The sequence below is a fragment of the Bacillus sp. V5-8f genome, from assembly GCF_002863565.1.
GTDB lineage: Bacteria > Bacillota > Bacilli > Bacillales > DSM-1321 > Peribacillus.
Window position 1 is genome coordinate 1 of record NZ_PGUW01000021.1, and the last position, 57671, is coordinate 57671.

The 57671-nt window shown below is 42.2% G+C and carries 48 protein-coding genes, 2 pseudogenes and 2 riboswitches (1 of these 52 running past the window's edge); of the genes and pseudogenes, 9 read left to right on the forward strand and 41 right to left on the reverse strand.

Features of this window, described 5'->3' with window-relative positions:
* Positions 1-17 precede the first annotated feature (17 nt).
* The 5 genes from CUU64_RS17925 to hprK are packed head-to-tail and all read right to left on the reverse strand — an operon-like array spanning position 18 to position 3942.
* Positions 18-530 (reverse strand): acyltransferase, encoded by a 513-nt coding sequence (locus CUU64_RS17925; protein WP_101635013.1) that lies wholly within the window; start codon positions 528-530, stop codon positions 18-20.
* Positions 527-1180: a pyrophosphatase PpaX gene (gene ppaX, locus CUU64_RS17930; RefSeq protein WP_101635016.1), complete on the reverse strand. Its 654-nt coding sequence runs from the start codon at positions 1178-1180 to the stop codon at positions 527-529. The genes CUU64_RS17925 and ppaX overlap by 4 nt, the downstream gene beginning before the upstream one ends.
* The gene (locus tag CUU64_RS17935; RefSeq protein WP_180954669.1) at positions 1170-2114 is read right to left on the reverse strand and encodes a nucleoside recognition domain-containing protein; all 945 of its coding nucleotides are present in this window, start codon (positions 2112-2114) and stop codon (positions 1170-1172) included. The genes ppaX and CUU64_RS17935 overlap by 11 nt, the downstream gene beginning before the upstream one ends.
* A 31-nt stretch (positions 2115-2145) precedes the next feature.
* Positions 2146-2958 carry a prolipoprotein diacylglyceryl transferase gene (gene lgt / locus CUU64_RS17940; RefSeq protein ID WP_101635021.1) on the reverse strand — a complete coding sequence of 271 codons (813 nt, stop codon included), beginning with the start codon at positions 2956-2958 and terminating at the stop codon, positions 2146-2148.
* 48 nt (positions 2959-3006) lie between these two features.
* Entirely contained in the window at positions 3007-3942 is a 936-nt protein-coding gene (gene hprK / locus CUU64_RS17945; RefSeq protein ID WP_101635022.1) for an HPr(Ser) kinase/phosphatase, read from the reverse strand.
* A gap of 258 nt (positions 3943-4200) precedes the next feature.
* Between hprK and CUU64_RS17955 the strand changes: the two genes are divergently transcribed.
* Entirely contained in the window at positions 4201-4812 is a 612-nt protein-coding gene (locus CUU64_RS17955; protein WP_257985584.1) for an N-acetylmuramoyl-L-alanine amidase, read from the forward strand.
* Positions 4813-4875: 63 nt separating this feature from the next.
* On the opposite strand, the gene CUU64_RS17960 is transcribed toward CUU64_RS17955, so the two are convergent.
* The 7 genes and pseudogenes from CUU64_RS17960 to CUU64_RS17985 form a co-directional block, all read right to left on the reverse strand.
* Positions 4876-5976, reverse strand: coding sequence for a DUF4097 family beta strand repeat-containing protein (locus CUU64_RS17960; protein ID WP_101635028.1), 1101 nt, complete (start codon positions 5974-5976; stop codon positions 4876-4878).
* Between the two features lie 394 nt (positions 5977-6370).
* Positions 6371-7318: a methyl-accepting chemotaxis protein gene (locus tag CUU64_RS23220; protein ID WP_374702737.1), complete on the reverse strand. Its 948-nt coding sequence runs from the start codon at positions 7316-7318 to the stop codon at positions 6371-6373.
* A pseudogene (locus CUU64_RS23225) lies at positions 7313-8071 on the reverse strand (MCP four helix bundle domain-containing protein); the annotation flags it as partial. The pseudogene CUU64_RS23225 and the gene CUU64_RS23220, both read right to left, overlap by 6 nt.
* A gap of 121 nt (positions 8072-8192) precedes the next feature.
* Positions 8193-8282, reverse strand: a riboswitch (cyclic di-GMP riboswitch).
* Between the two features lie 352 nt (positions 8283-8634).
* Complete coding sequence (gene uvrA, locus CUU64_RS17970) at positions 8635-11508, reverse strand: excinuclease ABC subunit UvrA (RefSeq protein WP_101635032.1); 2874 nt, start codon at positions 11506-11508, stop codon at positions 8635-8637.
* Between the two features lie 7 nt (positions 11509-11515).
* On the reverse strand, positions 11516-13495 hold the full coding sequence (uvrB, locus tag CUU64_RS17975; protein WP_101635034.1) for an excinuclease ABC subunit UvrB: 1980 nt from the start codon (positions 13493-13495) through the stop codon (positions 11516-11518).
* Positions 13496-13728: 233 nt separating this feature from the next.
* The gene (locus tag CUU64_RS17980; protein ID WP_101635036.1) at positions 13729-13959 is read right to left on the reverse strand and encodes a CsbA family protein; all 231 of its coding nucleotides are present in this window, start codon (positions 13957-13959) and stop codon (positions 13729-13731) included.
* Between the two features lie 322 nt (positions 13960-14281).
* Positions 14282-15889: a catalase gene (locus CUU64_RS17985; protein ID WP_101635038.1), complete on the reverse strand. Its 1608-nt coding sequence runs from the start codon at positions 15887-15889 to the stop codon at positions 14282-14284.
* A gap of 368 nt (positions 15890-16257) precedes the next feature.
* Here CUU64_RS17985 and CUU64_RS17990 point away from each other — a divergent pair, with 368 nt between their 5' ends.
* Positions 16258-17607: an N-acetylmuramoyl-L-alanine amidase family protein gene (locus CUU64_RS17990; protein WP_101635039.1), complete on the forward strand. Its 1350-nt coding sequence runs from the start codon at positions 16258-16260 to the stop codon at positions 17605-17607.
* A gap of 148 nt (positions 17608-17755) precedes the next feature.
* Here CUU64_RS17990 and CUU64_RS17995 read toward each other — a convergent pair whose 3' ends face one another.
* The 4 genes from CUU64_RS17995 to cobA all read right to left on the reverse strand — a co-directional run bounded on the left by CUU64_RS17995 (position 17756) and on the right by cobA (position 22216).
* Positions 17756-18397 (reverse strand): YczE/YyaS/YitT family protein, encoded by a 642-nt coding sequence (locus tag CUU64_RS17995; protein WP_101635041.1) that lies wholly within the window; start codon positions 18395-18397, stop codon positions 17756-17758.
* Positions 18398-18663: 266 nt separating this feature from the next.
* On the reverse strand, positions 18664-19902 hold the full coding sequence (locus CUU64_RS18000) for an ATP-grasp domain-containing protein (RefSeq protein WP_101635042.1): 1239 nt from the start codon (positions 19900-19902) through the stop codon (positions 18664-18666).
* Positions 19903-20063: 161 nt separating this feature from the next.
* On the reverse strand, positions 20064-20687 hold the full coding sequence (locus CUU64_RS18005) for a precorrin-2 dehydrogenase/sirohydrochlorin ferrochelatase family protein (protein WP_180954664.1): 624 nt from the start codon (positions 20685-20687) through the stop codon (positions 20064-20066).
* Between the two features lie 50 nt (positions 20688-20737).
* Positions 20738-22216 (reverse strand): uroporphyrinogen-III C-methyltransferase, encoded by a 1479-nt coding sequence (gene cobA, locus CUU64_RS18010; RefSeq protein WP_101635046.1) that lies wholly within the window; start codon positions 22214-22216, stop codon positions 20738-20740.
* A 589-nt stretch (positions 22217-22805) separates the two neighbouring features.
* On the opposite strand from cobA, the gene CUU64_RS18015 reads away from it, so the two are divergent.
* The gene (locus CUU64_RS18015; RefSeq protein WP_101635047.1) at positions 22806-23522 is read left to right on the forward strand and encodes a 3-ketoacyl-ACP reductase; all 717 of its coding nucleotides are present in this window, start codon (positions 22806-22808) and stop codon (positions 23520-23522) included.
* A gap of 53 nt (positions 23523-23575) precedes the next feature.
* On the opposite strand, the gene CUU64_RS18020 is transcribed toward CUU64_RS18015, so the two are convergent.
* The 6 genes from CUU64_RS18020 to CUU64_RS18040 form a co-directional block, all read right to left on the reverse strand.
* A complete protein-coding gene (locus CUU64_RS18020; protein ID WP_101635048.1) occupies positions 23576-24130 on the reverse strand; it encodes a TVP38/TMEM64 family protein in 555 nt (184 codons plus the stop codon).
* A 128-nt stretch (positions 24131-24258) separates the two neighbouring features.
* Positions 24259-24396 carry a hypothetical protein gene (locus CUU64_RS22180; protein WP_180954665.1) on the reverse strand — a complete coding sequence of 46 codons (138 nt, stop codon included), beginning with the start codon at positions 24394-24396 and terminating at the stop codon, positions 24259-24261.
* 21 nt (positions 24397-24417) lie between these two features.
* The gene (locus CUU64_RS18025) at positions 24418-24642 is read right to left on the reverse strand and encodes a heavy-metal-associated domain-containing protein (RefSeq protein ID WP_101635049.1); all 225 of its coding nucleotides are present in this window, start codon (positions 24640-24642) and stop codon (positions 24418-24420) included.
* Positions 24643-24648: 6 nt separating this feature from the next.
* Positions 24649-25149, reverse strand: coding sequence for a DUF1641 domain-containing protein (locus CUU64_RS18030; RefSeq protein ID WP_101635050.1), 501 nt, complete (start codon positions 25147-25149; stop codon positions 24649-24651).
* Positions 25124-28108, reverse strand: a complete 2985-nt coding sequence (fdhF, locus tag CUU64_RS18035) for a formate dehydrogenase subunit alpha (protein ID WP_101635051.1) — start codon at positions 28106-28108, stop codon at positions 25124-25126. Before fdhF ends, CUU64_RS18030 begins: the two co-directional genes overlap by 26 nt.
* A gap of 80 nt (positions 28109-28188) precedes the next feature.
* A complete protein-coding gene (locus CUU64_RS18040) occupies positions 28189-28977 on the reverse strand; it encodes a formate/nitrite transporter family protein (RefSeq protein ID WP_101635052.1) in 789 nt (262 codons plus the stop codon).
* 193 nt (positions 28978-29170) lie between these two features.
* Here CUU64_RS18040 and CUU64_RS18045 point away from each other — a divergent pair, with 193 nt between their 5' ends.
* The gene (locus CUU64_RS18045) at positions 29171-29440 is read left to right on the forward strand and encodes a hypothetical protein (RefSeq protein WP_101635053.1); all 270 of its coding nucleotides are present in this window, start codon (positions 29171-29173) and stop codon (positions 29438-29440) included.
* Between the two features lie 179 nt (positions 29441-29619).
* Here CUU64_RS18045 and CUU64_RS18050 read toward each other — a convergent pair whose 3' ends face one another.
* The 6 genes from CUU64_RS18050 to CUU64_RS18075 form a co-directional block, all read right to left on the reverse strand.
* On the reverse strand, positions 29620-29976 hold the full coding sequence (locus CUU64_RS18050) for a response regulator (RefSeq protein WP_101635054.1): 357 nt from the start codon (positions 29974-29976) through the stop codon (positions 29620-29622).
* A 21-nt stretch (positions 29977-29997) separates the two neighbouring features.
* On the reverse strand, positions 29998-30459 hold the full coding sequence (locus CUU64_RS18055; protein WP_101635055.1) for a chemotaxis protein CheW: 462 nt from the start codon (positions 30457-30459) through the stop codon (positions 29998-30000).
* An 11-nt stretch (positions 30460-30470) separates the two neighbouring features.
* Positions 30471-32459, reverse strand: coding sequence for a chemotaxis protein CheA (locus CUU64_RS18060; protein WP_101635056.1), 1989 nt, complete (start codon positions 32457-32459; stop codon positions 30471-30473).
* Between the two features lie 35 nt (positions 32460-32494).
* Positions 32495-32947, reverse strand: a complete 453-nt coding sequence (locus tag CUU64_RS18065; RefSeq protein ID WP_257985585.1) for a chemotaxis protein CheX — start codon at positions 32945-32947, stop codon at positions 32495-32497.
* Between the two features lie 84 nt (positions 32948-33031).
* Positions 33032-34621, reverse strand: a complete 1590-nt coding sequence (locus CUU64_RS18070) for a methyl-accepting chemotaxis protein (protein ID WP_101635058.1) — start codon at positions 34619-34621, stop codon at positions 33032-33034.
* Positions 34622-34631: 10 nt separating this feature from the next.
* Positions 34632-35120, reverse strand: coding sequence for a chemotaxis protein CheW (locus CUU64_RS18075; protein ID WP_101635060.1), 489 nt, complete (start codon positions 35118-35120; stop codon positions 34632-34634).
* 977 nt (positions 35121-36097) lie between these two features.
* On the opposite strand from CUU64_RS18075, the pseudogene CUU64_RS23370 reads away from it, so the two are divergent.
* A pseudogene (locus CUU64_RS23370) lies at positions 36098-36841 on the forward strand (HAMP domain-containing protein); the annotation flags it as partial.
* A gap of 123 nt (positions 36842-36964) precedes the next feature.
* Positions 36965-37783, forward strand: coding sequence for a methyl-accepting chemotaxis protein (locus tag CUU64_RS23375; RefSeq protein WP_483861841.1), 819 nt, complete (start codon positions 36965-36967; stop codon positions 37781-37783).
* A 172-nt stretch (positions 37784-37955) separates the two neighbouring features.
* Here the strand turns inward: CUU64_RS23375 and CUU64_RS18095 are convergent, their stop codons facing one another.
* The 9 genes from CUU64_RS18095 to secA all read right to left on the reverse strand — a co-directional run bounded on the left by CUU64_RS18095 (position 37956) and on the right by secA (position 50092).
* The gene (locus CUU64_RS18095; RefSeq protein WP_101635064.1) at positions 37956-39149 is read right to left on the reverse strand and encodes a PDZ domain-containing protein; all 1194 of its coding nucleotides are present in this window, start codon (positions 39147-39149) and stop codon (positions 37956-37958) included.
* Between the two features lie 229 nt (positions 39150-39378).
* Positions 39379-40839, reverse strand: a complete 1461-nt coding sequence (locus CUU64_RS18100) for a S41 family peptidase (protein ID WP_101635065.1) — start codon at positions 40837-40839, stop codon at positions 39379-39381.
* A 235-nt stretch (positions 40840-41074) separates the two neighbouring features.
* Positions 41075-42415 carry a murein hydrolase activator EnvC family protein gene (locus CUU64_RS22975; protein ID WP_101635066.1) on the reverse strand — a complete coding sequence of 447 codons (1341 nt, stop codon included), beginning with the start codon at positions 42413-42415 and terminating at the stop codon, positions 41075-41077.
* A 76-nt stretch (positions 42416-42491) separates the two neighbouring features.
* Positions 42492-43385: a permease-like cell division protein FtsX gene (ftsX, locus tag CUU64_RS18110; protein WP_101635067.1), complete on the reverse strand. Its 894-nt coding sequence runs from the start codon at positions 43383-43385 to the stop codon at positions 42492-42494.
* The gene (gene ftsE, locus CUU64_RS18115; protein ID WP_101635068.1) at positions 43375-44061 is read right to left on the reverse strand and encodes a cell division ATP-binding protein FtsE; all 687 of its coding nucleotides are present in this window, start codon (positions 44059-44061) and stop codon (positions 43375-43377) included. Before ftsE ends, ftsX begins: the two co-directional genes overlap by 11 nt.
* Positions 44062-44513: 452 nt before the next feature.
* Positions 44514-44846 (reverse strand): cytochrome c551, encoded by a 333-nt coding sequence (gene cccB, locus CUU64_RS18120; protein WP_101635069.1) that lies wholly within the window; start codon positions 44844-44846, stop codon positions 44514-44516.
* A 52-nt stretch (positions 44847-44898) separates the two neighbouring features.
* Positions 44899-45762, reverse strand: coding sequence for a YitT family protein (locus CUU64_RS18125; RefSeq protein WP_101635070.1), 864 nt, complete (start codon positions 45760-45762; stop codon positions 44899-44901).
* Between the two features lie 434 nt (positions 45763-46196).
* Positions 46197-47298 (reverse strand): peptide chain release factor 2 gene (gene prfB / locus CUU64_RS18130; RefSeq protein ID WP_101635071.1). Its coding sequence is split into 2 segments (ribosomal slippage): positions 46197-47225 and positions 47227-47298, totalling 1101 coding nucleotides; the frame shifts between segments, so codons are not numbered across the junction.
* 277 nt (positions 47299-47575) lie between these two features.
* A complete protein-coding gene (gene secA / locus CUU64_RS18135; RefSeq protein ID WP_101635072.1) occupies positions 47576-50092 on the reverse strand; it encodes a preprotein translocase subunit SecA in 2517 nt (838 codons plus the stop codon).
* 355 nt (positions 50093-50447) lie between these two features.
* Between secA and CUU64_RS18140 the strand changes: the two genes are divergently transcribed.
* Positions 50448-50768, forward strand: coding sequence for a helix-turn-helix domain-containing protein (locus tag CUU64_RS18140; RefSeq protein WP_101635073.1), 321 nt, complete (start codon positions 50448-50450; stop codon positions 50766-50768).
* A gap of 152 nt (positions 50769-50920) precedes the next feature.
* Here CUU64_RS18140 and CUU64_RS18145 read toward each other — a convergent pair whose 3' ends face one another.
* The 4 genes from CUU64_RS18145 to CUU64_RS18160 form a co-directional block, all read right to left on the reverse strand.
* On the reverse strand, positions 50921-51061 hold the full coding sequence (locus tag CUU64_RS18145; protein ID WP_180954666.1) for an anti-repressor SinI family protein: 141 nt from the start codon (positions 51059-51061) through the stop codon (positions 50921-50923).
* Between the two features lie 24 nt (positions 51062-51085).
* Positions 51086-51173, reverse strand: a riboswitch (cyclic di-GMP riboswitch).
* Positions 51174-51378: 205 nt separating this feature from the next.
* Complete coding sequence (locus CUU64_RS18150; RefSeq protein WP_101635074.1) at positions 51379-51561, reverse strand: hypothetical protein; 183 nt, start codon at positions 51559-51561, stop codon at positions 51379-51381.
* 346 nt (positions 51562-51907) lie between these two features.
* Positions 51908-52651: a protease complex subunit PrcB family protein gene (locus CUU64_RS18155; RefSeq protein WP_101635075.1), complete on the reverse strand. Its 744-nt coding sequence runs from the start codon at positions 52649-52651 to the stop codon at positions 51908-51910.
* 568 nt (positions 52652-53219) lie between these two features.
* Entirely contained in the window at positions 53220-53669 is a 450-nt protein-coding gene (locus tag CUU64_RS18160; RefSeq protein WP_101635076.1) for a hypothetical protein, read from the reverse strand.
* Between the two features lie 439 nt (positions 53670-54108).
* Between CUU64_RS18160 and galE the strand changes: the two genes are divergently transcribed.
* A complete protein-coding gene (galE, locus tag CUU64_RS18165) occupies positions 54109-55116 on the forward strand; it encodes a UDP-glucose 4-epimerase GalE (protein WP_101635077.1) in 1008 nt (335 codons plus the stop codon).
* A 558-nt stretch (positions 55117-55674) separates the two neighbouring features.
* On the forward strand, positions 55675-57671 hold the 5' portion of the coding sequence (locus CUU64_RS18170; RefSeq protein ID WP_180954667.1) for an NAD-dependent epimerase/dehydratase family protein. It continues 166 nt past the right edge of the window; the window shows 1997 of its 2163 coding nt (coding positions 1-1997); its start codon is at positions 55675-55677; its stop codon lies off the right edge, out of view.

The window sequence follows — 57671 nt, forward strand, 5'->3', positions numbered from 1 at the left end:
TTTTGTTAGTGAAGCCTCTATTCAAGCAGTCCTCGCTTGGCTACTTCTTCTTTCGAATAAATAACCTGCATCGGGTTGCCACCGACAAAGGCTCCCTCCGGCACGTCCTTGTTGACGAGCGTGCCTGCTGAAACAATAGCCCCATTGCCGATGATGACTCCTGGCAGAATCGTTGAGTTAGCGCCTATCATTACTTCATTACCGATATGGACCTCACCGAGCCGGTATTCCTTGATTAAATATTCATGGGCAAGAATGGTAGTATTATAGCCAATTACCGTATTTTTACCGACTGAAATTTTTTCAGGGAACATGATATCCAACATAACCATAAGGGCAAAGGAAGTCTGCTCGCCAACTTTCATGCCGAGGAAGGTGCGATACATCCAGTTTTTCACTGACAAAAAAGGTGTATACCGCGCCAGCTGGATCACAATGAAATTTTTCACGACCTTCCAAAAAGGCACTGTCTTATAAACATGCCACAAGGAATTCTCACCTTCTACAAAATGCCTTTCTGTGCGTCTCATCTCACTGTAACCCCAATGACCGTTATTAAATCGGACATGTGATCCAGGATATAGTCAGGTGCAAATTCCTCCAGATAATCGCGGCCCTTCACTGTCCAGGCAACGCCAGCCGTCTGGGTGCCAGCGTTTTTGCCAGCAAGAATATCATGATAATTATCACCAACCATGATTGCTTCCGTAGGGGATGAATCCAAAGCATCAAGAGCCTTTAGAACAGGCTCAGGGTCCGGTTTGGCTTTTTCAACATCATCCAAGCACACAATCACTTCGAAAAATTCATCCAGCCTGCTAAGTTTGAGACCTTTAAGCACTACATCCCGTTTCTTGGTGGTAACAATGCCAAGCTTATAACCTAGTTCATGCAATGCTTTAATTGTTTCATATACACCTTCATACTGAGTTACCATTACATCATGGTTTTGGATATTATGCTCACGGTAGCGGGCAATCATTTCGTCTACCCGTTCAGGGTCGATTGAATAAAAAGTATCGTGCAATGGCGGCCCGATAAAAGGCAAGATATCTTCACGGGTATACTTATCCGGATAATAATGACTTAAAGTAGCCGTAAACGAAGCAATAATTAAATCGTTTGTATTGATCAAAGTTCCGTCCAGATCGAACAGCAATGTTGTAATCTTATTGCCCATAGGATGCTTCCTTTCTTTGGGATAAACTTGCACGCTTCCATAATAATCCTACAATTATGGTTAGTAATAAAGCAACGGAAAGCCTAATTAACAATAAAGGAAGGACGGGGATCCCGAGCGGAACGAAAATTAAGGTATCCTCCACAACGGCATGGCAGGACACCAAGAAGATAAACGCAAGGGTAATGTCCCTCTTGCTTACATTATCTTCCTTCACAGCTTGAATCATCACTCCAGCCCCATACGCCAGACCGATTGTCAACCCGGCAACTAGCGTCATGGAAGCATTTGGCTTCATTCCAAGAAACCTGGTAAACGGAGCGAGCCACCGGGAAAAAGCGTCAAGCCATTTTAAATCCTTCATGATTTGAATGACTACCATAAGCGGCACTACGATGATTGCCAGCTGTACAATCCCGAATGCCGCCTTTTGGAGGCCGTATAGAAGGATGGCACCTAGCCCTTCTAGCTCAGGTGTGGCGGAACTAATAAATCCATACTGGGCAGTTTCACTTCCACCGTTCCAGACAAGATTGATGATAATAGCAGAAATAATTGCAAGGCCGATCCTTACTAACAAGATAATCCACAGCTTTACCCCGACTTTTAGGGCGACTCCTGATTCAATCAGCATATTGTGTGAAAATGACAACATAATAGCAATGATAAATACTTCTTTAACGGAAAGTTCTAGGGTAAGTATACCTGCTATACCCGCATATAAATTTAAAAAATTCCCCAAAACAAGCGGAATTGCCGCGTCACCTGGAAGGCCCAGCAATCCCATTAGCGGGGCAACCATATTAATAACCCAATCTAGCACCGGAGTATATTGTAGCACTGAAATGATTAACGTGATCGGGAAGATCACCTTTCCAAGTGTCCAAGTCGTGTTTAAGCCCGCAACCAAACCCTTTCTAACCGAGTCCTTCATCATTCCCCTTCTCCCTTATTAGTGATCATTCTTATGATTCTAGGTATCTTTTATCTGCAAATCCCCTTACTCTTCTAATGACAATTAAAGCAATGGCTAAGATGATAAGGACAACAGATATCACCTGAGCCATGCGCAGGGTTTCCGTAAGCATCAAGCTGTCCGTGCGTAGGCCTTCGACAAAAAAACGGCCGACTGAATACCAAATCACATACCCAAGAAACAGCTCTCCCTGACGCAGATTCGCTCTCCTTAATAACAGCAGTATAATGACACCAATGATGTTCCACAACGATTCATACAAAAAAGTAGGGTGATAATATGAACCATTTATGTACATCTGGTTAATAATAAAGTCTGGAAGGTGCAGAGATTCCAAAAATGACCTGCTGACTTCACCACCATGTGCCTCCTGATTCATGAAGTTGCCCCACCGGCCGATCGCCTGGCCAAGCAGGATGCTTGGCGCTGCAATATCCGCAATTTTCCAAAATGACAGCTTCTTTATCCTGGCAAAAACCACAGCTGTGGCAACAGAGCCAATAAGGGCTCCATGGATGGCGATACCGCCATGCCAAATTGCAATCATTTCCCCCGGCCGCTGACTGTAGTAGTCCCAATTGAAGATCACATAATAGATCCTTGCACAAATAATGGCTATGGGCACCGCAAATAAAATCAAATCAACGAATGTATCCTTGCTGAGCCCTCTTCGTTCAGATTCCCTTACTGCCAGGTAAAGCGCTAGCAGCACGCCAGCCCCGATAATGAGGCCATACCAGTGAACCTGGAGCGGCCCAAGCTCGAAGGCTATGGGGTTTAAGGGCTTTATTCCTTCTTCCATTTATAGACTCCCTCTTTCCGTCTCATTCTTTTCAACCGCATTCAAGCATTACAAATCCTCTATAGGACCCTCAGAAATAGCATAATTTAAACGCTCTGAAAATTGCTCCGCGGCGTTGACTCCCATCCGCTTTAAACGGAAATTCATGGCCGCGACCTCGATGATGACAGCCAAGTTTCGTCCAGGACGCACAGGAACAGTCAATTTGGTGACTTCGGTATCGATGATTTTCATTGTTTCCTCATCCAGGCCAACCCGGTCGTACTGCTTGTTCTTTTCCCATAGCTCAAGATTGATCACAAGCGAGATTTTCTTATTACTGCGAACGGCACCGGCGCCAAACAGGGTCATGACATTAATGATGCCTAGACCGCGGATTTCAAGGAGATGTTCAATCAGTTCCGGCGCATTGCCTACAAGCGTGTCCTGGTCCTCCTGACGGATCTCAACACAATCATCCGCTACAAGCCTATGCCCCCGCTTGACTAATTCAAGGGCCGTCTCGCTCTTACCGACTCCGCTTTTTCCTGTAATCAAAACACCGACTCCATAAATGTCGATTAATACACCGTGTACCGCCGTCGTTGGGGCAAGCTTACTTTCAAGGTAGTTGGTCAAATGGCTGAATAACCGGGTGGTTTTCATGTTTGACCTTAGTACCGGAACTGATTCACGTTCTGAAGCCTGAATCAATTCCTCTGGAACTTCCTGGCCACGGGAAACGATGATGCCAGGAGTGATATCGGTGCACAGGCCCTCCATCCTGATTTTTTGCTCTGGCTCGCTCAGTTTGTCAAAAAAACTCATTTCCGTCATACCAAGCAACTGGACGCGTTCCGCCGGATAATAATCGAAAAACCCCGCAATCTCCAGACCCGGACGCGAAAGATCACTGGTGACGATGGGCCTATTAATTCCCTCTTCACCGCTAATGAGTTCTAAACCAAAGGTATCCATAACATCTTTAATACGTACTTTTGCCATTTATGTGAATCCCCCTCTTGGAGTTCTTTAGTAAAATCCACCGTTACTCAGCTTTGAATAGGTAAAGGCAGAAAATTGCTGATAGGAAATCCCTATCACAAAGCAATCTACAACTTTCTCTATTTTAGCACTTTTTCTAACAGAACCAAATAAAGAAACAAATTCCTTTTCATTTCCTGGATGTAGATGCCATCTGAATTTTATTTTTAGTAAGATGCTTCTTTTGGCCATTTGGCTTATATGATAATAGAGAAGATCATGCCGGCAAATCATGATGCCAGCTTTGAAAGGAGAGATAGAACTGTGAAAATTATGCTTGATGCAGGACATGGATATCAAACCCCAGGGAAACGGTCTCCAGACGGTATGAAAGAATACGAATTTAATCGGGCAGTTGCAGCATATTCAAAATTGCTTTTGGACAAGTATAACGGAGTTGAAGTTTACTTCACCCATTCTGACACGGAGGATGTACCCCTCTTTAAAAGGATTGGCCGAGCAAATGCTATCGGTGCTGATGTGTTTATCTCCATCCATGCCAATGCTTTCGGCGATGGTTCATGGAACAAGGCCTGCGGGATTGAAACCTTCGTTCATACATCCAAACCAAAGCTAGCCCTGGCCCTTGCCAATAGTATTCAAAGCACCATGGCAGCCATGACTGGGCTTCCCGACCGAGGCGTAAAAACCGCGAACTTCCAGGTTCTCCGCCAAACAAAATGCCCAGCCGTACTCGTAGAATGCGGATTTATGACCAACCAACAAGAAGCCAAACTCCTCCAATCCGACAACTACCGCAAACTCTGTGCCAAAGCCATCACCACCAGCATTCTTTTGTGGGGTCAGTCCCCCGCCAAAGTAAAGCATTAAAGCGGTGGGGGACTGACCCCCACCGCACTGAAGCGTTCAAGTATATGGAGACTACCAGCATAATTAGTTCACACTAATAGCCCCCGTTTTTGTATCAGCAAAGATATGGAGTACCTGTTCGGCAGTATGGCCGGTCTTAAAGGATAGAACCTTTTGAACCACTTCGTTTTTTTCTTCCACGACTTGAATTCCGGGTAGATTGGCACTAAGGCCTCCGATATTGGACTTCAACTGTCCATATACAGCTGTCCCAGGTACAATGTTTACATATATTTTCCCAGTAACGGTTTTTGCATGAATATATTCCCCCTGGGCGGTAGGCAGATCGCACAATATATCGCCGGAAAATGACTGGACATCTACCTTATTTAAAAGTCCATCAGCCGCGATTGTTCCGTTTAAGGTCTCGGCCTCCAGTTTTTCCAAGCTCGCATGTTCGATATGGATACCGCCATTAGCCGTCTCAAACTCGGCCGTTTTACCTAATAAGCGGTTAAAGCTTATGGAGCCATTAGCTGTCTTTGCCTTTATATTGTCAACTTTCAGATCAGCACCACAGATAGGGCCATTAAACGTCTTAACACTGATATTTTCATAATGCGCTTGTGGAACATAAATGTCCGCTTCTACCTTCAGAGTCTTTTGGCTGGAGGAAAAATGGAATGATTCTCTATCAACCTCACATAGAACATGCCGCAAAAAGTTTTTCCTCGCTTCATCCTGATCTTTAACCCGGTACACCTTCGCTTTGCATTCCACCCTTAATTCCTGCTGGTCCCAAGGAATCAATGTAGCTTTCCCATTTGCTATTTCTATATTGATTTCATTCAGATAAGCTTCACTATGATGGAAGATATGGGACATTTCTATAAAATGGCCAAAATTAAAGTCCAAATCCGCTTCCTTTAACTTTTTTATAGCACCGTCGATAAAATCCAGTATTTTTTCTGTTGAGGATTGAAGCTTTTTTTGAAAGGAAGCATTGAATTTTTCATATGAATCTTCTTTTTCATCAACACGCAGAAGCTCTTGCATAAGAAGTTCTTCTTTTTGAGTGCTTACCTGCTCAGCCTTTTCCAATTCTTCCAACAGGGCAAGTGCAGCATCAGCCGATAACTCGCCATCCTGGATCATTTGCAAAATCCGTTTCTTTTCCTCCTGCATTTCCTATCCCCACCTTTACTATGTATACACCTTTCTCAATCTCTATTCTTAAGTGTACGCAGAATAATGGTGAAAGTTTCTTATTGATTTCCGCTAGAAACAAACAAGCATAACATTTTACCGTCTTCCGACAAGGGAATTCGACAATATTTTCCCGGGAAATGTTAGAGAATTTGTAGATATTTTTTCTTTTCCACTATTTAGAAACACTCATGAAAATTACACACTTTACCCTTATCCCGATCACCAAACTGTTTAATGGGGAAAGTGAGAGACAAGGCTATTTAAAAAGACACCAAAATTAAAAATGACTGGGGTTGAGCCCACAGTCATTCTAGTAACTTATTGAAATTCCATATGCTAAACATGCGTTTTTTCTTTTCGATTGCTAAAATTATAATTTGAACCGCGCCACCAATTTTTGAAGGTTTTCCGCTAATACTTCCAGACTTTGGGCACTTGCGGACACTTCTTCAATGGCTGCTACATTTTCCTCCGTTCCTGCGCTCACTTGCTGTGTAGAAGCTACACTTGTTTCTGCAATTGTTTGGACATGATCGATTGCCTTCAGAATTTCACCGCCTAAGCCCTGTAAGTCCAAAATAGCAGAAGACACATCTTGAACTTGGCTAGTGACAGCTTCAATCGATGTCTGGATTTGTTTAAAGGCTACATCTGCTCCCTCTGTGAATGTTAAGCCCTCATCTGTGTTTCTATTTTGCTCTTCCATTGATACAACAGCCTGATCTGTTTCATCCTGAATTACCGTAATCATCTCTGTAATCTGTTCGGCAGATTTTCTTGATTCCTCAGCCAGCTTTCGGACTTCATCAGCCACAACCGCGAATCCTTTTCCATGTTCTCCAGCTCTTGCTGCTTCAATGGCCGCATTTAAAGCCAGCAGATTTGTCTGATCCGCGATTTGAGTAATCACACCTACAATATTATTTATTTCCTTTGAACGCTGACCAAGTGAGCGTATGACGGAAGCAGTGTTTGTAACTGATTGATTTATATTTCTCATTTGTTCCACTACTTTTGTTATAGAAACCGCTCCTTCTTCAGTCAAGCTTTTCGCGTTCTCGGCAGACACATACATCTGATTGCTGCTTACAGAGATGCTCTCCATTCCATCTGACATCTTGTTCATAGAAGATTGAACATCGTTGAAATATTGAAGCTGGGTTTGCACTCCCATGGCGTTTTCATTAATGAGATGGGCAATTTCTTCACTAGCGGAAGAGCTTTCTTGAGAACTAGCACTCAACTGCTCACTACTTGCAGCTAACTGAGTGGATGAGACATGCACTTCTGAAACTACTGCATGTAAATCACTCACCATTTGATTAAAAGCTGCTCCAAGCTCTTGAATTTCATCCTTGGTTTTCATTTCAATTCTTTCTGTATTTAGGTCTCCGCTAGCTACACTCTTCATAGAAGCTACAAGCTTTCGAACCGGCCTTGAAATCTGGTCGCTAATCCATAACGCAATACCGATGCCGATAAAAATAGCAATAAGTAAGATTATAAGTGTACTGACTTGTACTGACTTTACCGTTTTACTCGCAGCTTCCTTCCCCTTCTCTAAGCCCTCTTTCTGAAAGGTTTCCAATTCTAAAAGAACTTGTGTAAAGGCAGCAGTAACTTCTGGGGATGACGTGTTCATGATGTTTTGATAACCACGTTCATCTCCGCTTTCCTTATATTTTAATGCATCTGAAATCATATTATTATACTCTTGATTGACTTTAGAAATATCTTGCACAAGGGCCTTGCCCTTCTCGGAATGAGATGTTTCCTCCAACTGTTGAAGTAAGCTGCTGAATTTCTTCCTGGAGCGTTCATATTGTTCTATGTATTTTTCGTCTTCTGAAATGACAAATCCTCGGACATTAAGGGTCTGATTCGTCATTTCCTGTTTTAAGTCTTTCGCTAACAGCAGCTTTGTAACACGGTTATCTATGAGAGCCTTATACTCTGAATTAATGTTGGATAATGCAGTGCTTGCCACACCGCCCACAATACCAAGCAATAACAAAATTACGACAAACCCGCCAATCAACTTTTTACGAATAGTCAATTTCATACTTTCCATCCCTCACCTAAAATTTTACTTAGTTTTGTATGATTCTTTCATTCCCTTTTTACTTCTTTTTCCAAATAAAAATGGCTAGTTCCAACGATTATTGGAATAGCCATTTTTGGTTATAGGGCTATTCGGCGGCCTGGCGATCATAGTTCATTGACAGAACCTTAGACCCATAGCTTTGCGTCCTCACTTTTCAATGAGTTTGCCTTTATCGTATCGTTCGTCAAAAAATCAATATTCCCCCTCGCTAATAGATAATAATTCCTATGAAAATATACCCAGATACAAATATATGTAAACCATATCCAAAAAAATTTTTTTGTACAAATTATTTGCTTGATTTATTGATATTTTACGATCTTTTAATAAGCGGAGAATGTAAACATAACAAGACAAGGAATGAGTAATTCCGGTTACAGGGAGGATATTAAGAGTTACACGGATTGAAAACTGTTTTTTGTAGAAGGGCGAAAAATATTGTGTACTGAATAATACTTTTTTATTGGAAGTTTTCCCAGCTTCAAATTTCACTTCAACCCAAATAAAGCAGGCCGATTTCGGCCTGCTTATTAAACGTGTTCATGTTCTTTTTCCCTGATTAACTTTTCCATACGAATCTGGTCACGTGTAAGGATTGGTTTAAGATATCTGCCTGTATGTGATTCTTCTACCGTTATCAAATGCTCTGGCGTACCTGTTGCGAGAATCGTTCCGCCCTTGTCCCCGCCTTCCGGGCCAAGATCGACAATATAATCGGCGGCTTTGATGACATCAAGGTTATGTTCGATTACGAGCACAGTATCGCCATTCTCGACCAGCCTTTGTAAAACGACAAGCAGCCTGGAAATATCATCGACGTGAAGCCCAGTAGTAGGTTCGTCGAGGATATAGAAAGAGCGGCCGTTAGAGCGTCGATGCAGCTCCGATGCAAGTTTGACACGCTGGGCCTCCCCGCCGGAGAGAGTCGTAGCTGGCTGGCCAAGCGTAATATAACCAAGGCCTACATCATAGATCGTCTGCAGCTTTCTTTTGATCTTTGGAATATTTTCAAAGAAGGAAAGTGCATCTTCGACAGTCATATCAAGGATGTCAGAGATATTCTTACCTTTATATTTTACTTCCAATGTCTCACGATTGTACCTTTTTCCGTGACAGACCTCACATGGAACGTACACATCCGGAAGGAAATGCATTTCAATCTTGATAATGCCATCCCCGCGGCAGGCTTCACAGCGGCCGCCTTTTACGTTAAAACTGAACCGGCCCTTTTTATACCCGCGTATCTTTGCTTCATTGGTTGCAGCAAATACATCGCGGATATCATCAAAAACACCTGTGTATGTTGCAGGGTTGGAACGAGGTGTTCTGCCGATTGGAGATTGGTCAATGTCGATGACCTTCTCCAGGTGTTCGACTCCTTTTATTTCACGGAACTTGCCTGGTTTTGTCTTTGCATTATGCAGCTTTTGGGCAAGTGCCTTATGAAGGATTTCGTTGATTAGCGTACTTTTCCCTGATCCAGAAACACCTGTAACCGCAATGAATGTACCAAGCGGAAATTTCACGTTAACATTCTTCAAGTTATTTTCTTTAGCACCCTTAATTTCCACGAATCTCCCATCACTTTTGCGACGCTCAAGGGGTAGCGGGATGAATTTTTTCCCGGATAAATATTGCCCTGTTAATGAATTCGGATCTTCCATAACATATTCAGGCGTACCGGCAGAAACAATACTCCCCCCGTGAATCCCCGCACCGGGACCTACATCGATCAGGTAATCGGCAGCAAGCATCGTATCCTCGTCATGTTCAACAACGATCAATGTATTACCAATATCGCGCATATTCTTTAATGTATCAATCAGCCTGTCATTATCGCGCTGATGGAGGCCGATAGACGGCTCATCAAGAATATACAGGACACCAGTCAATCGGGAACCAATTTGGGTTGCCAATCGGATTCGTTGTGCCTCTCCGCCAGAAAGGGTTCCGGCTGCACGGCTCAGCGTTAAATATTCAAGGCCTACATTTGATAGAAAACCGAGCCGCTCCTTAATTTCTCGGAGGATCAGGTTTGCAATTTGCTTTTCTTTGTCGGTCAGTTCCAGAGTTTCCAACGATTTCAGTGCTTCCTCAACTGAGAGAGAAGTGACTTCGCTAATGTGATTACCCTGGATTAAGACGGCAAGGCTTTCTTTCTTAAGCCTGTGGCCTTTACAGGTAGGGCAAGCATGCTCAGACATGTATTTCTCCATCTGTTCCCTGATATAATCGGAGCCCGTTTCCTTATAACGACGTTCCACATTCTTTAAAACACCTTCAAAGTAAACATAGTTCTCACGGATTTGGCCAAAGTCATTTTCATATCTGAAATAGATTTTGTCCTTATCAGAACCGTACAAGATCTTATCCAGTTGAGCTTCGGATAGATCCTTCACAGGTATATCCATATCTATACCGTAATGGTTCGCAATTGCCTCCAATAGCTGTGGGTAATATTGCGAACTGGTCGGCTCCCAAGGTGCAATGGCATGCTGCCGCAGCGTAAGATCCTTGTTAGGGATTACGAGTTCTTTATCCACTTCAAGCTTTGAACCCAGGCCGTCACATTCCGGACAGGCACCAAACGGGCTGTTAAAAGAAAACATCCTTGGTTGAAGCTCACCTATTGAAAATCCACAATAGGGGCAAGCGTGATGCTCACTGAACAGCAACTCTTCCTCACCGATCACATCGATGATGACTTTCCCTTCACCAAGCTTCAGGGCACTTTCCATTGAATCAGCAAGCCGAGCTGCTATGCCTTCTTTCACCACAATCCGATCGACAATGACTTCGATGGAATGCTTTTTGTTCTTTTCAAGGCTGATTTCTTCCTCTAAATCACGCATTTCCCCATCAACTCGAACACGGACATATCCCTGCTTCTTAATGTCCTCCAAGACCTTTGCATGTGTACCCTTACGGCCTGATACTAACGGGGCGAGCACCTGCATTTTTGTACGTTCTGGATATTCCATAATTCTATCAACCATTTGTTCAATCGTCTGTGAGGTAATTTCTATATGATGGATCGGGCATGTAGGCCTTCCTATCCGGGCAAACAATAGCCGCAGATAATCATAGATTTCCGTAACCGTTCCTACAGTGGACCGGGGGTTTCTGCTTGTTGTTTTCTGGTCGATGGAAATTGCCGGCGAAAGCCCTTCGATTGAATCAACATCCGGTTTGTCCATCTGCCCCAGAAATTGCCGGGCATAGGCAGACAGCGACTCTACATAGCGCCGCTGGCCTTCTGCATAAATCGTATCGAAAGCCAGAGACGATTTACCTGAACCTGAAAGTCCGGTCAAGACAACAAGCTGGTCCCTAGGAATTGTGACGTCTATATTTTTCAGATTATGGGCTCTGGCACCTTTTACAATCAGTTTTTCCATTGCCATGGTCTCGTCATCCTTCCGCTTTTAACTCCAGCAATAAATCGCGCAGCTCCGCAGCCCGCTCGAAGTTTAATGCTTTTGCTGCTTCTTTCATTTCTTTTTCCATTTCTGAAATCATCTTCTCACGTTCTTTTTTCGTCATGTTGGCTGCACGAGGAGTTGGTGTGTATTCTTCCTGTTCCTCGGCTGCATGGGTTGCACGGATTGTATCCCGGATTTCTTTTTGAATCGTCTGCGGTACAATGCCATGTTCCTCATTGTATTTCTCCTGTATGGCTCGACGGCGTTTTGTTTCGCCTATCGCGATCTCCATCGAATTCGTCATTTTATCCGCATACATGATTACCTGCCCATTCGCATTACGTGCAGCACGGCCGATTGTTTGGATTAATGAACGTTCGGAACGTAGGAAGCCTTCCTTATCAGCATCAAGGATGGCCACTAGGGAGACCTCCGGAATGTCCAATCCTTCCCTAAGCAGGTTAATGCCCACCAGAACATCGTATTTGCCCATCCGTAAATCGCGGATGATTTCAATTCTTTCTAATGTCTTTACCTCAGAATGGAGGTATTGAATCTTTATACCGATCTCTTTCAAATAATCGGTCAAGTCTTCCGACATCTTTTTCGTTAAAGTAGTAACAAGCACGCGTTCATTCTTTTGGATCCTATCTTGGATTTCGCCAAGCAAATCATCGATCTGCCCTTCAATCGGACGAACGTCAATGTTCGGATCAAGCAGTCCGGTAGGCCGAATGATTTGTTCAACCATTTCAGGAGTATGTTCGATCTCATATGGTCCTGGAGTGGCAGAAACGTATACTGCCTGGCCGACTTTCTTTTCAAACTCTTCAAATCTCAAAGGTCGGTTATCCAACGCCGATGGCAGACGGAAACCAAAATCTACAAGCACCTGCTTTCGAGCCTGGTCCCCGTTGAACATCCCTCGCACTTGCGGAAGGGTGACGTGCGACTCATCCACTACAAGGAGAAAGTCTTCCGGGAAATAATCGAGAAGCGTATAAGGAGTGGAACCGGCCGCCCTAAGTGTCAGGTGGCGGGAATAGTTCTCAATTCCAGAGCAAAATCCCATTTCGCGCATCATCTCAAGGTCGTATCTCGTCCGTTGCTCAAGCCGCTGCGCTTCAAGAAGCTTATTGTTCTCACGTAGCTCTTTCAACCTCTCCTCCAGCTCTTTCTCGATATTTTCAATCGCTACCTTCATTTTTTCTTCCCTGGTAACGAAGTGGGATGCCGGGAAAATTGCGATATGATCCCTTTCGCCGATAATCTCCCCTGTTAAAGCGTCAACCTCGCGGATCCGGTCGATTTCATCGCCAAAGAACTCAACCCGTACGCAATGTTCATCCCGGGACGCTGGAAAAATTTCCACGACATCGCCCCGGACACGGAATGTTCCCCGCTGGAAGTCGATATCATTTCTTTCATATTGAATGTCCACCAAACGGTGCAACAGTGTATTCCTTTCCATTTCAGCGCCGGTACGAAGAGAAACGACCATTTCGCGGTACTCTTCCGGAGAACCGAGACCGTAAATGCAGGATACACTGGCGATAATAATTACATCCTTACGTTCAAATAAAGAGGATGTCGCTGAGTGGCGCAGCTTATCTATTTCATCATTTATGCTTGAATCTTTTTCTATGAAGGTATCTGTGGAGGGAACATAAGCTTCGGGCTGAAAATAATCGTAATAGCTGACAAAATATTCAACCGCATTATTTGGGAAAAATTCTTTAAACTCACTGTAAAGCTGGCCGGCAAGCGTTTTATTATGGGCAATCACAAGGGTAGGCTTGTTCACTTCCTTAATGACATTAGAGATCGTGAACGTTTTCCCCGTACCAGTGGCACCAAGCAAAGTCTGGTGCTTCTTCCCTTTGTTAATCCCTTCTACAATCTGCCGGATGGCTCCTGGCTGATCCCCCTGAGGCGAATATTTTGAGACTAATTCAAATCTATCTTTCAAGAGGCAGGCCTCCAATCGTTAAAAATTATTAAAACAATATCATATATATTAAAAAAAACATCAGAACACATAAAAGGTGTCCTTACTGCATTTCTATATTTATAGCCAAATGCCTAATTTCCATATACACATTTTAACACAAATCACATACAACAAACCAACAAAAACCGAACATTTATTCGGTTTTTTTCGACAGATACTTCTCAGGTTTAAAAACAAAAAAGCACCTATTTTCAGGCGCTGCGGGACGCTTTTTTGCTCATTCTTAAAGAAAGCCAAAAGCCAAGTGTCAATGAAAATGCGTCGATAATAATCAGCCACCAGGTGTGTGTATAGCCTTTATAGGCCGAGGCAGCTATCAGGGCAACGGTGAGCGCAAGCCCGACCACAGTATTATAAGTAACCCTGGAAAAAAGCATAACCAGCAAAGCCGGGAAAACGAGCGCGGACAAAAACTTAATCATTTTCTTCCCCTTCCGGATAAATAAACTCGTCTAATTCACATTCCCTTTTTAGGGCTTGGATAGACCTTGAAATCCTGAAATGGCCGCTGTGTATAAGGACATTAGTAAAACATTTTGTTTGCAACATGAATATCTAAACCCCGCTGAGGCCATGGATCTAGTATTCTTGCATATATAGTTTAAATGATTCCTGCCCTTTTGCCAAATGTAACGAACAGGTATTTTATAGAAGGTTCATTGAACAATTAGTTATAAAAGACAGAAAGAAACCTTGCGTACCTTTTCGGTTGGCAAGGCTGATTGTTTCATAGTATGTCGGATATTAATAAGGATCCGCGGAATGCCCTTTTTCTTCGGCCTGCTTTGGAGCATCCGCTGCACCTTCCGCTCCAATAGGCTCCCTGCTGGATACGTTGTCCGAATCAGCATTCTTCAGGCCTTCTTCTACCCGGCGGCCATAATCAGGATCACATTGCTTGAACATTTCAATCATTTTCGTCTTAATTCTTACATCACACGGTGCTAGTGTATTTACCAGGTTCGTGATCAGTTCTTCTCTTTCCCATTCTTCAAAGTTCCTGTATGTTTCTCCTGCCTGGCCAAAGTTGTTTTCACGCTCAATGCTCTCACGAACAAGTTTGCCTTCTACATGAGGAGTGTGAGGCTGCCCTTCCTTTTTCGCTTCCTTCAGGCCATCCAATGTCGAAGGCTCATAATTAACATGCGGATTCTGGCCTTCTGCGAGGTCAACTTTGTATTGCATCTGCCCCCCGCGTTGGTTAGTAGCCACCCGCGTCTTAGGAGCGTTGATTGGAAGCTGCAGGTAATTTGGCCCTACGCGGTAACGCTGTGTATCTGAATAAGAAAAAGTCCTTCCTTGAAGCATCTTATCGTCGGAGAAATCCATCCCATCCACAAGCACTCCGGTACCAAAGGCAGCTTGCTCTACTTCAGTGAAATAATCCTCGGGATTTCTATCAAGCACCATTTTCCCTACAGGCAGCCATGGGAATTTATCTTCTGGCCAAAGCTTCGTATCATCAAGCGGATCGAAATCCAGTTCCGGATGCTCTTCATCACTCATGATTTGGACAAGAAGCTCCCATTCCGGGTAGTCCCCTCTTTCAATCGCTTCATATAAATCCTGGGTCGCATGGTTGAAGTTCTTTCCCTGAATTTGCTCCGCTTCTTTCTGAGTTAGGTTTTTGATGCCTTGCTTCGGCTCCCAGTGGTATTTTACAAGAACCGCTTCACCCTTTTCATTAATCCATCTGTACGTATTCACCCCTGACCCTTGCATTTGCCGGTAGTTAGCTGGTATACCCCATGGCGAGAACAGAAACGTAATCATATGCATCGCTTCAGGAGTATTGGATATAAAGTCAAAAATCCTTTCGCCATCCTGGACATTAGTGACAGGATCTGGTTTAAAGGCATGAATTAAATCAGGGAATTTCATTGCATCACGGATAAAGAAAATTTTCAGGTTATTCCCAACTAAGTCCCAGTTGCCGTCTTCTGTGTAAAACTTAACCGCAAAGCCGCGCGGGTCCCGCAATGTCTCAGGGGAATGCGTGCCATGGATAACAGTTGAGAAACGGACAAATAGAGGCGTCCTTTTTCCATTTTCCTGAAAAAGCTTTGCTCGCGTATATTTAGAAGGATGCTCGTCCCCAACCTTTCCATACGCTTCAAAATATCCGTGTGCTCCTGCACCCCTTCCATGAACAACCCGTTCCGGGATTCTTTCACGGTCGAAATGGCTTATTTTCTCTAAGAAGTTATAATTCTCTAAAGTAGCAGGTCCCCTATTTCCTACCGTACGCAAGTTCTGATTGTTGGTAACCGGATGGCCTTGTCGATTCGTCAATGTTCCATCTGTTTCGTTTTCCAACTTCTTCTGGTTATCATTTGACTTGTCCTTATCCATTTCGACTCCTCCTTTACTTCTATGTATCACGCTTAAACCTTTACCCGCCTTTAAGAAAAAAATTCCTTTTTTAAACGAATTTCTACGATAGGGAAAAAAGATATACTTCGCTTACCACGATGGTTTAAAATAAAACTAGTAAAATACTCCCATTTTGCCGAAAACTACTAAAAAAGTTGATAATCTATCCGATACTTTTTATAGAGTTTTGTAGATAAAGCTGTAAAAAAATAAGACAAAAGATGCAAACTACCAAACCTTCTTCGCATATTTTTTGGTTTGTCTCATTTTTTAATGGCTTTGTCAGGATTTTTATGTAAGGTTTTCGATTTTACAAAGCTCAGGAAAATTCGGAAAGGCGGTTCAGAATGACAAGGAAAATCGCAATTGTTTTATCGTCCTTAGCACTTGCAGCATCGTTATTCTTATTCACTGTTCCTGGCACCCAAGCATACGCTTCCTCTCAAGCTAAAGTTAATGCAGGCTTGTTGAATATGAGGGAGAAACCGAGCACATCATCGAAGGTTTTAGGCACACTTAAGAAAGGTCAGGTTGTTACTGCTATCCAGCAGCAAAGCGGATGGACCAGGGTGTCATCCAGCGGAAAAAATGGGTGGGTTTCTTCCAAATATTTATCGTTCATTCAGACAGTTTCAAAGACCACCACTACACTACCGGTTGTTTTAACACCAGCTACATATTATGTAACTGCAGGATTATTAACAATCCGTGAAGAAGCAGACCCAACCTCTTCTACCATTACGACGGTAAGAAAGGGTGAGGCGGTCACTTTATCTGAAAAGCAAATGATATCTGGTAAAGAGTGGGGCAAGGTAAAAACAGCTTCAGGAAAAACTGGCTGGACGCCTCTTTCATACTTGAAGGCAAAAGATTCGGCAGAAGCTGCACCAACGCCGGCACCAGCACCGACACCCGGCGCTACAACTACGGTTAAATACTATGTAACTGGCGCGTCATCGTTAAATATCCGCAAAGATCCGAATACTACGTCGGCAGTACTCACGGCCGTCAAAAACGGCGAGGCGGTCACTTTATACGAAAAGAAAGTGGTAGCTGGCAGACAGTGGGGCAGAGTAAAAACCGCCTCAGGAAAGATAGGTTGGGCATCCATGACGTACCTGTCCACAAAGCCTCCAGTAGTAGCTTCTTCCTCAATAAAGGGGAAAATTATTGTCATTGATCCGGGCCACGGAGGAAGTGATCCAGGTGCGATTGGAAAGGGCAAAACACAGGAAAAAGTCATCAATCTGCAAACTGCAAATGAACTGAAGGTTTTATTAGAAAATGCAGGTGCAAAAGTAATCATGACACGCACTTCCAATACAAGCCGCAAACTGGAGCTTCAGGAAAGGGTCGATATCAGTCACAAATACAAAGCCGATGTCTTCATCAGCATCCATTATAATGCGGGAAGCAGTCAAGCAACCGGCATCGATACTTACTACGATAAAACGTATGGAAACGAAGCGGAGCTTGCAAAATGCATTCAGACGGAGCTCATCAAACAGACGGGAATGAAAGATCGCGGCGTAAAGACGGCAGGATTTTATGTCATCAAAAAAAATAAAATGCCATCTGTACTAGTAGAGCTTGGTTTTATCTCCAACCCTAATGAAGAAAAGCTAATTGCTACAAAGGCTTACCAACAAAAAGCCGCTAAGGGAATATTCAACGGCTTGGTCAAATATTTTGAATAAGACAGACAAAAATCCCGCCTCGGCAAGTGTCGAGGCGGGATTTTTTACTGAAGTACTCTACGTAGGCAACACCCTGCAGGAATCGCTACACCTGTGTCTTCGTTGTTAGGAATATTTTGCCAATCGTGTGTTTTCTAACACTGTAGGCTTATTTCTGTATCGCGGTCCCAACGGCTGTACTTTTTTCATCCATCTTCTGAAGGTTCTTCCTGAAATAAAATAGTGTGCGCTGAAAGACCGGGCTTTGAATAAAGGTATAAAGGAATGTAACGATAAAAGCCGGGCCGCCGAGAAGGAAGCCGATCAGCAAAATGAAGGATTCCACAATAATTCTGGCCCTGCTAACAGATAGTCCGGTTTTATCTGAAATCGTGAGCATAAACCCATCACGTGGACCCGCTCCCACACCAGAGGCGACATATATGCCTCCTCCCATTCCGGCCAAAAGGATGCCAACAAAAATGATTAAGTAATCCAGCCATGTGTACGTTGCATCAGGAAGAATATCGGTCCACAAAAAGAAATCCATAATCGGGCCGAGCAACAAAGCATTTAAAAAGGTTCCTATATTGATATATTTACGATCAATAAGAAGCGAAACAACCACAAGAAACAAACCTGATAGTACAGACCAGGTACCAATCGTAAAGCCAAACTTTTGAAATAAGGCTACGTTCAATACCTCCCACGGGTGAAGTCCAAGAAACTGGACCTTAACCGCAATGGCGTTCCCCAAGCCAAGCAGGGTTAATCCAGAGAAGAACATCAACCATCTGATCATCAACAACATCCTTTTTTTCCTCCGCCCTTAAGTGTTCAAACTATTCGATTCCTTCTGAATAATATTTCTATATAATAGCACAACAGTTATTTATCGGTAAGACTTATTCTGTAATTTTCTTCAATAATGTGGAAGTGACGAAAAACATTCAAAAAAAATCCCTGACATTATCTGTCGGGATTTTAGATCGCCCTCTGAATTGTTGGCTGAACTACTTCAAACTGTTGATATCACTTCCATTAATTTTCATTCTACTTATACCATACTCACTTTATCTAAATATCATAGCTATACTCATCTTCTAGTTGAAAAGATATTTCCTTTGCCGCTTCCTCGGCCATTTTTTTCGCTTCTTCTATGGAAGTTTCCGAGGAGGCTAGCACATACCCGTACCTGTCTCCCATTGTCAAAGGTGGCCGTAGATATTTTCCCTTTTTCGGTTTTATGAAAACTTCTTCAACGCCAGGAATCTTGGAGGCTCTTTCTCTTCCAGTCACCTTCGACAATATTCCCTCATATGAAACAGTCAGATAATGGGCATACACATATTTGCTATGTTTTCTCGCAAGGCGAGGCTCATTTCCCAAAAAAAGCTGAATCGTTTCTTCTACTAAATTTATGCCGTACCCAATTTCAATGATTCGATTCATTGCCCCGCCAGAGATTCGTGGATTGATCTCAATTAATTTCCATTCACCATCTGCCAATCGCATTTCAAAATGGCACGCTCCATTTTTTAGCCCTAATGCTTGTACAATGGAGGTAACACTATCGTAAATACTATTATAAAATGGAGTTTCCATGTATGGCATCAACGAATAACCGGTCACGATAAAGCGATGCTGAAATGTTATATCCTGTGCTATTACTGCGATAATATAAACTGTTCCTTTATAAACGACAGCTTCAATTAGATATTGCGGACCGGATATGAACTCTTCCAACAGCACAGGCTCACCTCTATACTTCTTTGCCAGCTTCTTAATAGCCGTTTTTAATTCCTTTTTACTGGTCGCTAATAATACATCCTTCGAGCCAGCTGATTTTGGTGACTTTACAATAAGAGGCAAATGCCTCTCTTGCCTGGGAAGGAAATCTTGCAGCAAAGCCTCCGGGTGGAAAACAGCGAAGTACGGTGATACAGAAAGATTCTTTAGAAGCCGACGTGTTAACGTTTTATCTTCCATAGTAAGAATTTGTTTGGAAGACACAATGCTGGTGCAAATTTGTTCTGCTAAAGCTGCTGCAACATGCACATAAGGATCAATAAAGCTTAAAATGCTCCTAATCGTTTTTCCTTCTTTTTTTAGCTTAAGGATCGCCATTTTTAATGTATAGAGATTTGAAAGATCCCTTAATATCATGTGGTCTACGTCAGGAAACTGAGCAATCTGCTCCAAGAATTGCGGCCTATCCGTAAACACAGCTGTAAAAAAACCAAGCCGTTTTGCCGCCTTGATCGCTTCCCTGCTTGATCCCGACTTGTTTGTGCCAATAAACACTATAGTATCCATATGTTCATTTTCTCCCACCCGTATCTGCTAATTTAATAACGACATCTGCATATATACAGAATATAAAATCAGGAAAATAATGGTTCATAAATAGATGAAAAATAGGGAGATTCATTAGGTGGTGGTATAGATTGCCTGAAATAAAAAAAATCATGAAAGCATCATTGCTCCATGATTTTTTTATATAGGATTTGAAACGATGTTTCCCGATCATTTTTGCTTAAGAAGTCCTCATCCAAAAGGGCGGCAAGCAAGTTCCTTTTTTTGATAGGATCCTCTACCTCTCTTTTAATTCGTTCCCGGCAGGCAAACAAGAAATCCATATACTCTTCATAACGATCATCATATTGTTCGGCAATTTCACGGCTGATTTTCCTGGACAGCATAGGGCTTGCCCCTGATGTAGAAACCGTGATAACAAGGCGTCCCCTTCTGATAACAGAGGGGGTATGGAAGTCTGAAGACTCATGGTTATCGGCAAGATTAACAAGCTGGTTTGGCTTTTTGTTAGAGGCAATCCATTCATTAATCTCAGCGTTATTTGAAGCGGCTACAACGATTTCCGCATCCCGTAAATCTTCTAAGGCCACTTCCTTTTCGTTCCATGCTAAGGCACCAATCTCTACCAATTGACTCAAGCCTTCTGTAATTTTGGGGCTGATGAGGGTAACATTAGCCCCTGCTTGGAGAAGCTGCCCTACCTTGCGTTCGGCCACCTTCCCGCCGCCAACAATGGCAACCGGCTTGCCCTCGATATCAAGATTAACAGGATAGTACTTTTTCATACAATTTTCTTCCTCCACCTTCAGTATCATAGGGATGCCAAACCGGGCAATTATTCATTTGATCCCTTATGCATGAACGACAACAATTTTATAAGCTCTTCTTTTGTAGAGGTATCCGGCATGCTAGTCGGATTGAAACCATACTCTTCTGCAGCCTGATAGCTGCGTTTTCCCATACAGACAACGTTCAGCCCATGTAACACTTCTTTCACCAGAAGCCCGGCTGATTCGAGTCCTGCGTTGAATTGCCGGACAGATGCGCTGCTCGGAAATACCGCTGTGTCAAGTTCGGCTTCTTCCAACATCCGCATGAATATCGGCGGATACTGATCGTCGATTTGAATTCTGGAGGTTAGAAATATATCAAAATTTTGGTATAGGCTCATATAGGATTCTTTTTCGCTTTCCAAGCGATCATCCCCGATTATCAACAGCTTGCCCCAATCGTTGGTGTCCCCTGTAATTTCAGCCATCAGACCTCGCTTCTGCAGGGCTTGTTTTGATTTGATAGAAGCAGCGTACAAACCAGCCTTGATAGAACGGATATCGATGGCTCGTTCCATTAGTAAACCAAAGAATTCATCGACACTTTCAGGTGAAGTGAAAAGAATGTCATCATAATTGCTAATCTGACTTAAAATATCCTCAGCTACCGGTACAGGGGTCCGTTTCCACTTCGGAAATTCAATTACATCAGCGCCTTGCTCCCTTAATTCTGCCGCAATCATGCTTTCCTCTGTACCCGATCTTGCGAGCAAAATTTGTCGTCCATACAGAGGTTTTTTATCAAACCAGCTAAGCTTTCCATGCAGCGAGGCAATATCGCCTACCAGTGTAATCGCAGGATTACTGAAGTTTACGCGTTCTGCCTTTACTGCAATCGTCGAAAGTGTTCCTTCCAGTGTCTTCTGTCTGCCCATCGTTCCCCATTGAATTAGGATAACGGGGGTGTCCGGTGCTTTTCCATGCTTCATCAGATTTTCACATATATAAGGAAGATTAGCGACCCCCATGTAGAAGGAGATAGTGTCGATACCTTTTGCTAGGGCAGCCCAGTCGATTTTTGGTTTTCCATCTTTCGATTTATCATGAGCTGTGACTACGGCAAAGGATCCGCCATATTCCCGATGAGTCACTGGAATTCCCGCATAAAGTGGAGCAGCAATGCCGGAAGTAATGCCTGGGACCATTTCAAAGGGTATCCCACTTTCCGCAAGGCCTGCCGCTTCTTCACCAACACGGCCGAAAACGCCTGGATCGCCTCCTTTTAAACGGACAACCGTTTTTCCTTCCAGCGCTTTTTTTATAAGAAGCTCATTAATGGCTTCCTGGCGCAGGAAATGGCGATCCGGAAGCTTTCCGCCATAAATCAGCTCACAATCGCTCCTCGCAAAATCCAACAACTTCGGATTGGCCAGCCGGTCATACAGAATGACATCGGCCCGGCGGATCGCTTCCATTCCCTTCATTGTAATCAGGCCGATATCACCCGGCCCGGCCCCAACTAAATACACCTTTCCTTTCTTCATATATAATGCCATCCTTCCCCTTTTAGCTTTCTTAGCTGATAGGGAAAGTATAATCCTTTTCCTATCCCGCATAATGCAAACAAAGCCTGATTGCGCTTGTGCAAGACCGCAATCCAGCAATATTTACATAATATTTTATCTTATTGTTCTATAATAAGATAAACGATGTCTTCTTGCACCTCAATTTTATAGGTTTTTACCTGGTCTTGATCTGGCGCTTATACTTGTCCGTCCAATAGGGAAATATTTCAATCATAGCGCGGGCAAAATACATAATGTCCGATGGTTAGCCCGTCTGACCTCTTGGAATGGGGGCTTTTGTTTTCTACCGCTTTAACTCTCCGTTTTACCACAATCACTTGATATTTATTGATTAGTGGATACAGTATACTTTTCCTCACTATGTAAAGAGAAAGTGCGTACTTCCCAAAAGCAACATTAGTTGTATACTATAGTTGTTTAGTTGAAAAAGAGTTCAAAAGCCTTATCACATCTATGCAAGGTATGGAATTTTAAAGGGTATATTACTTTTATGCATAGATGCTTTTGAAGCTCAGTGTCCATTATTACAACAATAGGAGTGATAGAAATGCAATCATTAAAAGGTAAAACAGCGCTGATTACCGGGGCTGGCAGAGGGATTGGCAGAGCTATTGCCATTGCGCTGGCAAAGGAAGGCGTACATATAGGAATGATCGGGTTGAATATGTCCAACCTTGAAAAAGTAAGTGAAGAATTATCAGAGTATGATGTCACCGTTTCTGCGGCTGTTGCCGATGTATCAAGCCTTGATGGCGTCCAAAATGCGGTAGAGCATATCAAGTCAGATCTTGGCTCCATCGATATCTTGATTAACAATGCAGGGACTGCAAAATTTGGCGGTTTTCTTGAATTATCTGCTGAAGAGTGGGAAAACATCATCCGTGTTAACTTAATGGGTACTTATAATGTCACAAGAGCCGTTTTACCTGGCATGATCGATAACAAATCAGGCGATATCATCAATATTTCATCAACGGCCGGCCAAAAGGGCGCGCCTGTTACAAGTGCTTATAGCGCTTCAAAATTTGCCGTGCTTGGTTTGACCGAGTCACTAATGCTTGAAGTAAGGAAGCATAATATCCGCGTATCCGCATTGACGCCTAGCACTGTTTCTACTGATTTGGCGTTCGAGAACAAGCTTACCGATGGAAATCCGGAGAAAGTGATGCAGCCGGAAGACCTTGCTGAATTAGTTGTGGCCCAATTGAAGTTGAATCCGCGGGTGTTCATTAAATCTGCTGGAATGTGGTCAACAAATCCATAAGCAAGTTACAGGGTACAAATTTCGCCAAACTTGAGAAACAGGTCCAAAGGAAACTATCTCTCCTTCGGACCTTTTCTTCGTATAAAGACTAGTACAAGGATTACAGAAAGAACACCCACTATAATCTTCCCCTGCCAATCCCAATGAATCACCTGTTGAACAGAATAAGCCTCCAGCAATAACGCAGGTACCTTTCCAATCGTGCTGGCAATCGCAAAATTAACAAGGGTCATTTTACTTGTAGCCCCGGCTAAGGTTACGAGCCCCGATGGAACCAGTGGAAATAATCGAAGGGCAAGGATTAAAACAAAGGCCTCAAAGCCCCTGCTTGTTTGAAGCCTTCTTAGATACCTATTTTGGCTCAACTTTTCCGGTAAAAATTTATGTATCCCTTTCCTGTACAAATAAAAGCTTACAATCGCTCCTACTGCTTCCCCTGCAATAGAGATAGACACTCCATTATAAAAACCAAAAAAAGTGATATTCGCTGCCGTTAAAAACACACTGGGAACAATTCCTAGCAAACTAATGATCATATTCAGCAGAATACTGATCCAAATTGCGTATCCTGCATTCTCTGCAAACCAGCTTACTACCTGATTTTCCATACGTCCACCTGCACATTTTTATGTGCTAACAGTATAACCCAAACAATTGGAGAACGCCCTTAAATATCACTTTTGACCTAACATAAAAAAAGCCTTACTCATGTTTTCCACAAGTAAGGCAGTTTGTCCTATTCAGCAATATCCGCTGGGGCATGGAATTTCCGGTCTTCCAGGCAGGTTTCACACAAATGGAGGTGAGAGGCTCCGACCAGTTCCTCAGCACTTTCCATTTCAACTTCATTGCCGCAAATTTCACATTTCCTCATAAGCAGCCTCCTACAATATGGTTATTGTTCCATAGAACCTGATGCAACTTCATAACCGTTATCCAAAAGTTTCCGTTCAAAATCCTGTAATTGGGCCATTCTATTGTCAAAGGTTAATCTCGCCCTGTTTTGTGAGAGGTCAACCTGAACTTGTAATACTCCCCACACATCTTCAAGGGCACCCATCACTCTGTCAGCATCAGCCTGGTTTTGCATATTCTTAATGACAATAACCGCGTCTTCCACTGCCGATCACCCTTTCTTTTGGTCCTTGTTCTGTAAAAACACCGCACCCATTCCTTCCAATAAACCAAGCATGGAAGTCATAGCTGCCCTGCTTTCCGGGCTTCGCAACCTTCTACTCATTGCCCAAATTGATTGCTTTTCGCCATCTTCGCCTGTATTTGAGAGCCGCTTCAGGCCGTTGCCAACAGCGTCGAGTAACGTATTTAACTGGCCAGGCTGGAGGGCTCCTAAGAACCCTACAGCACCCATTGCATTTTTAATTATATTGTGCACGCCCGGCTGGTTGATCTGCTGAATAGCGATAGCACCAACTTCGGTCCGTTGTTCAAGGAGAGCATGAACAGCTTCCAGGGCTTTCATATCATGAAGCCCCTTTATAATCCCAAGTGTTTTCATGATCGCTTCCTGGTTATCAGCAATCTCCTTCATTATCGCGGCAATTGCCTGATCCTGTTCTTCCTGTACATCTGGGACAGCTTTACTAATTTGCCTGATTGCTCTGGCCATATACATCCCTCCTTATCTCAAACAGCTCCTCGATTGGTGTGTAATCTTCGCGCTGCCATTTTTCTTCTACCCTGACACTGATTTGCGGCATCCGGTTGCCATAGCGGTGATTTTCTCTCGGAATTGGACGCTCGCCTTCTTGTTCGATTACTTCCAGTTTGACACCCATCTCCTTATATGCCGGCGTATGAGTGATTAAGTCATGGTAGCTGCTCGTTAATTTATTTACAGCTTCATTATCTTCTCTTGAGTGCATTGGCAAGTAAAGCTCATTTCCTTTAACCCGGTCAGTGACAATCGCACGTACCTCAACGTGTCCATAAGGTGACGTCAGACCAACCAACGTGCCGTCCTGAATGTTGCGCTCTTTCGCTAATTGAAGCGAAATCTCCACCCACAGATCCGGAACCTTATGGGTGATGCCTTCTGTACGATATGTCATATTGCCCTCATGGAAATGCTCCAGGATGCGCCCGTTATTCAAATGCAGATCAAACTCATCCCCTGCAATGACAGGAGGTGTCCAATCAACCGGAACCAACCTTGCTTTACCATCCGCGAAAGCGAACTTCTCGGTATATAGCAATGGTGTATCCGTTCCATCCGGTGCTACAGGCCAAACAAGGCTATTCCATCCCTCAAGGCGTTCATAGCTTACGCCAGCAAAGAGCGGAGCAAGGCTTGCCGCTTCATCCATTATTTCTGACGGGTGGCTGTAATTCCAATTAGCACCCATGCGATTGGCAAGCAGCTGGAAGATTTGCCAATCTGGCTTCGAATCACCCAGCGGCTCGAATACTTTATGGAACCGTTGAATCCTGCGTTCTGTATTAACAAACGTGCCATCTTTTTCAAGGCTCGGAGCGGCAGGTAAAATAACATCGGCAAATTGCGCTGTTTTGCTGAAGAAAATATCCTGGACAACGAAGAAGTCAAGTTTTTCAAAAGCGGCATGGACGTGATTAGCGTTTGAATCCACCAATGCCATTTCTTCTCCGAAAAGGTACATCGCTTTTATTGTGCCTTTATGGATTCCCTCAACCATTTGGTGGTTGTTATAACCAGGATCTTCAGGAAGGGAAACTCCCCATGCCTTTTCATAACGTTCACGGACTTTCGGGTCTTGGATCGCTTCATAACCCGGGAACCATGCTGGCATTGTCCCGAAATCACATGCCCCCTGAACATTATTGTGGCCTCTCAACGGATAGGCTCCTGTACCAGTACGCCCATAATTTCCAGTAACTAACAACAGATTTGAAATTGCTGTACTTGCATCCGTAGCACCGGAGTGTTGCGTGATTCCCATGGCCCATAAAATACATGTTCCTTTTGATTCATGAATCATGTTGGCAATAGTTAATAGCTCATCCATAGAAATCCCTGTTTTTTCAACGGCATATTCCATCGTATACTTATCAAGGCTCTTTTTGAATTCATCATAGCCGCTGACTCTGCTTTCAATAAATTCACGATCCTCCCAGCCTTGATCGATAATATACTTTGTAATAGCGTTTAACCAAATAAGATCGGTACTTGGTTTTGGATGGATAAATACATCCGCACGTTGCGCCAGCTCATTTTCCCGTAAGTCTACTACAATTAATTTCTGCCCATGAAGCTTGTGTGCTCTTTTTACACGTGTAGATAAAACTGGATGGGATTCTGCCGGGTTGGCACCAATGACAATGACAAGATCTGCTGCGATAATATCCTTCATTGTCCCTGAATCCCCACCATGGCCAACAGTTCTGAGAAGACCCGCTGTCGCAGGAGATTGGCAATAACGGGAGCAGTTATCCACATTGTTAGATTGCATAACGCTTCTGACAAACTTCTGGAACAAAAAGTTTTCTTCATTGGAGCATTTGGATGAAGCTATGTATCCGATTGACTGCGGACCGTGTTCCTCTTTAACCGCTCCAAGCTTTTCAGCCACTAAATCTAAAGCTTCTTCCCATGTTGCTTCAACAAATTCATCACCCTGGCGAATTAGCGGCGTTGTCAAGCGTTCTTCGCTGTTCACAAATCCCCAGCCGTATTTTCCTTTTATACATGTGGAAATGCCATTAACCGGTGCTTCCTCAGTTGGCTGTATCGTTAAGATTTCCCGATCCTGTGTCCAGACTTCAAAGCTGCAGCCGACACCGCAATACGTACATACCGTTTTTGTACGCTTAATTTTTGCCTTTCTCATGGATGCCTCTACTTCGGAAATTGCAAAGATTTCTCTATATCCTGGCTCCACTTCTTTGGTTAAATCGATCATAGGGCCAAGAATTTTCGGAGGAATGCCCGTTAAGAATCCTGCTTCACCAAGCATAGATTTATCCATTAACGCATTACATGGACATACATTTACACAGTGGCCGCAAGATACGCAGGAAGATTCGTCGATGGGTACGTCGTTATCCCAAATGACACGGGGTACTTCCCGGTTCCAATCAATGCTCAACGTTTCATTGACCTGTAAGTCCTGGCAAGCCTCTACACAGCGGCCGCATAGGATACATTGGTCAGGTTCATAGCGGTAAAAAGGATGGGACAGATCGGGAGGATAAGGTTTTGCCTCAAACGGGTAAGCCTGATGGGCAAGCTCCATCTTTTCCACAGTGTTATGAACGGTACAATTCCCATTGTTGTTATCGCAAACGGTACAGTATAATTCGTGGTTTTTGAGAATTCGGGACATCGCCTCGTACTGGGCACCCTTTACAAGCTCAGAATTGGTATCCACCTTCATCCCCGGCTCCACCTTCGTGGCACAGGCACGCACCATTTGCCCCCCTGCATTCACAAAACAAGTATCACAGCTTTGGATCGTTCCAAGATTCGGGTGATAACAAACACTTGGAATAAATAAATCTTCAGATTTAGCTACATCTAAAATGGTTTGGCCGGCCTCGGCGGTAAAATCTTTGCCATCAATCTCAACCGAAAACTTATTTTCATCGCTCATTAATCTTCATACCTCCTTACACGTGTGTGGGGTCTGTCCCCCGTTACTTTAACGTATTACCGCAGTGGGGGTCTGTCCCCCTATTTAGTTGAGGCGCGCGGTTCGTTCCTCAGATAGGCTAACCAATAAAACATGGAGACAAACATGCTTCCGCCGATAACGTTGCCAATAAATACTGGAATGAAATTTTGAAAATAGTCGCCCCATGTGAAATGGCCAGAGAAAATTGCTGCTGGAATGACAAACATATTTGCAACAACGTGCTGGAAGCCGACGGCAACAAAACCCATTATCGGAAACCAAATTGCCAGAATCTTGCCGCTCATTTCTTCTGATCCGTAAGAAAGCCAAATAGCTAGCCCCACTAACCAGTTACAACCAATCGCTGAGACAAGTGCCGCCAAAAACCCCTGATCCAGCTTAGATTGGGCAACAGAAACTGTTTTTGCCAAAAAAGGATCGATACTTGTTAGGCCGGCAATATGTCCAAAGAAGTATGCGACAAAGAGCGCGCCAATAAAGTTTGCGATCGTGATAAATACCCAATTACTTAATAAACTCCCAAACGACACCTTTCTGGCTAAAAAGGCCATACTGACCGCCATCATATTCCCAGTCACCAGCTCACCACCAGCTAGTATCGTTAAAATAAGACCTAAGGGAAAAACGGCCGCTCCTATAAAGGTCCCAAATGATCCCCATTCGTGAGGCAAATTGGCTATAACCCTTATGTCCAAAAGGTATCCCAAAGAAATAAATGCCCCACCAAGAAACCCAAGGACCAGCTTGCTAAGAAACGAAAGATTTGTCTTATGCGTTCCTGATTCTATTGCCGCTTCGGCAATTCTGTGCGGCGGACGATACGCCATAATTATTTCCCTCCTTATCGTTGGCTAAGACTTGCCAGATAGTTCAATTTTGAAGCTTCTTCGCCTTTAGCAGGGTTGCAAATAAGCGAGTTTTCTAATATGTATAATCTTTACTTCAACGGAGAAAATTATGATTAACTAACAATTAAAAAATTAGTTTTTCTTACAGACCATTTAGATTGGGGAGGTAAAAATGGATACGGAAAAATTGTATCAACGCGTACATAGCATGATTATGTCTTCTTCCAAGGCACCAAAGTATATGTCTATATCGCCTGTGAAGGTAGCTGATATATTCGGTGTTAAGCCAGGAGAAGTAGAAAAAGGGTTGCAGGAACTGGTGGATTCAGGGAGATTAACAAAATCGAAATTAGACTATCCGCCACATAATGTGATTTATCAGATTCCCGGCGTTACCACGAATCGAATCGGGGGACAGGATAACAGTATTAGACAAGCTTGAAACGACAATTTTTACTATGATATTTAAACCAGATGTATCAAGAAATTAGCTAGTTTTCTACAAAATGTATCTGGATCACGACTAGGTTTTCTTTCATTTCAATACAAAAAACCCGCTGGAGAAGGACTGTGCTATTCAGCCATTCCTTTTTCAGCGGGTTTTTCCAGAAATTTATATAATTATAAATGCTTCCTCAGGGCTTCTTCAATCCGGTCGGCAGAAAAAGGCTTCACTAAAAAATCCTTTGCTCCCGCTTGAATCGCTTCAATCACCATGTGCTGTTGGCCCATTGCAGAGCACATGAGGATTTTAGCGTTCGGATCATGTCTTTTGATTTCTCTTACCGCATTGACACCGTCCATCTCCGGCATGGTAATATCCATCGTGACCAGGTCTGGTTTAAGCTCCAGGTATTTTTCCACTGCTACCTTTCCGTTTTCCGCTTCACCGACGACCTCATGGCCAGCCTTTGTAATCATGTCCTTTAACTGCAGCCTCATGAAAGCCGCATCATCTGTAATCATTACTCTTGCCATTTAAAAATATCTCCCTCGCATCTAAACTAATAGTTGGCCTTGTCTATCCATATGCAAATCTTCTAAGCTGATCAACCGTTCTAAGTCTACCAGGATAAACAAGCGATCTTTCAGTTTTACGACACCTTGCAAGTAATCCTTTTCGACTACTGTATCTGTTTCTGGAGCCGGTTCAATCTGTTCTTGTTTTATATCAATGACATCATTCGCTGTATCAACGATCAACCCTATAATCACACCATTTATAGAAACGATTAGGAACCTTGTGTCCTTTTTGTATTCCGAGGCTCCCCTCCCAAAGCGTTCCTTTAAATCGATAATCGGCGTAACCTCGCCACGCATATTCATTACCCCTTTTATAAAAGGCGGCAATCCAGGAACCCGGGTGATTTTATGTACTCTCTCAATCGATTGAACTTGTCTGACATCTATCGCATATTCTTCATCATCTACTTGAAAAACGATGACTTTTAAGGGACCCATATAATTCCTCCCTACTTTATTAAATCATTCGTATCTAATATAAGGGCGATATTTCCGTCACCTAATATGGTTGCTCCTGAAATAGCAAACACATTTTTTATATAATCACCAAGAGACTTTAACACAATTTCTCTCTTCCCGATAAATGAATCGACAGCAAGGGCGGTCATTTGGCTGCCCTTTTTCACCACTAAAATAGAATAAATATCTTTTTTCGTTTTCTTTTCAATGGCCGGCGGCACATTTAACACTTTGCTCAGCATGACAAGCGGAATCACTTTATCTCTATAATCAATGACTTCCTGTCCATGTGCCTTCATGACCTGTGACTTATGGATCGTGACTGTTTCCAAAATTGACGATAGAGGCACCGCGTAGGTTTCATCCTCGACTTTTACCAGCATGGCCGACAGAATGGAAAGCGTGAGAGGCAATTTAATAGAGAATAGTGTTCCTTTTCCTGGTTTGGATTCGGTAGATATGGTACCGCCCAACAGCTCGATCTTATTTTTCACCACATCAAGCCCAACGCCCCGCCCAGAGATATCTGAAATATGTTCAGCCGTGCTGAAACCGGAAGAGAAGATGAGCTGATTGACCTGATTATCTGTAAGATTTTCAGCCTGCTCAGCCGCTATGATTCCTTTTTCCACTGCCTTTTTAATGATGGCTTCCCGATTTATCCCTGCTCCGTCATCTTCTATTTCTATGAATACGTGATTTCCGCTCTGATATGCTCTGAGCGTAACATTGCCCTCTGGTTTCTTCCCGTTCTGTTCTCGTACTTCAGGTGACTCAATGCCATGGTCGATGGAGTTGCGGATTAAATGGACTAAGGGGTCGCCAATTTCATCTATTACCGTTCGATCCAGTTCTGTTTCGGCTCCAATAATATCCAAGCGGATTTCTTTATTAAGGTCCTTTGCCAGCCCGCGAACCATCCGGGGGAACCGGTTAAAAACCTGTTCTACTGGAACCATTCGCATTTTTAATATCAAGTTTTGTAAATCGCTGGACACCCGAACCATTTTTTCTACGGTTTCATTTAGTTCAGTATCTTTCCTTCTAGCCGAAATATCTTCCAATCTGCCTCGGTCAATAATCAATTCCTCAAACAGATTCATAAGCTGGTCAATTCGTTCTATGTTGACCCTAATCGTTTTTGATGCTGCCTGATTGGCCGCTGGTGCTGGCTTTGTATCTGGTTCATTCTCGTATATATCAATTCCGCTGGCTTCCCTGGACTGATCTACATCCTCTTGGTTCGTTTCAAACGGAGCAATCTGTACGTCCTCGATCTCAGATATCTTTAACAGTTGCTGTTTTATTTCTTCTTCTTTTTCTTTTGAAATTAATAGCACATGGAAACCGGATTCAAACTGTTCATTTTCAATGGCTTCACCATCCGGCACAGTTTTAATGATATCCCCAAGGTTCTCCAATGCCTCAAAAACCATAAAAGCCCGTACCCCTCTAAGAACACAGCCTTTATCTATGGTCACACTTATTTGATAGGTTTCAAATCCTTGGCTTTTAGACTGGGATATCACCGTTTGTTCGTATTGGGAAACCTGCGCAAGCCCATCTATGGCTACCGGCTTTAAATGCTCTTCTCCAGCATTTCCTTTTTCAAGCCGGGTGAGCAAATCCACTAATGCACTGACATCCTTTTTCCCGTCTCCGCCTTCCCTGATGGAAGCTACCATTTCCTCAAGTGACTCTAATGATTGTAAAATCACATCGATAACATTAGTAGTGACAGCAATTTTTTCATTACGCAAAAGGTCGAGGACATTTTCCATTTCATGTGTGAGATCTGCAATATCTGTATAGCCCATGGTCGCTGCCATGCCTTTTAGGGTATGTGCGGAACGGAAGATTTCCACTATTAACGCGATATCTTCCGGGTGGTCTTCCAATTTCAACAATTGGTCATTGATCGCCTGCAAATGTTCCGTGCTTTCTTCCAAAAATATTTCGAGATATTGGTTCATTTCCACTTTATTTCAACTCCTGATCTATAACGGCCAAGGATTTAATCCAATAAAAAGTACATGAATAAATCCCCTTTTTCTTGAAAAGTAACGGATAGTTCCATTGCCTTTTTAAATCCGGAGATTTTCGACTCCCCTTCCATAATCGTCGGAGAAGTAATATCAATTGTCAGGCCCTGCCCAAAGACATTTGTGCAAAGTCCGCCGGCGATCATATTGCCAAGCTCCCCTGCAAAAGAAACCAGCATATCCCCCTCAAGCGGCATTCCAAACATCGCCTCGCCCAACCTACTAAACACGTCCTTATCCGCTTTAAATAAAATTTTCCCTTTCAGGCCGCCTGTAAATCCAATCAGCACACCAAACTGCAGCTTCAATTGATCTTCGTGGAGCCGGGGATCTTGGCTTACATATGGTAAAGGAACGACGTTATTTATAGAAGCAAGTACACCATCAAAAAGCGTAGTAAACGGTACAGATTCAGTTGCAATCATCATCTTTCCTCCTTATATTTCCGGGGTCTGTCCCCCAGCACTTTAACGTAGCACCGCGACGGGGGTCTGACCCCGGGTTCTTGCTTATTTAACTCTGAAAATAGCTACCGATTCGTTGAGCTCTTCTGCAAGATTGGCCAGAGATTGAGCTGTCGACGCGGTTTGTTCGCTGCTTGCCGCTGCTTCTTCAGTCGCAGCGGAAATGCTTTCGATTGAATTCATGACCTCAGTTGTTTGGGCTGCCTGTTCTTCACTTGCTGCCGCAATTTCAGTCACTTTATTAGCAGATTGGTTGACCATTTCAATGATGCTTTCAAAGGCCTCACCAGTTTTCTGTGAAGAAACAACGCCTTCACCTACTGCCTTTACGCTTTCCTTTGTATTCTCCTGCATGCCTTTGATAATGGCTGTGATTTCCTTTGTCGCTTCGCTGCTTCGTTCCGCGAGTTTCCTAACTTCATCAGCCACAACCGCGAACCCGCGCCCCTGGTCTCCAGCACGTGCTGCTTCAATGGCCGCATTTAGCGCAAGCAGGTTAGTCTGGCTGGCTATGTCGTCAATCACTTCAATGATTTCCCCGATCTGGTTTGAATCCTCTTCAAGACGGGACATCTGCTGATTTACCTGGATCATGCCGTCGATGGAAGTACGGATGACGGTTCCGCCTTCTTTAGCAATATCGGCAGTATTGTTCGATAATTCAGACGCCTGTTCAGCACTTCTTGCTACAGAATTAATCGCAACCGATAATTCCTTAAATAATTCATTCATCGTTTGGGCTTCCTGTGCCTGGTTTGTACTGCCGCTTGCTATTTCCTCAGTTGTTGCAGAAATTTGTTGGGCCGCTGCTGAAACACTTTCCGCTGAAGACAAGATCCCGCCAACGGTCTGCCTTAAACTAATGACCATTTCATCAATCGATTTTGCCAGCTGTCCAATTTCGTCTTTCGTATCCATTTCCATGGTTTTTGTTAGATCACCCTTGGCTACATTCCCCACTACATCCACCACACGATTCAATGGACGAGAAATGATTTGGGAAATGAAGTAACCGAAACCGATACTGATTACCACTGCTACAAAGATAATCACAATGGTAACTGTGCGCGAACTATTATATAAGTCATTTCCTTCATCGCTCGATTTTTGAGCCAATTCATCATTATAGTCAATTAGCTCTTGCAAGATGCCCTCTGCCTTGTCACCTGCTGCTTTAAACTCCGGAGCAATTCGTTTATATTCTGCAACATCACCCTTATTTGCAGAATCTATGGCATGGTCCATAATCCGATTGTATTCCTGCCATGCCGGTTCAAATTGATCAAGCAGCTCCTGTTCTTCTTGTATGATCAGTGTACTTTTATATTTATCGATATTGGCTTCAATTTGTTTTCTGAAGTCATTGATCATTTGTTCTCTTTCATTTTTTTCCTGCTTCGTAACTGCAATAAAGTTCATATCCCGGATTTGGACCCTCATCCGTTGATATAAAACCTGTGAACTGGAGATATAATTGACAGGCACTAACCTTTCCTTATACATAAACTCCAGCTCGGTATTGATTTTCTTCAAATTGTTTAACCCATAAAACCCGACAACACCCAATATGATTGCCATAAAAACAAATGCCGAAATTAATTTTGCGGATGTTTTTAAATTATAAAACCATTTCACAGATGTACACCTATCCTTTTTCTATATATGTTTCTTCAATAATCACTTCATTGCTTTCTTCTAATAACAGGCCAGTTCGTTGTAGAGTTGTGAATAATTTTTCTGTATCAAGCAAGGTAATGATGCGGTTTTCTAGCATTGTGACACCCTTAATAAAAGCCGTTGTTCCAGTAGAGAGAGCATCCATTGGTTTTACCTGATCCATGGATATATCAAGAATTTCATTTGTTTTCTCCACCATAAAAGCTACAATGGTACCACTGTTTTCTACCAGGATGTACCGGGCATGCTCGTCAATCGAGCTGGACCGCTTAAAGAGGAGCTTTGTCATATCCACTACAGGAATAATCTGCCCTCTGATCGTTACCATTCCAATGATAAAGTCTGCCGTTTCAGGCACATCAGATATTTCAGCTAATTTATCAATAGACACAACATTCTGGATATTCATAGCGAAATTACCGTTGCCAACACTAAACAATACAAATGTTTCTTTCATTTCTTCTCCCTTCTTGCCTGAGATAGCCGGTCTTCAAGCATTAATAAAATAAGAAAAGCTACCAATCAGGAAAATAAGACTATATAATCTCAGTGAAGATTAGGAACTTGTTCCTATTTTCTAACTTTTCCTAATAAAACCATATAGGTAAATATATGTCCAACTTGTTTTAAACACTATTTGACACCATTCGACACAAAATTCTCCCCTATCAGACTTCTAATCCATCCATTCAGTCAAAACAACCACAAATTATGTAAAAAAATAAAAAACTTTCCATTACATAATTTACATTTTCTTCACAAAGAAGGCTTACTGTTTAAGTTTCTGTGTGTTATATTCTTAAAGTTATCTTTTTTCCGAAATTGAATTGGGCAAGCCGGGCGTTGCTGCACGGTATATACTCACTCATTCATATTAAAATTACAAAAAGGAAGGCGACAACATGTACCCGACGATCCAAAGCCGTTCGACAAATGAAATCCACATTGTCAAGGACAAATTTTATAGTGAATGCGGAGAGAGGTATAACTATTTTTACAATCAGACGAGGAGAGATTTAAGGGGCATAAAGTTCAGGGAGCTGAACGAAATTACTTGTGAAGCATGTAAATCTTTCTTTAGTTCTCATAATGATGTTTCCGTAAATCCCCGAGTCCTTACAAGTACCGACCTATTACTGCAGCAAAAACAGCCCTTATAATATGACATAAGGGTTCATTCTTTGTTCAAAAGGGAATTTTTTACTTTTTACTCATTTTAGTTTTTTTGTCCGAATGGAAAGATTACTTATCCCGCAGCATAATAAACAGGCTTGAGTGGATAAAAACTCTACATAAGATGGATTGGACACAATGTCTTCCTTATGATTTCATATATAAATAACCTAGGTATTTTTACTCAATAATTTTCAGTGTGAATATATATCAGTAAAAAATGAAAGTTTGCTAATGAATCAATAAGAGGAGAAGGATGGAATGAAAATCCGTAATAAGCTTTTTATACTTGCAGCCAGTTTGATTTTTTCTTTAATTTTTATCGGCACCTACTCCATATACCAACTCAATTCAACTCAAGATCATAACGCAGAAATGGCTGAAGACATGGATATGGAAACTGGATTAAAGCACATTGAATATCGGTTAGCCGGTCTATCAAATGATGAACGCGCGTTTTTAATCAATGGGGATCCCCAATTTTTTGATGGTATGAAAGAAAAGACAGATGAAATTACGGCAACGTTCCAATCCTTAAAGGAATTAACCCGAAGCGAGGAAGAAAGAAACAGGATAGAAGAAATCGAAAAAGGGTTCAGCCAATACTGGGAAACAAGCCAGCATGTAGTCTCATTGTACGAAAGCAATAAGAGTGAGGCGATCTCGCTTCATTTCGGCGAAGAACGGGATATTCGAAAAAAAGTTCTCGACCCGGCAATCGATGCATACATAGACAGCCTTAAAAAGGAGATAGCAACGGATTCAAGCAGTATTAAAGATACACACGCGCAATTTAAATCCATATTAATCATCTTTACAGCTTTTGTTTCAGTTTTCGGTTCGATTTTTGCAATCCTAACGATTCTTAGTATTATAAAACCTTTAAAGCAACTGAATGCCCAAATGAACAACATTGCCGAAGGAGAAGCAGATCTCACACAAACCATTAACGTGAAAAACAAAGACGAACTAGGACAACTTGCTGCTTCCTTTAACACATTTACCGGCCGATTGCGTTCCATTATTAAAACCATGAGTGAAACTGCTGAACAAGTAGCAGCTTCATCGGAGGAGCTGACTGCAAGTTCAGAGCAGACTATGATCACAACGGAACAAGTGGCAAGCTCCATGCAAGAGGTATCGGCCAGCTCGATCAGAAATTATGAAAGCACCGAGGAATGCTCCTCATTTGCCAATCAAGCAAGCGACAATATGAAGATGATTTCCGAAAGCACAAAAAGGGTAACGGATATTTCCCAAAAAGCATTGGAACAATCGGATGCCGGATCAAAATCAGTACAGGAAATTGTAGAGAATATGGAAACAATTGATGCCTCGGTAGAGCAGGCAATTACGAGTATACATTCTCTTGAAAGCCGATCAAATCAAATCAGCAATATTTCCATCATGATTACAGATATTGCTGCACAAACCAACCTCTTGGCCCTCAATGCGGCGATTGAAGCAGCCAGGGCGGGCGAACATGGAAAAGGGTTTTCCGTGGTAGCGGAGGAAGTACGCAAGCTGGCAGAACAATCCCACCAGTCTGCAAATGAAATCAAGGAATTAATTTCCCAAGTCCAGGAAGATATGCAAGAGACCGTACAAATTATCAAACTGGTAAAGGGAAATGTTAGTAAAGGAACACAATTGACTGATGATACATCTGTACAATTCCAAGGCATTCTCGATAACATCGAAAGCATCAATGGCCAATTCAGGGAGGTCACTGAGACTGCCCAACAAGTATCTATCGGTTTCTCTTCCTTGCAGGAATCCATTGAACAAATCAATGTTGCTTCTAAAACCACAACAGACCACACTTCCCAAATTGCCGCATCAACCGAAGAACAGCTCGCTTCTATGCAGGAAATCAACGCTTCCGCAGCGGGCCTATCCCGAATGGCGGAAGACCTGATGGCAATTGTGGCAAAATTTAAGTACTAAATGTGTCATGGGGGGTCTGACCCCCTTTGACAAGATTATAAATGGTGGCATGCATGCATTGCTTCTGGTTTTGATCTTTAAAATGTTTCAAAACAAAAACAGCACCCCAATTGTATCTAACAATTGGGGTGCTGTTCATTTCTAAGTGGTTTTTAGTTGTGGATAATTCCAATTAACCCACTTGGCCTCTGTCCTGCTTCATACCCTCCACAAAAAGGATGCCAAGCTCGTGATGCTCACCTTCAAACAGGGCTCGCTGGACAAATCGGATTTGGCCGTTGTTGCCAACGACTTCCAGTTTGCAATGGGCACGGTTTTTCAGAAGCGCTTCATAGAATTCCCTCTCATCCCGTACATTCACACCGTTGACTTTCGAAACGACCTCACCCATTTCAAGTCCCATTTTATCCGCTGGGGAACGCGGAATAATGCCTAATATGCGGACACCCAGCTTGCTTCTTGAAAAATAGAAAGGCCTTTTCTCATCAGCAGCATTTGTAAAATAGGTAATCAGTTCCCTGCCTAGCATTGCCAGGACAACTGCGACGATCGACAAAACAGGATACCAGTGCCCTGCTGCGGATATAGCTGTAATCACTACACCAAGTGTGAGTACCTTGTTTCCATAGTACATAATTGCCTGCCCAGGGAGCATTCCCTTAATTTGATGGGAAAGTCCGAGTAAAAATGGGACAAATATTGGTGAAACATTCACATTCCCGGCTGAAAATACCGGCCACCATTCAAAGGGTGCGGGCAAGCTCCCACCTGGAACGAGTACAAACATCGGGATCAGCCATAGTCTTTTGGAAACAAAGGAACCTACAGTTAAGCCTCGTTTTGATGTGATCAGCTTCGGTGAAAGCTTTTTGTGTGCACTTCTACGGATTAATGCCCCTTCTCCAATTAACAGCAAGCCAAGTAAAACCGGAAGGGCGGAGTAAATAGGCCTGTCCAAATGATCAAATGTTTCTTGAAACACTGGTAGTTTCACATCTCTTCCGTACATGAAGAAAATGATGAGAAAGGTAAACCCGATGCTGTATGCAGGTGAAAGGAACCTAAATCGCAACGTTACCGCCAGCACTAGCGACAAAATACCGATCAGCAGCAGGGAAGCAAATGGAATGACAAGCCCCGCACCGAGTGAAATAAGAGACAGAATAAGCCCGTATGTAATTCCCCTCGGAAGCAAAAAACGCAGCTCCTGGAACATATCATGAACGCGAATATGAAAATCGCTTCTTTCCCGTTTTACACGAAGATATCCGATTAAGATGGAAAGGATAACAGAAACATAGAAAACTGGATGAAGAAAAAAAGTTCCCAATCCTTTTAAACACGCAAACAGCCATTCTTCAATCAAGCTATGTTCAGCCCCCTCAAAAAGCGTAGATGTTATAAAAGCTATCTTCTATTTTAACAAAATCAAAGTCTTATGTATCTAACAAATGAAAGAAAAAAGGCCTGGCACCGGTTTAAGTGTCAGACCTTTTCTATGTGATCACTGATATTGATTGTTTCTTCTATAAGAATATGTGTGTGATTTTAGTATTTATCCTCGAATCCATAATATACGAACGATTGTAAGCAGTCTATTTCGCGACATAAAGCAGGGCTGTTTTTAATTGAATATCATTGGCTTCATCCTGCACTTTTTCAATAATGGTTTTTTCCAGTTGTTCAGCGGTTTCTTTATCCAGTTCCCCGGTTACCTTTAGCTTTTGCTGCTGTTGGAAAGCTTTGATGGCAATTTCGGTTTTTTCATCAAAATAACCGTCCTCGCGTCCTGGCTCAAAACCGATTCCTTTCAGCATTCCTTGCGCGAATTTTATTTGCGGGTTGTTCATATCTCGTTTGAAGGTCTTTTCCACCTGAAGCGGATGAGAGTTAAAGTAATCCGGTTGAGATACTTCAATCGTCGGCTGGATTCCTTTTTTATGAATCCAGTTGCCATCTGGTGTCAACCATTTAAATACCGTCAGTTTAATATTGCTGCCATCCTCCATAGGTACAGCATGCTGCACAGTTCCCTTGCCAAATGTTTTCTCTCCGACAATAGGATAATCTGCTGCCTCATTCAGCGCGCCGGCAAGAATTTCGGATGCTGAGGCGCTTCCTTTATCGGTCAATACTACCACCGGATATTTTTTTCCTTCTTTCAGCTTTGTAAAAAATGTCTGTGTGTCTCCATTCCGTTGGGCGATTTGAAGGTACGGTTTATCTTTCGTAATGAATTCACCGAGGATCTCTTCAACACTTGATAACAGGCCGCCTGGGTTGCCGCGGACATCGATAACAAGCCCATCGATCCCTTTATTTTCTAAGCGCTGTAATTGCTGCTTGAAATCGGCCGCCGTTTCTTTGGCAAATGTGGTCAGTTCCATATAGCCAATATCTTTGCCATCTTTTTGTTTGATAGAGGAAAAGACCGTTTCAAGAGGAATTTCCTCTCGTGGAATTTTAAAGGTGATCGGCTCAGACACACCGCTACGTTTGATTTCAAGCGTTACTTTCGTTCCCTTTTTACCGCGGATTTTTAGCCCTACTTGATTCAGGTCTAGTCCTTCAACGCTTTCCCCGTTCACTTTAATCAATTCATCCTTTGGCTTTAAACCCGCCCTTTCTGCAGGCGAATCCTTATATGGGGAAACGATGATAATCTTCCCATCTTCCATACCAATTTCCGTTCCGATCCCTTCAAACGCGGAATCAAGAGTTTCGTTGAATTGTTTGGTCGTTTCTTTATCCATATAAACCGAATAAGGATCTTTTAACGTTAAAAGCATGCCCTTAATGGCGCCTTCCACGAGCTGCTCGTCCTCCACGTCTTCCACATACTGTTCGCGTATCAATTCGTAGGCCTGTCCTACTTTTTCAAGCTCCTTCTCTGTTGCTTCCCTACCTTCCTGGTCATTATTCCCTCCTCTTTCAGCCTTGTCTAAAATAGGAGTCATATCCTCTCTCGCCGAATGGGAATTTATGTAGAACCCACCTGCCGCCCCGGTTGATAACGAAAGAATTACAGCCAAAGGGAGTACCCATTTTTTGCCCATAGTCAATTCTCCTCTTCCCTAAGGAATTGCCAACAATCAGCATAACAATGCTAAGGCCTCGTTTAGACCATCATATGAACAGCTTGTACGAAATATGCCCTGCATTATCTTTTGCCCTTACTGGAATCAGGAAAGACAATAAAAAAAATAGCCAGCAAAATTGCTGGCTACTTGTGTAATCTTTCAATCTATTTGTTTTCATGCTTACTACTCTATAAATCGTGGTATATATTCATTACATCGGGATATAATCTAATGGATTCACAGCATTCGTTTTAGATACAGTCCAAGGTCCTTTGTGAAGCTCGAAATGCAAGTGCTGTCCGAATGAACGGCCTGTGTTCCCCATATAACCGATTTGCTGTCCTTTTGAAACAGTCTGGCCCTGGCTCACATTCTTGGAACGTAGATGAGCATATACCGTAGTATACAACTGGCCATTAATGGAGTGGCTTATCATTACGCAATTCCCGTACGTACTTGATGTATATGAACGCATTACCACACCACTAGCCGCGGCAACTACAGGCACTGTACCGCCCTGCGCTATATCGATGCCGGCATGGAACTTATTCCAGCGGGAACCCATCTGGGATGTTACCCTTCCTGCTGAAGGCCTTGTAAAGCTGCCTGATGAAACAGCCGGAGCATTACTCACCTCGCTGGAACCCTGGCTAGAAGCGGTTCTGCTGGAATCGGACTTGTTGTTGCTCGTAGTAGATTTGTTGGCGCTCGCCTTCGCTTCTGCAGCAGCACGTTGTCTGGCTGCTTGGTCAGCGGCACGTTTCCTAGCTGCTTCTTCCGCTAATTGCTTTTGTTCAAGTGCAATTGCTTTCTGAACAGCTAGTTCCTGTGCAGCAAGGTTTTCTTCTTCTTCCTGAAGAGACATTTTCCGATTATGCGTATGTTCTTCTTTAGCTTCAAGCTTATGCAGGAAAGCGTCCTGCTGCTTTTTTTGCGCGGTAAGCTTGGCTCTCATGGCTTCAAGCTCGGACAGCATGTTTTGTAGATCGGACAGCTTCTTCTCAACGGCTGCCTGCTTTGCCTCGAGTTCTTTTTTGTCTTGTTCATGCTGCTTCAACAATTCCTGGTCTGCTTCCACAATAGCCGAAACCGCACCCATGCGTCCAACAAAATCACTAAAGCTGCTTGAACCTAGCAAAACTTCCAAATAACTAACATCGCCGCCGCTTTCCTGAAAGGATACGGCACGTTCTTTAAGAAGCTCATTTCTCTTTTGAATTCTTTCTTTCAAAATAGCAATCTCTTCTTCTAATTTTTTAATCTGTTCTTGTGTTTCTTTAATTTGATTTTTCTTTTCAAGAATTTTTTCCGCTGAATCGTTAATCGCATTTGCAATACGGGTAATTTGAGCTTCAAGGGTTTCCTGTTTGGTCTGTAGGCTCTTTAATTCCTGTTCAGCGTTATGTATGCCAGCTTTTACATCTGCTTGCTTGTTCTCGATGGCCTGCTTTTTTTCTTGAAGGGTTTCAGCACTAGCACCCGTCGTAGCAAAAACACTGCTGAGCCCGAGGGCAATTGTCGTATTAAGGACTAATAGCTTTTTCTTTAACATTCTTTTTCCCCTTTCTTTCTCTCCCCGAACATTGGTATTAAAAAAGAAGGTGCAAAGCCGGTTTCCCGGCCCTGCCTTATATTTTCAAAAACTTCCGGACTGACATCATGCTGCCCCAAATGCCGATTAAAGCGCCAAGCAGTACTAGGATAGCAGAGACTTGAATGATAAACGGATTTACCAGCAATAATTCTACAAACTTTATATTAATCTTTGGACTGATCGTTTCATATAAATAGTAATAACCGGTAGCGATCAAAATGATTGGAACGATAGACCCAAGCACGCCAAGCCATAAGCCTTCTAGGAAGAACGGCCAGCGGATAAAGCTGTTGGTCGCTCCTACCAGTCTCATAATCTCAATTTCATTCCTTCGAGCAAAGATCGTAATCTTGATGGTATTTGAAATGAGGAACATCGCAGTGAACAAGAGTCCCAGAATTAATACGATTCCTATATTTCTTGCTACATTTACAACATCAAATAATTTTTCAACATAGCCTTGGCCATATCTGACTCGTTGTACGTAATTAATGCCTTCAATTTTCTTGGCAACCTTCACGACATCCTGCGGTGACTTAGTTTTGACAACATATACATCGCGCAGCGGGTTATCCTGTTCGAACAGCTTGAAAGCATGCCCGTCTTCCCCTAAGTCGTCAATAAGATTGTCTAATTCTTTTTCTTTCGGAGAAAAGGTAACGGTATCCACTTCAGGCATTTGTTCCAATTTCTTGCCGATTAAATCCTTATCCTGCTCATTTGCCGCAGAATCGAGATGGATGCGGATTTCCACGTCTTTTTCAACATTGCCTGCAATATGGTTCAAGTTCATCATGATCACAAAGAACACGCCTACCAAAAGCAATGTCACAGTTACAGCACTAACGGATGCGAAAGTCATCCAGCCATTCCGGCTTAGATTCTTAAAGCTCTCACGGAAATGGCGGCGCAGCGTATTAATATTCATATCCGTAGTCACCTCGCTGCTCATCCCGGACAATCTTTCCATTCTCAATGGCAATAACCCGGTGCTTCATGTTGTTAACAATATCCTTGTTATGTGTTGCCATAATTACAGTAGTGCCGCGCTTATTAATTTCCTCTAACGTGTTCATGATTTCCCACGAGGTTTCCGGATCAAGGTTACCGGTAGGCTCATCGGCAATCACCACTTTAGGTGAGTTCACGATTGAACGGGCAATCGATACCCGCTGCTGTTCCCCGCCTGACAGCTCAGCCGGCAGCATACGGATCTTATGCTTAAGTCCCACTAAATCAAGAACCTCCATAACACGGCGCTTAATCTCAGCCGGATGCTTTTCAATAACCTCCATCGCAAACGCGACATTTTCAAAAACAGTCAGCGTCGGTAGCAATTTAAAATCTTGGAACACGACGCCGAGATTTCTACGGAACAAAGGCACCCTTGAATTCCGCAGCTTCGAAAGGTTTATACCATTTACGGTAATGTTGCCTTTCGTCGGCTTTTCTTCACGATACATCATTTTAATAAAAGTAGATTTCCCCGCACCGCTGGGACCGACCACATAAACAAATTCCCCTTGCTTGATCTTGGTCGTAATGCCGTTAACAGCAACTACCCCATTCGGGTACGTCTTATAAACGTCCGCCATTTCTATCATTAAAAAACCACCTAATTAACGTATTAATATATACATAGAACGAAGCTGAATCTTGGAAGCTCTAAATGTTTAGGACAAGATATGTTAGCTTTCTCTTTCACCCAACCATTCAGGTCCCTTTTTAAAAGGTTTGTGAAACCGTAGCTTCTTATAACCACATTAAACTATTTTTCTAACAGTACGAAATTTCGACTTTCAAACCCAAAAATACAGAAAAAATAACAGGTTTCTACCCTGTTTGTCAGTACAGAACCAATTATAACATCTATATTTTTCAAAAAAAGGCGAATAATATTACATTTAGGTTTCAATTTGATAGAAGAGGTTTAATTTTTCATGAGGAAAAAGTCGTGTTTTTTGGAGAGTAATTGAAGAAAGTTGGGTATGCGGAGATGACGCAAAACAGTACGAATGCTTATTTTGCTCCGTACTGTTTTCTTATGTTGGAGGAGCTATTTTTTCTCAGCCAGCCACGCCGCCACCTGATCTGCTTCTTCACCCTGCAGCAATCCGCCAGGCATATTGCCCTGCCCATCAGTAATGATCTTTTCGATATCTTCTTTAGAATGTTCTGCCCCTACCTTAGTTAAGTCAGGGCCAACTCCACCTTCAAGGTTTTGGCCATGGCAGCTTGAACATTTATTCTCGAAAGTCTTTGCCACATCCCCGGCGCCTGCCGTTGTTTCATTGTTGGCAGAATCGTTATCTGCGTTGTCTTCCCCGCCACCACAAGCAGCCAGGATAAGAGATGTTCCCATTAATAAAGCCAGAAGTTTCTTTTTCACGCAAAAACCTCCCAAAATCTATGATGATAAATACAAGAACATTATACCAGTTTCAGGCGTTTTTAAAACCTTCTCCCAATACCTCCGATGCATCCATAACGATTACAAAAGCCCGTGGATCAACGGTTCTAACCAATTGTTTCAATTCGGTGAATTCCGTTTGGTCAATGACGCACATCAAAATCGGACGGGTATCGTCCGTGTAGCCGCCCTGTCCCGAAAGCCTTGTTACCCCACGGTCAATATCATGGAGAATGGCATTCCTGACTTCTTCTTCTTTGTTCGTGATAATCATCGCCATTTTTGAACGCCCTAGCCCGATTTGCACCAAGTCAATCGTTTTGCTGGTAACGTATAACGCAATCAGTGCATACAAGCCTCTTTCAATATCGAAAATTAATGCCGCACTCAATACAATCAAACCGTCAATAATAGCTACGCATGTCCCGAGAGACAGGTTTGTATACTTATGGATGATCTGGGCTGCTAAATCGGTACCTCCCGTCGACGCTTTCCCCCTAAACACAATCCCCAGGCCAAGTCCTACGCCTATTCCGCCGCAAATGGCACCAAGCAGTGGGTCGCTGGTCCAAGGCTCCCACTCATTCGTCAAAAAAACTATGAAGGGAAGGAACACGGTGCCTATCAGTGTTTTAGCCCCAAACTGCATTCCGAGAAAAATCAGTCCCGCAATAAATAAAGGAATATTGAATGCCCATTGCACATAAGCAGGTTCAAACCCGGCAGTAGCCTTCAGAATCGTACTAATACCACTCACTCCGCCCGAGGCAATCCTGTTTGGCAACAAAAAAACATTAAACGTAATGGCGACAATCGCCGATCCAACTAAAACCAACCCATACTCACTCAATCTTGTGAATACTGGATGCTTTGGCTCTCTATATCTTCGTTTCATAAACAGCCCCCTTTTTAGGTGTTAGGTATGTAGTTTTGATAACTTGATTGGAACAGGAATGGTGGGAGAACAGAAATTATTTAAGCGAAAAAAACAGGCGAATTAAGCGAAAATACGATTATATAAGCGAAAACAATTGTCATTTAAGCGGAAATACAAGTATTTAAGGGAAAACAATTGTCATTTAAGCGGAAATACAAGTATTTAAGGGAAAAACACCACTAATTAAGCGAAACACCGAAAGTAGTATAGCATCGCATTTTATAGAATGTAAATGGCATCAGGGTAATGCGGTAAAGCAGTAGGGGACTGACCCCCAGTGAGTATTTTGCTATTATTTTTTGCCTTTTTAGTCATCATTTATCAAAACAAAGGATAATAAAAAAGGAGTCCGGCCTCTCTATAAGAGAAAACCAAACTCCTAATCGATATTTTTAATTTAATCGTGAACGCAAGTAAGCATCGACAAACTGGTCAATATCCCCGTCCATAACAGCCTGGACGTTTCCTGTTTCCGTGCTTGTACGGTGGTCCTTAACCATGGAATAAGGATGGAACACGTACGAACGGATTTGGCTTCCCCAGCCGATTTCCTTCTGCTCGCCTCGGATTTCATCCAATTCAGCCTGCTGCTGTTCAATCTCGCGTTGGTACAATTTCGCCTTCAGCATGTTCATCGCCTGGGCGCGGTTTTTAATCTGTGAACGCTCGGATTGGCAAGTTACCACAACTCCTGTTGGAATATGGGTAATACGGACAGCGGAGTCAGTAGTGTTAATATGCTGGCCGCCCGCGCCGCTCGCACGGTACGTATCCACTTTAAGATCTTCGGTACGAATTTCGATTTCGATATCATCATTAAACTCCGGCATGACCTCACAGGAAACGAACGATGTATGCCGGCGGCCCGATGAATCAAATGGAGAAATACGCACCAATCGGTGAACACCTTTTTCTGCTTTTAAATAACCGTAAGCATTATGGCCTTTAATTAATAGAGTAACGCTCTTAATTCCCGCTTCATCACCAGGCAGGTAATCCATTGTTTCAACTTTAAACCCTTTTTTCTCGGCCCAGCGTGTATACATGCGGAGAAGCATGGAGCCCCAGTCTTGGGACTCGGTACCGCCAGCACCAGGGTGCAATTCAAGGATCGCATTGTTTTTATCATACTCTTCGCTCAATAGCAGTTGAAGCTCGAAGTCATTCATTTTTTGTGCAAGCTGGGTGATTTCTTCTTCCAGCTCAGCCTGCAGCTCCGCATCGCTTTCTTCTTTAACAAGCTCATAGGTTAAATCAAGATTTTCAAAGGTTTCATTCAGCTCGCTTAGCTGGTTTACTTGATCCTTTAACGCATTGGCTTCACTGATGACCGTCTGCGCTTTTTGCTGGTCGTTCCAGAAATCCGGATCGGTCATGATATTCTCAAGTTCTGCAATACGGGCTTCCTTCTCTTCTAAGTCAAAGAGACCCCCTAAAGTCCGCTAAACGTTTAGCTGTTTTTTCAAGCTCATTCCTAATATCTGCTAATTCCATTCTCTTCACCTCATCATAATTAAAAAGACATTAATAATAGTAATTTATTTTTCATGATAAAAAAAGTGCCGGGGTCAGTCCCCCACCACGGTAAAGCGTTAGCGCAGTGGGGGACTGACCCCCAAAAATGAAAAGAGGCGGCAAAACAAGCCGTTTTGCCCCACCTCTTTTGGCATGTAAGAAAGTATAAAACTTTCTTACATGCATAAGTGCAACTATGCCTCTGTCTTCGCCAATACAAGGCTCGCCAATCGGCAAGTTTTCTAATATGTCTGTATTACGCTAGTTGGCCATGGCAGTTTTTATACTTTTTGCCACTTCCGCACGGGCAAAGGGCATTTCGGCCGACATCTGCTTGCTTGCGTTTAGGCTTCTTCTTGGCGGCTTCTCCGTCTTCTTTTGGATTCACAGCCTGTCCCTGGGCGACTTCCTGCCGTTCCAGGTTGTTCTGGATTTCGGCTTTCATAATATACATCGCTACTTCATCTTCAATCGATGCAATCATATTTTCAAACATCGCAAAGCCTTCCTGCTGGTATTCCTGAAGCGGATTGATTTGTCCATATGCACGAAGGTGGATACCCTGGCGAAGCTGATCCATCTGATCGATATGGTCCATCCACTTGCTGTCAACTGCTCGCAACACGATTACTTTTTCAAACTCACGCATTTGCTCGTCTGAAAGCTGTTCTTCTTTTTCGTCGTAACGCTCTTTCACTTTTGTAAGGATGGTGTCAACAATTTCATCAGAGAAGTCCTTACCTCTTAAGTCCTCTTCTGTAATGTCGCCTTCATTCAGAAGGTTTCCGTTGATATAGTCGATTAATCCCTGCAAGTTCCAGCCCTCTTCCTCATCGTGGCCAGGTGCAAAGGCAAGCACGTTGCGGCGTACAGAAGAGTCGATCATTCTTTCGACTATTTCGCGCAGGTTTTCACTGTCCAATACCTCAAAACGCTGCTTGTAGATAATTTCACGCTGCTGGCGTAATACATCATCATATTGTAGCAGCTGTTTACGCGCGTCGAAGTTATTTCCTTCAACACGTTTCTGTGCAGATTCAACAGCCTTTGTTACCATCCGGCTCTGAATTGGCTGAGAGTCATCCATGCCAAGCCGCGCCATCATCGCTCTCATATTATCTGAACCAAAGCGGCGCATTAGTTCATCTTCCATTGAGAGATAGAACTGCGTCACACCCGGGTCTCCTTGACGTCCGGAACGCCCGCGGAGCTGATTATCAATACGGCGGCTTTCATGGCGTTCTGTACCGATAACCGCAAGTCCGCCGACTTCTTTTACTCCTTCGCCAAGCTTGATGTCAGTACCCCGGCCTGCCATGTTCGTCGCGATGGTTACCGCGCCCTTCTGACCCGCGTTCAGAATAATTTCAGCTTCACGCTCATGGTGTTTCGCATTCAACACATCATGGCGGATTCCTTTTTTCTGAAGATATTTCGAAATCACTTCTGATGTTTCAATCGCCACTGTACCTACCAGCACAGGCTGTCCCTTTGCATGGCGCTCGGCGATATCCTCGACAACTGCACGGAATTTCCCGTCCATGGACGCATAAATTAAATCAGCACGGTCATCACGGATAATATCTCGGTTCGTCGGTATGACAATAACATTCATATTATAAATATTGCGGAATTCTTCTTCTTCCGTTTTCGCCGTACCAGTCATACCGGAAAGCTTTTCGTACATACGGAAATAGTTCTGGAAGGTGATTGTCGCAAGTGTCATGCTTTCGTTCTGGATTTCCATGCCTTCTTTGGCTTCAATCGCCTGGTGCAATCCTTCACTGTAACGTCGGCCCTTCATCAAACGCCCTGTGAATTGGTCGACAATGACAACCTCGCCATCCTGTACCACATAGTCCACATCTCTAGCCATTGTGACATGCGCCTTCAAGGCCTGGTTGATATGATGGTTGAGCGACACATGGCCAATATCGAATAAATTATCGATATTGAAGGCCCGTTCCGATTTATTGATGCCTTCTTCCGTAAGCTGGACACTTTTCGTTTTTTCATCGTAGGTAAAATCAGTATCCTTTTGAAGAGTGCGTACAAAGGCGTTCGCCTGGATATAAAGCTGCGTCGATTTCTGGGCCGAACCAGAAATAATGAGCGGTGTACGCGCCTCATCGATCAGGATCGAGTCAACCTCATCAATTACCGCATAATGAAGCGGACGCTGAACCATTTGCTCTTTGTATAAAACCATGTTGTCGCGGAGGTAATCAAAACCAAGCTCATTGTTCGTGCTGTACGTGATATCCGCAGCATATGCTTCTTGTTTTTCCTCTTTTGACAAGTGATTCAAGTTAAGGCCTACTGTTAAGCCCAGGAACTCATACAGTTTGCCCATTTCCGTGGCGTCACGAGTTGCCAGGTATTCGTTCACTGTAACAACGTGAACACCCTTTCCAGTAAGGGCGTTTAAATAAACAGGCAGGGTTGAGGTCAATGTTTTACCTTCCCCTGTTTTCATCTCGGAGATGTTGCCGTCGTGAAGCGAAATACCCCCCATAAGCTGAACATAGAACGGATACATCCCAAGAACGCGTTTTGCACCTTCACGGGCAACAGCAAAGGCTTCTACAAGCAAGTCATCAACACTTTCACCATTCTGATAACGCTGTTTAAACTCGTCCGTTTTGGCACGCAACGCATCATCTGATAATGCCTCCATCTCAGCAGCGAGCGCTTCGATTTCATCCGCAAGCTTTTGAAGGCGTTTCAACTCACGCTTATTCGGATCAAACACTTTATTTAATATATTAAGCATTTCACAAACGCTCCTCTTAGAAAGTATGGATAAACTAAATCATCTATCTAAAAAATATTCCGTAAAAAAAGAATACATCTTTTTTAAAAATAACAGGTACCCTTAATTTTAACATTTCTAGGGTATGGGCACAACTTAGGGTACCTAGTGAAAAGTAATAGAAAAACACATATAAATGCTGTTACAATAGAAGTGGATTGTTATATATAGTACAGATGATACATAAATTTCACATTAGAAAAACACGGCTTATCGCCCGTATTGGCGAAAGTCGATGTTCTTTTCTTATACTTTAATTCGTTAAACTTTCTTAAAGTATAAAAAATACATAAATTACATACAGGGTGTGATTGACATGATAGGTGACCGTGTAAAGAGGTTAAGGGAAGAAAAAAGAATGTCTATGACGGAACTGGCAGATAGAGCAGGAGTAGCTAAATCTTATCTAAGTTCATTAGAAAGAAACCTGCAAACAAACCCGTCCATCCAGTTTCTTGAGAAAATCTCTGCAGTACTGGGAGTTCCAATTGATTACCTGCTGCACGATGAAGTAGATACAAAAAACGTGGATGAAGAATGGCTGGCAATTATAAAGGAAGCCATGGACTCAGGGGTTTCCAAAGAACAATTCCGGGAATTTATCGAATTTAATAAATGGAGATTAAAAAAGGATTAATAGGGCAAGGAGGCATGAACTCCTTGCTTATATCTATTATCTAATAATACCTTTGCTTTTTCAAAGGTTTGACTTTAGAAAAAATAAAATCCCTAAGCAAATGACCGCTTTTGCTTAAGGGGGAGTATGTGCTGAATATCATATTTTTCGTTCTATATGACTTCCTTTTCATTCAAAGTCCTTCGCAAAAACTCTCTAATTTCTTCTACACTCAAGCCAATTTCCTTGGCTTTCATTATTAACTCGACCCATTCTGGATCCAAATCTGTCTGGTCAACCAGTCTAAACGACACTCTCTTTCCCCCTTACCTGGCGTTCCAGATAGTCCAGCCGTCATAGTAAAAACCATACCTTAGACCTGTGACTTTGCGTCCCTCTTTTTCAATAGGTTTGCCTTTAAACTGAACCCAAATTTAAAATATTTCAGTGTATTTGTAATTATAAAGGATACCCAACCAAAATATTTGCAGATTCATGGCATTTGTTTCTCAAAAATTCTGACTTTTTATTTTATGTTTCTACAAGATTAACAAGTTTCCCCCGATAAAAACATTAAAAATCTTAATTCCTATTAAAAATTTGCTCGAAAACACGAAACATTCCGGCCTATCTACCTTCTTGATTTCATTAAACTTACATACAGGACCATTCTCCTGGATTTCTTTTCCTCATTCTCCGCAATTAATGCCTTTTTATCCGTCAGGTCATTCCCGCAGGTTGGACACAACCATTCTCCGCTTTCACAGCTACTGAAGGATAGTTCTCGGCACTGGCCACAGTTTTTTTGATACATTCATTTCACTCCCAACACAAAATCTGGATGCACGTTACTGAATTCAAAATGGAACAGTTAACCATAATTTATTCCCTAACTCTCTTTAATAAAACGTGCACACGGTTGAAAATTTTAAAAAGCATCTCCTCTCTTGTTTTGTTCTTTTTAAAGAACGGTTGAACTGATTATATTACACCGATATTGCATCAGTAAATACATTTTCAAATTATTCTAAAGCCAAAACAATGTTCGATATCTAGAACGAAGGAAACAACCTTAGTGAAAGGATTTATTAATCTGATTCACGACACAAAAAAACACCAACTAAGTGGTGTTCGAAATGTTAAACAAAAATACTGATCATTTATTTTTTATCTGTCATTTCAAACGGGAGGACGGTCATCTTTGTTTTTTGCTTAGTTGTATATACGGATTCAAGAAGATATAAAGCTCCAGGTTCATATGGTGCACGAGGAATAACTTTTATTGTCTTTTTATTTTTCTTATCTACACGCAAGATGATAGGTATTTCCTTTTCCATTACACCAAGCTTTTTAACAGATATTTGATAGTTTTCTAGCTCAGATTTAGTAATGTTTGTATCTGACTTAATTGTCCAACCTTTCCTAGGAAGATTGGTGGTTTTTTTGGTATGAAAATCAAGTGAAAAGTTATCTTCCTCTACAAATGGCTTTTTAGTTTCTGCATCTAACACTGACAACGTCGTATATGGCGGTAAATCAATTCTCGCAATAATGCTCGGGTTAACTATAACCTGTGCATAAGAACGTCCCGGTTCCGGGGTTGTATGCTTAACATAAATGTTCATCTGTTCAAATAACTGTTCTTGCTTCTCAAATGTTAGTCTGTATCCCGCATTAGGTTTAGGTCCTGCTGCGATCACATAAAGGGAACCGAACTTATGAACTCCCTTATGTTCTTTAGCAATCTTAAAAAATGCTTTCTCTACATCAGATAGCTGCGCCTCATGGACTAACTGAAATTGTGTACTTTCTGCAGGAGGAGGCTTTATTTCTTCAGCGAAAACACTTGATGCAGAGGTGGATACAAAAATTGACACAAGTAAAACTAAGAAAAACTTTCTCAAATTAACCCATCCCTTCCATTATTTTCATTTATATAGACGTAGCACTCCCTTCATTTGTTTCAAAAAATTTACCCTTTTCCTAAACTTTTTTGAACGGAGGTCAGTTTTATTAGTTAGCGGTTCGTTTCTCAATAATCGTAACACCCGATTGGAGTTTTAATGAAACTAGGATGCTTCTGCTTTTTTATTTGTAAAAGTGCTTCGTAAAATATTCCATAACGGGATCAGTCATAATGTACTGCTCTCTTGGAATGTTTAGGGTTATTTTGTTCCGGTTTTTACACTTATTTATCCCTTCATGCCTCCATCAAAGAGTATATGTATTATACTGTTAATAAATAACAAAACAAATTTAGGCGAATTTATGAATTATAGTTTATGTGCTATTTTTAATAAGTTAGCTCCTTGAATCTTGCAAAAAACTTATCGTAAAGATTGTCTAGTTTTGTCGTTTGTTGAAATCTCTTAAAAACAAGAATGACCTCCCTTTAATCGTGAATTGGAAAGTTACCACACTCAATCAAATTTCCAGAAAAAAGGAGATGTTAATGGTATGCTAACTTTCTATTCAGCTAACGTCAAGTTCATTGTTTTTCTTGGTCTTTGCCATCACCTTGTTTCCATCATGCATGGAATCAACCTGACCGAGGGACGAAAGACAATCACGCAGATACGGAACCATTCCGGGAAGGACCGTGACCTTAGCTGTATGACCCGTTTTCTGAAAGAGTCTCCTGGGTGCGCAAACCGAGTTTGAACGCAGGAGGATGAACCATTTAATTGTTTCCTTGTTATTGATGATTCCAACTGCCACAAGGATCGATCCACGAAAACAATGGAAGCTTTGGACTTTTATTTCTCTCACACAGAAGGGAAAAGTGTCTGGTCGCACTACCTTGTGATGGCCCACTTGGTGGCTGAAGGCTACTCCATCAACTGGGATTTCAGGTCCTACTTCAGAAAGGCGTACTGTGAAGAATTGGGCATTCCCTTCAAAATCAAAAAATGATTTAGCCATGAAAATCGTTCAGTCTTTTCCTGCTAATCAAAAGGTTAAATTGGTCAATAGAATCCCACATAACGCTGGGAGACACAGTTAGAAGAGCCAGAAGCGAGATGATGGGGCAACTTGTGGTGTATGTTTACCAGGAAGGACTGGCAAATACCCCGTTGGAACAGGTGCTCAGAACCCTGAAACTGATCGCTTAAAAATTGTTTTTTTGATTCACTGCCCGTATGCCCTTTTTTCGGGAAGTCAGAGAGTATAACTAAATATACCGGAACGAAAGAATTTAACATGAATTATTTTCCATGAGGTTAAAGCGTAAATAAACTATATTTTCATTTCCGATATGGTTATAATTTTTAAGCATTCGTAAGAGAAGTAATTATTCTGTAATAAATACTATGTTGAAACGTTACTAGAGAGATATTTAATTTTAAAAGGGGGTAGTCTCGTGACAATTTTGGTAACTGGAGGAGCCGGCTATATTGGAAGCCATGCAGCTTTGGAACTAATAGAAAGCGGATACGATATAGTGGTTTTGGACAATTTATCTAACAGTAATATTGAATCGATTAAAAGGGTTAAGGAATTAACAGGTAAAGATTTTCCCTTCTATCACATTGACCTATTAGATCGGGAAGGATTAGAAGATCTATTTAATAAATATAATTTCAATGCTGTCATGCATTTTGCCGGACTGAAAGCAGTTGGAGAGTCCGTTTCTATTCCATTAAAGTATTATCATCATAACTTAACAGGAACAATTAACCTGTGCGAAGTGATGGAGAAGCATGATGTCAAAAAACTGGTGTTCAGTTCGTCTGCTACCGTATATGGAAATCCTGATCGGGTTCCTATTGATGAATCCTTTCCGCTGTCTGCGACCAATCCATACGGCCGGACTAAATTAATGATAGAAGAAATCCTAAGAGATTTGCATGTGTCGGATTCCTCCTGGAGGATTGCACTTTTGCGTTATTTTAATCCAATTGGTGCGCATGAGAGCGGTAGGATTGGGGAGAATCCAAACGGAATTCCTAACAACTTGATGCCTTATATTACTCAGGTTGCAGTCGGGAAAAGAGAACGACTTTCCGTTTTTGGCAATGACTATGAAACTCACGATGGCACAGGAGTACGTGATTATATTCATGTCGTAGATTTAGTAAAAGGCCACTTAAAGGCTCTTCAGTTTTTGGATCATAATGAAGGAATAGAATCATTCAACCTTGGGACAGGAACGGGTTATAGTGTTTTAGATTTAATAAACTCGTTTAGCAAGAATAGCGGTGTCGAAATCCCTTATCAGGTTGTTGATAGACGTCCGGGGGATATCGCAATTTGTTATGCTAATCCAGGAAAAGCGGAACAAATGCTTGGATGGCGTGCGGAAAAGAACCTTGATGAGATGTGTATGGATTCATGGAATTGGCAGAAGAGTAATCCAAACGGATATTAAGAATCTTAGTTTAATAGTCGAAGGTCGCTTATTATCGCTTTTGTTTGAATAAACTTTTTCATTTGTTTGTATCGACTCCCCGTTCCCCACAAATTCAGGAACATTATACCGGAACAAAAGAATCAAAAAGGGTCTTATCTTTATACCAAAATAATACTTAGGAAGGTATTTATATAACCTTATTATTGTATATTGTGGTCCTGAGGTCTGACCCTTTGTTTTTGTTTAATCCCCTCTATTATCCTTAACTTCTGAAAACCTCATTTATTTTTTTACCGTTTTTCCTATTACAACCTACACGTCCATTAATTCCCATGTTATTAGGGATTTTATTATAGTAATATATTCATTGTTAATTTTACGCATCATCACTATTGATTGAATTTTCAATTATTTAAGAATATTGTTTTAGGCCTGGAAAAGGCATTTTAACAAAATAGCAAGGTTTTTTAACGATACTTATGTTCTATATAAACGAAAGTATTGTTTTTTATTGTCTTATCCTGATGCAAAAACAGCATGATATATAAAAATTCTTATTTGATATGGAGGGTTATGATGAGAGTACTCGTTACTGGAGGCTATGGGTTTATTGGCTCATTTGTAGCAGAACGTTTTTACAAAGAAGGCCATGATGTATTCATTATAGATAATTTAGCCACAGGGAAAAAAGAAAACATCACCTTTAAACATAAGGGATATATTTTAGACGTTGAAGATTCAAATTGTGAGGAGATATTTCGAGCCAGTAGATTCGATATTGTTGTACATTTGGCTGCAGATAGCCCGACTGTTCATTCGATTGATACTCGCCGTGAAGTTTTGGGACTTACCAACATTCTATCTTTATCAAAAAAATATATGGTTAAACAAGTAGTCTATGCCTCTTCTGCAGAGGTATATGGTCCCGTTAACGAAACACTCTTAAGCGAAGAATCCCACTGTGACCCCGTTACACCTATAGGAATGAACAAATGGTTTGGAGAATTATACATTAGCAAATGGAGTGAACTAAACGGATTTCCTGTATTAGTTTATCGTATGTCTGATGTTTATGGTCCAAAGCAAGGTGTAACAAGTGAGGGTATGATCGCAAAATTCATTAAATCCTCTTTAAATAACAGTGAGCTTATAGTCGCTGGTAATGGTGAGCAAACTGGTGATTATATTTTCGTAGAAGATGTGGCGGATGCTATCTATAAAGGAGTAATCCATAATCATTCGGGGGTTTATAATCTCTCTTCCAATCAAGACATTAGTATGAATGAGTTGAACAAAACGTTACAACCAACTTGTTCAGTACCGGGTATTACATATGCTCAAAAAGAAAATGGCAATCCTGTACACTCATCTCTGGATAACTCAAAGCTTCAGAAAGATTTTGATTGGTTTCCTCCAACTAGCCTAAAAGAAGGATTAGAGAAGACTTATGATTGGTATTGGATAACCGCACAAGCTGCAAGTACTTTACCTAATGAACACAAAGAAAGTAAGCTAGCTTCTATGTTAACAAAATTATTTTCAAAAGTTGAAATTGTTGCCTTATTTGCATTCATGTTTACGCTAAGTGCTCTTTTTCAACAAAAAATAGAAGTGCTAGATTTTAAGCTGCTATTCATTGTTTTAGGAACAGTTCTATTGGGAAGGGAACGTTCAATTCCGACAATTGGCATAGGTGTTCTCTGGTATATCGTCGAGAATCTAATGCAGGGCAGAGAAATCGTTTCATTACTTTACCACAATAATACAATTGCTGTAATTGCTGTTTATATTTTTGTTGGATTGACTTTAAGCTACGTGATTGACAAAAAGAATCAAGTGATTAAACAGGCTAAAAAGGATTTAGACGCATCTGAAGAGCGTTATCAATTCATGTACTCCGTTTATGAAGATGTGAGAACTGTAAAAGAAGAGCTTCAACATCAAGTACTTTACACGGAAAACAGTGTGGGAGTAATTTCGGACATCGTAAAAAGACTTGACAGTATGGAACCTGAAGATATTTTTGTTTCGGCTGTTGGTGTTATTGAAGAAGTAATGAAAACGGAAGAAGTGGCGATTTATTCTGTTAATGATGAGCAAAGCTTTTTAAGGCTGGTTGCTAAATCCAAACATCCAAATGCCTATATCCCAAGCTTCATTGATGCCGAAGCCGAAAGTGAATTTTATGATCTTCTCAGCTCAAAGAAATTATTTATCAATAGCACGTTCAATGAAAATCTTCCGCTAATGATGGCACCAGTGATGGACGGAGAAAAGGTTTCAGCTGTGATTTGTTTATATCAGGCTGATTTTGAAAACTTAACATTGCAATATCAAAATCTATTCACTACGGTTGTCGGACTGATAAGTTCTGCTTTGTCTCGGGCTGATGAGTATGTATTTGCAACAAACAGTGAAAGGTATGTGGAAGGAACGAATGTCCTAAATGCTGAGTTTCTAGACAGGATCCTTAAAGTGAAGCAGCAAGCAAAAGAAACATTAAATATGGATTATACGCTATTAAATATTAAGTTCAGTATCCATAATTTCAGCGATACTATTAACAATTTGCA

Bases quoted from the DNA above. Each gene is read 5' to 3' on its own strand.
- CUU64_RS17925 (WP_101635013.1), bottom strand. From the start codon at position 530: ATGAGACGCACAGAAAGGCATTTTGTAGAAGGTGAGAATTCCTTGTGG.
- ppaX (WP_101635016.1), bottom strand. From the start codon at position 1,180: ATGGGCAATAAGATTACAACATTGCTGTTCGATCTGGACGGAACTTTG.
- CUU64_RS17935 (WP_180954669.1), bottom strand. From the start codon at position 2,114: ATGAAGGACTCGGTTAGAAAGGGTTTGGTTGCGGGCTTAAACACGACT.
- lgt (WP_101635021.1), bottom strand. From the start codon at position 2,958: ATGGAAGAAGGAATAAAGCCCTTAAACCCCATAGCCTTCGAGCTTGGG.
- hprK (WP_101635022.1), bottom strand. From the start codon at position 3,942: ATGGCAAAAGTACGTATTAAAGATGTTATGGATACCTTTGGTTTAGAA.
- CUU64_RS17955 (WP_257985584.1), top strand. From the start codon at position 4,201: ATGCCGGCAAATCATGATGCCAGCTTTGAAAGGAGAGATAGAACTGTG.
- CUU64_RS17960 (WP_101635028.1), bottom strand. From the start codon at position 5,976: ATGCAGGAGGAAAAGAAACGGATTTTGCAAATGATCCAGGATGGCGAG.
- CUU64_RS23220 (WP_374702737.1), bottom strand. From the start codon at position 7,318: ATGGTGAGTGATTTACATGCAGTAGTTTCAGAAGTGCATGTCTCATCC.
- uvrA (WP_101635032.1), bottom strand. From the start codon at position 11,508: ATGGCAATGGAAAAACTGATTGTAAAAGGTGCCAGAGCCCATAATCTG.
- CUU64_RS17980 (WP_101635036.1), bottom strand. From the start codon at position 13,959: ATGATTAAGTTTTTGTCCGCGCTCGTTTTCCCGGCTTTGCTGGTTATG.
- CUU64_RS17985 (WP_101635038.1), bottom strand. From the start codon at position 15,889: ATGGATAAGGACAAGTCAAATGATAACCAGAAGAAGTTGGAAAACGAA.
- CUU64_RS17990 (WP_101635039.1), top strand. From the start codon at position 16,258: ATGACAAGGAAAATCGCAATTGTTTTATCGTCCTTAGCACTTGCAGCA.
- CUU64_RS17995 (WP_101635041.1), bottom strand. From the start codon at position 18,397: ATGTTGTTGATGATCAGATGGTTGATGTTCTTCTCTGGATTAACCCTG.
- CUU64_RS18000 (WP_101635042.1), bottom strand. From the start codon at position 19,902: ATGGATACTATAGTGTTTATTGGCACAAACAAGTCGGGATCAAGCAGG.
- CUU64_RS18005 (WP_180954664.1), bottom strand. From the start codon at position 20,687: ATGAAAAAGTACTATCCTGTTAATCTTGATATCGAGGGCAAGCCGGTT.
- cobA (WP_101635046.1), bottom strand. From the start codon at position 22,216: ATGAAGAAAGGAAAGGTGTATTTAGTTGGGGCCGGGCCGGGTGATATC.
- CUU64_RS18015 (WP_101635047.1), top strand. From the start codon at position 22,806: ATGCAATCATTAAAAGGTAAAACAGCGCTGATTACCGGGGCTGGCAGA.
- CUU64_RS18020 (WP_101635048.1), bottom strand. From the start codon at position 24,130: ATGGAAAATCAGGTAGTAAGCTGGTTTGCAGAGAATGCAGGATACGCA.
- CUU64_RS22180 (WP_180954665.1), bottom strand. From the start codon at position 24,396: ATGAGGAAATGTGAAATTTGCGGCAATGAAGTTGAAATGGAAAGTGCT.
- CUU64_RS18030 (WP_101635050.1), bottom strand. From the start codon at position 25,149: ATGGCCAGAGCAATCAGGCAAATTAGTAAAGCTGTCCCAGATGTACAG.
- fdhF (WP_101635051.1), bottom strand. From the start codon at position 28,108: ATGAGCGATGAAAATAAGTTTTCGGTTGAGATTGATGGCAAAGATTTT.
- CUU64_RS18040 (WP_101635052.1), bottom strand. From the start codon at position 28,977: ATGGCGTATCGTCCGCCGCACAGAATTGCCGAAGCGGCAATAGAATCA.
- CUU64_RS18045 (WP_101635053.1), top strand. From the start codon at position 29,171: ATGGATACGGAAAAATTGTATCAACGCGTACATAGCATGATTATGTCT.
- CUU64_RS18050 (WP_101635054.1), bottom strand. From the start codon at position 29,976: ATGGCAAGAGTAATGATTACAGATGATGCGGCTTTCATGAGGCTGCAG.
- CUU64_RS18055 (WP_101635055.1), bottom strand. From the start codon at position 30,459: ATGGGTCCCTTAAAAGTCATCGTTTTTCAAGTAGATGATGAAGAATAT.
- CUU64_RS18065 (WP_257985585.1), bottom strand. From the start codon at position 32,947: ATGATTGCAACTGAATCTGTACCGTTTACTACGCTTTTTGATGGTGTA.
- CUU64_RS18075 (WP_101635060.1), bottom strand. From the start codon at position 35,120: ATGAAAGAAACATTTGTATTGTTTAGTGTTGGCAACGGTAATTTCGCT.
- CUU64_RS23375 (WP_483861841.1), top strand. From the start codon at position 36,965: ATGCAAGAGGTATCGGCCAGCTCGATCAGAAATTATGAAAGCACCGAG.
- CUU64_RS18100 (WP_101635065.1), bottom strand. From the start codon at position 40,839: ATGGGCAAAAAATGGGTACTCCCTTTGGCTGTAATTCTTTCGTTATCA.
- CUU64_RS22975 (WP_101635066.1), bottom strand. From the start codon at position 42,415: ATGTTAAAGAAAAAGCTATTAGTCCTTAATACGACAATTGCCCTCGGG.
- ftsX (WP_101635067.1), bottom strand. From the start codon at position 43,385: ATGAATATTAATACGCTGCGCCGCCATTTCCGTGAGAGCTTTAAGAAT.
- ftsE (WP_101635068.1), bottom strand. From the start codon at position 44,061: ATGATAGAAATGGCGGACGTTTATAAGACGTACCCGAATGGGGTAGTT.
- CUU64_RS18125 (WP_101635070.1), bottom strand. From the start codon at position 45,762: ATGAAACGAAGATATAGAGAGCCAAAGCATCCAGTATTCACAAGATTG.
- secA (WP_101635072.1), bottom strand. From the start codon at position 50,092: ATGCTTAATATATTAAATAAAGTGTTTGATCCGAATAAGCGTGAGTTG.
- CUU64_RS18140 (WP_101635073.1), top strand. From the start codon at position 50,448: ATGATAGGTGACCGTGTAAAGAGGTTAAGGGAAGAAAAAAGAATGTCT.
- CUU64_RS18150 (WP_101635074.1), bottom strand. From the start codon at position 51,561: ATGTATCAAAAAAACTGTGGCCAGTGCCGAGAACTATCCTTCAGTAGC.
- CUU64_RS18160 (WP_101635076.1), bottom strand. From the start codon at position 53,669: ATGGCTAAATCATTTTTTGATTTTGAAGGGAATGCCCAATTCTTCACA.